The 57,671-nt window shown below is 65.2% G+C and carries 50 protein-coding genes and 1 pseudogene (2 of these 51 only partly in view); 14 read left to right on the forward strand and 37 right to left on the reverse strand.

Annotation, left to right across the window (positions count from 1 at the left end; genetic code table 11):
- The 6 genes from tssF to ACNQQL_RS00315 all read right to left on the reverse strand — a co-directional run.
- On the reverse strand, positions 1-968 hold the 5' portion of the coding sequence (gene tssF / locus ACNQQL_RS00290; protein WP_347062811.1) for a type VI secretion system baseplate subunit TssF. It extends 907 nt beyond the left edge of the window; 968 of the gene's 1,875 nt are visible here — the first part of the coding sequence; it begins with the start codon at positions 966-968; its stop codon lies off the left edge, out of view.
- A gap of 348 nt (positions 969-1,316) precedes the next feature.
- Positions 1,317-1,826, reverse strand: a complete 510-nt coding sequence (locus ACNQQL_RS00295; protein ID WP_204421778.1) for an OmpA family protein — start codon at positions 1,824-1,826, stop codon at positions 1,317-1,319.
- Positions 1,827-1,911: 85 nt separating this feature from the next.
- The gene (locus tag ACNQQL_RS00300) at positions 1,912-3,180 is read right to left on the reverse strand and encodes a diguanylate cyclase domain-containing protein (RefSeq protein WP_347062812.1); all 1,269 of its coding nucleotides are present in this window, start codon (positions 3,178-3,180) and stop codon (positions 1,912-1,914) included.
- Positions 3,177-3,875: a YfiR family protein gene (locus tag ACNQQL_RS00305; RefSeq protein ID WP_347062813.1), complete on the reverse strand. Its 699-nt coding sequence runs from the start codon at positions 3,873-3,875 to the stop codon at positions 3,177-3,179. The genes ACNQQL_RS00300 and ACNQQL_RS00305 overlap by 4 nt, the downstream gene beginning before the upstream one ends.
- Positions 3,876-3,969: 94 nt before the next feature.
- Positions 3,970-4,371, reverse strand: coding sequence for a hypothetical protein (locus ACNQQL_RS00310; protein ID WP_347062814.1), 402 nt, complete (start codon positions 4,369-4,371; stop codon positions 3,970-3,972).
- Positions 4,372-4,376: 5 nt separating this feature from the next.
- Complete coding sequence (locus ACNQQL_RS00315; RefSeq protein ID WP_347062815.1) at positions 4,377-4,541, reverse strand: hypothetical protein; 165 nt, start codon at positions 4,539-4,541, stop codon at positions 4,377-4,379.
- A gap of 223 nt (positions 4,542-4,764) precedes the next feature.
- Here ACNQQL_RS00315 and ACNQQL_RS00320 point away from each other — a divergent pair, with 223 nt between their 5' ends.
- Positions 4,765-6,006: an NAD(P)/FAD-dependent oxidoreductase gene (locus ACNQQL_RS00320; RefSeq protein WP_204421782.1), complete on the forward strand. Its 1,242-nt coding sequence runs from the start codon at positions 4,765-4,767 to the stop codon at positions 6,004-6,006.
- 31 nt (positions 6,007-6,037) lie between these two features.
- Here the strand turns inward: ACNQQL_RS00320 and ACNQQL_RS00325 are convergent, their stop codons facing one another.
- The 9 genes from ACNQQL_RS00325 to ACNQQL_RS00365 all read right to left on the reverse strand — a co-directional run bounded on the left by ACNQQL_RS00325 (position 6,038) and on the right by ACNQQL_RS00365 (position 15,352).
- Positions 6,038-6,799 carry a FadR/GntR family transcriptional regulator gene (locus ACNQQL_RS00325; RefSeq protein WP_347062816.1) on the reverse strand — a complete coding sequence of 254 codons (762 nt, stop codon included), beginning with the start codon at positions 6,797-6,799 and terminating at the stop codon, positions 6,038-6,040.
- Positions 6,800-6,958: 159 nt separating this feature from the next.
- Positions 6,959-7,831, reverse strand: coding sequence for an amidohydrolase family protein (locus ACNQQL_RS00330; RefSeq protein WP_347062817.1), 873 nt, complete (start codon positions 7,829-7,831; stop codon positions 6,959-6,961).
- 85 nt (positions 7,832-7,916) lie between these two features.
- Positions 7,917-8,858, reverse strand: a complete 942-nt coding sequence (locus tag ACNQQL_RS00335) for an ABC transporter substrate-binding protein (protein WP_204421785.1) — start codon at positions 8,856-8,858, stop codon at positions 7,917-7,919.
- Between the two features lie 70 nt (positions 8,859-8,928).
- A complete protein-coding gene (locus ACNQQL_RS00340; RefSeq protein ID WP_347062818.1) occupies positions 8,929-9,966 on the reverse strand; it encodes an ABC transporter permease in 1,038 nt (345 codons plus the stop codon).
- A 19-nt stretch (positions 9,967-9,985) separates the two neighbouring features.
- Positions 9,986-11,524: a sugar ABC transporter ATP-binding protein gene (locus tag ACNQQL_RS00345; RefSeq protein WP_347062819.1), complete on the reverse strand. Its 1,539-nt coding sequence runs from the start codon at positions 11,522-11,524 to the stop codon at positions 9,986-9,988.
- Positions 11,525-11,545: 21 nt separating this feature from the next.
- On the reverse strand, positions 11,546-12,322 hold the full coding sequence (locus tag ACNQQL_RS00350) for an SDR family oxidoreductase (protein WP_347062820.1): 777 nt from the start codon (positions 12,320-12,322) through the stop codon (positions 11,546-11,548).
- Between the two features lie 67 nt (positions 12,323-12,389).
- On the reverse strand, positions 12,390-13,667 hold the full coding sequence (locus ACNQQL_RS00355; protein WP_347062821.1) for an L-fuconate dehydratase: 1,278 nt from the start codon (positions 13,665-13,667) through the stop codon (positions 12,390-12,392).
- A 23-nt stretch (positions 13,668-13,690) separates the two neighbouring features.
- Complete coding sequence (locus ACNQQL_RS00360) at positions 13,691-14,533, reverse strand: ureidoglycolate lyase (protein ID WP_111018759.1); 843 nt, start codon at positions 14,531-14,533, stop codon at positions 13,691-13,693.
- 54 nt (positions 14,534-14,587) lie between these two features.
- Positions 14,588-15,352: an SDR family oxidoreductase gene (locus ACNQQL_RS00365; RefSeq protein ID WP_072441916.1), complete on the reverse strand. Its 765-nt coding sequence runs from the start codon at positions 15,350-15,352 to the stop codon at positions 14,588-14,590.
- A 665-nt stretch (positions 15,353-16,017) separates the two neighbouring features.
- Here ACNQQL_RS00365 and ACNQQL_RS00370 point away from each other — a divergent pair.
- From ACNQQL_RS00370 to ACNQQL_RS00380, 3 genes are all read left to right on the forward strand, one after another.
- A complete protein-coding gene (locus tag ACNQQL_RS00370; RefSeq protein WP_034180711.1) occupies positions 16,018-16,308 on the forward strand; it encodes a DUF3331 domain-containing protein in 291 nt (96 codons plus the stop codon).
- Between the two features lie 167 nt (positions 16,309-16,475).
- Entirely contained in the window at positions 16,476-17,462 is a 987-nt protein-coding gene (locus tag ACNQQL_RS00375) for an oxidoreductase (RefSeq protein ID WP_347062822.1), read from the forward strand.
- A 214-nt stretch (positions 17,463-17,676) separates the two neighbouring features.
- Complete coding sequence (locus tag ACNQQL_RS00380) at positions 17,677-17,979, forward strand: DUF4148 domain-containing protein (RefSeq protein ID WP_096473632.1); 303 nt, start codon at positions 17,677-17,679, stop codon at positions 17,977-17,979.
- A 200-nt stretch (positions 17,980-18,179) separates the two neighbouring features.
- Here the strand turns inward: ACNQQL_RS00380 and ACNQQL_RS00385 are convergent, their stop codons facing one another.
- The 6 genes from ACNQQL_RS00385 to ACNQQL_RS00410 form a co-directional block, all read right to left on the reverse strand.
- Positions 18,180-19,385, reverse strand: a complete 1,206-nt coding sequence (locus tag ACNQQL_RS00385; protein ID WP_347062823.1) for a TauD/TfdA family dioxygenase — start codon at positions 19,383-19,385, stop codon at positions 18,180-18,182.
- Between the two features lie 22 nt (positions 19,386-19,407).
- A complete protein-coding gene (locus ACNQQL_RS00390) occupies positions 19,408-20,364 on the reverse strand; it encodes an alpha/beta hydrolase (protein WP_347062824.1) in 957 nt (318 codons plus the stop codon).
- Between the two features lie 28 nt (positions 20,365-20,392).
- On the reverse strand, positions 20,393-20,881 hold the full coding sequence (locus ACNQQL_RS00395) for a thioesterase family protein (RefSeq protein WP_072441924.1): 489 nt from the start codon (positions 20,879-20,881) through the stop codon (positions 20,393-20,395).
- A 10-nt stretch (positions 20,882-20,891) separates the two neighbouring features.
- The gene (locus tag ACNQQL_RS00400; RefSeq protein WP_347062825.1) at positions 20,892-21,857 is read right to left on the reverse strand and encodes an L-carnitine dehydrogenase; all 966 of its coding nucleotides are present in this window, start codon (positions 21,855-21,857) and stop codon (positions 20,892-20,894) included.
- A gap of 82 nt (positions 21,858-21,939) precedes the next feature.
- Entirely contained in the window at positions 21,940-22,869 is a 930-nt protein-coding gene (locus tag ACNQQL_RS00405) for a 3-keto-5-aminohexanoate cleavage protein (protein WP_175962250.1), read from the reverse strand.
- A 79-nt stretch (positions 22,870-22,948) separates the two neighbouring features.
- Positions 22,949-23,902: a choline ABC transporter substrate-binding protein gene (locus ACNQQL_RS00410; RefSeq protein WP_347062826.1), complete on the reverse strand. Its 954-nt coding sequence runs from the start codon at positions 23,900-23,902 to the stop codon at positions 22,949-22,951.
- A 218-nt stretch (positions 23,903-24,120) separates the two neighbouring features.
- On the opposite strand from ACNQQL_RS00410, the gene ACNQQL_RS00415 reads away from it, so the two are divergent.
- From ACNQQL_RS00415 to ACNQQL_RS00440, 6 genes are all read left to right on the forward strand, one after another.
- Positions 24,121-24,612 (forward strand): hypothetical protein, encoded by a 492-nt coding sequence (locus tag ACNQQL_RS00415; RefSeq protein ID WP_347062827.1) that lies wholly within the window; start codon positions 24,121-24,123, stop codon positions 24,610-24,612.
- Entirely contained in the window at positions 24,609-26,189 is a 1,581-nt protein-coding gene (locus ACNQQL_RS00420) for an isocitrate lyase (RefSeq protein WP_072441931.1), read from the forward strand. The genes ACNQQL_RS00415 and ACNQQL_RS00420 overlap by 4 nt, the downstream gene beginning before the upstream one ends.
- A 253-nt stretch (positions 26,190-26,442) precedes the next feature.
- Entirely contained in the window at positions 26,443-27,387 is a 945-nt protein-coding gene (locus tag ACNQQL_RS00425) for a GlxA family transcriptional regulator (protein WP_347062962.1), read from the forward strand.
- A gap of 489 nt (positions 27,388-27,876) precedes the next feature.
- On the forward strand, positions 27,877-29,589 hold the full coding sequence (locus ACNQQL_RS00430) for a M36 family metallopeptidase (RefSeq protein ID WP_347062828.1): 1,713 nt from the start codon (positions 27,877-27,879) through the stop codon (positions 29,587-29,589).
- A gap of 79 nt (positions 29,590-29,668) precedes the next feature.
- Positions 29,669-30,922: a M20/M25/M40 family metallo-hydrolase gene (locus ACNQQL_RS00435; protein ID WP_347062829.1), complete on the forward strand. Its 1,254-nt coding sequence runs from the start codon at positions 29,669-29,671 to the stop codon at positions 30,920-30,922.
- A gap of 197 nt (positions 30,923-31,119) precedes the next feature.
- A complete protein-coding gene (locus ACNQQL_RS00440; protein ID WP_347062830.1) occupies positions 31,120-31,482 on the forward strand; it encodes a YbjQ family protein in 363 nt (120 codons plus the stop codon).
- 6 nt (positions 31,483-31,488) lie between these two features.
- Here the strand turns inward: ACNQQL_RS00440 and ACNQQL_RS00445 are convergent, their stop codons facing one another.
- Positions 31,489-32,739 (reverse strand): MFS transporter, encoded by a 1,251-nt coding sequence (locus ACNQQL_RS00445; RefSeq protein ID WP_204421794.1) that lies wholly within the window; start codon positions 32,737-32,739, stop codon positions 31,489-31,491.
- 601 nt (positions 32,740-33,340) lie between these two features.
- Between ACNQQL_RS00445 and ACNQQL_RS00450 the strand changes: the two genes are divergently transcribed.
- Positions 33,341-34,456: a hypothetical protein gene (locus ACNQQL_RS00450; RefSeq protein ID WP_347062831.1), complete on the forward strand. Its 1,116-nt coding sequence runs from the start codon at positions 33,341-33,343 to the stop codon at positions 34,454-34,456.
- Positions 34,457-35,253: 797 nt separating this feature from the next.
- On the opposite strand, the gene ACNQQL_RS00455 is transcribed toward ACNQQL_RS00450, so the two are convergent.
- Positions 35,254-35,697, reverse strand: a complete 444-nt coding sequence (locus ACNQQL_RS00455) for a hypothetical protein (RefSeq protein ID WP_347062832.1) — start codon at positions 35,695-35,697, stop codon at positions 35,254-35,256.
- 264 nt (positions 35,698-35,961) lie between these two features.
- On the opposite strand from ACNQQL_RS00455, the pseudogene ACNQQL_RS00460 reads away from it, so the two are divergent.
- A pseudogene (locus ACNQQL_RS00460) lies at positions 35,962-37,388 on the forward strand (IS1182 family transposase).
- Between the two features lie 260 nt (positions 37,389-37,648).
- Here the strand turns inward: ACNQQL_RS00460 and ACNQQL_RS00465 are convergent.
- From ACNQQL_RS00465 to betC, 3 genes are all read right to left on the reverse strand, one after another.
- Positions 37,649-38,788: a porin gene (locus ACNQQL_RS00465; protein ID WP_034180735.1), complete on the reverse strand. Its 1,140-nt coding sequence runs from the start codon at positions 38,786-38,788 to the stop codon at positions 37,649-37,651.
- 257 nt (positions 38,789-39,045) lie between these two features.
- Positions 39,046-40,011 carry a choline ABC transporter substrate-binding protein gene (choX, locus tag ACNQQL_RS00470; RefSeq protein WP_347062833.1) on the reverse strand — a complete coding sequence of 322 codons (966 nt, stop codon included), beginning with the start codon at positions 40,009-40,011 and terminating at the stop codon, positions 39,046-39,048.
- 45 nt (positions 40,012-40,056) lie between these two features.
- On the reverse strand, positions 40,057-41,592 hold the full coding sequence (betC, locus tag ACNQQL_RS00475) for a choline-sulfatase (RefSeq protein WP_347062834.1): 1,536 nt from the start codon (positions 41,590-41,592) through the stop codon (positions 40,057-40,059).
- A 241-nt stretch (positions 41,593-41,833) separates the two neighbouring features.
- Here betC and ACNQQL_RS00480 point away from each other — a divergent pair, with 241 nt between their 5' ends.
- Together ACNQQL_RS00480 and purU are read left to right on the forward strand one after the other, a co-directional pair.
- Positions 41,834-42,739, forward strand: a complete 906-nt coding sequence (locus ACNQQL_RS00480) for a choline sulfate utilization transcriptional regulator (RefSeq protein ID WP_347062835.1) — start codon at positions 41,834-41,836, stop codon at positions 42,737-42,739.
- A gap of 171 nt (positions 42,740-42,910) precedes the next feature.
- Entirely contained in the window at positions 42,911-43,786 is an 876-nt protein-coding gene (gene purU / locus ACNQQL_RS00485; protein ID WP_072441954.1) for a formyltetrahydrofolate deformylase, read from the forward strand.
- Between the two features lie 159 nt (positions 43,787-43,945).
- Here purU and ACNQQL_RS00490 read toward each other — a convergent pair whose 3' ends face one another.
- The 11 genes from ACNQQL_RS00490 to ACNQQL_RS00540 all read right to left on the reverse strand — a co-directional run.
- On the reverse strand, positions 43,946-45,601 hold the full coding sequence (locus ACNQQL_RS00490) for an APC family permease (protein WP_347062836.1): 1,656 nt from the start codon (positions 45,599-45,601) through the stop codon (positions 43,946-43,948).
- 179 nt (positions 45,602-45,780) lie between these two features.
- Entirely contained in the window at positions 45,781-46,644 is an 864-nt protein-coding gene (locus ACNQQL_RS00495; RefSeq protein ID WP_072441958.1) for a glycine betaine ABC transporter substrate-binding protein, read from the reverse strand.
- A gap of 133 nt (positions 46,645-46,777) precedes the next feature.
- The gene (locus ACNQQL_RS00500) at positions 46,778-47,926 is read right to left on the reverse strand and encodes a hybrid-cluster NAD(P)-dependent oxidoreductase (RefSeq protein ID WP_072441960.1); all 1,149 of its coding nucleotides are present in this window, start codon (positions 47,924-47,926) and stop codon (positions 46,778-46,780) included.
- 29 nt (positions 47,927-47,955) lie between these two features.
- Entirely contained in the window at positions 47,956-49,197 is a 1,242-nt protein-coding gene (locus tag ACNQQL_RS00505; RefSeq protein ID WP_034180743.1) for an aromatic ring-hydroxylating oxygenase subunit alpha, read from the reverse strand.
- 52 nt (positions 49,198-49,249) lie between these two features.
- Positions 49,250-50,035: an electron transfer flavoprotein subunit beta/FixA family protein gene (locus ACNQQL_RS00510; protein ID WP_072441962.1), complete on the reverse strand. Its 786-nt coding sequence runs from the start codon at positions 50,033-50,035 to the stop codon at positions 49,250-49,252.
- The gene (locus ACNQQL_RS00515; RefSeq protein WP_204421807.1) at positions 50,032-51,198 is read right to left on the reverse strand and encodes an electron transfer flavoprotein subunit alpha/FixB family protein; all 1,167 of its coding nucleotides are present in this window, start codon (positions 51,196-51,198) and stop codon (positions 50,032-50,034) included. Before ACNQQL_RS00515 ends, ACNQQL_RS00510 begins: the two co-directional genes overlap by 4 nt.
- Positions 51,199-51,202: 4 nt before the next feature.
- Positions 51,203-53,128, reverse strand: coding sequence for a (Fe-S)-binding protein (locus tag ACNQQL_RS00520; protein ID WP_072441966.1), 1,926 nt, complete (start codon positions 53,126-53,128; stop codon positions 51,203-51,205).
- A gap of 2 nt (positions 53,129-53,130) precedes the next feature.
- Complete coding sequence (locus ACNQQL_RS00525) at positions 53,131-55,194, reverse strand: NADH:flavin oxidoreductase (RefSeq protein WP_034180747.1); 2,064 nt, start codon at positions 55,192-55,194, stop codon at positions 53,131-53,133.
- A gap of 68 nt (positions 55,195-55,262) precedes the next feature.
- Positions 55,263-55,796, reverse strand: a complete 534-nt coding sequence (locus tag ACNQQL_RS00530) for a DUF5943 domain-containing protein (protein WP_006488993.1) — start codon at positions 55,794-55,796, stop codon at positions 55,263-55,265.
- 137 nt (positions 55,797-55,933) lie between these two features.
- A complete protein-coding gene (locus tag ACNQQL_RS00535; RefSeq protein WP_174417596.1) occupies positions 55,934-56,905 on the reverse strand; it encodes a dipeptidase in 972 nt (323 codons plus the stop codon).
- Positions 56,906-56,938: 33 nt separating this feature from the next.
- Positions 56,939-57,671: the 3' portion of a serine hydroxymethyltransferase gene (locus tag ACNQQL_RS00540; RefSeq protein WP_072441970.1), read on the reverse strand. Its footprint extends 542 nt past the window's final position; 733 of the gene's 1,275 nt are visible here — the last part of the coding sequence; the start codon falls outside the window, past its right edge; the stop codon is at positions 56,939-56,941.

Here is a 57,671-nt window from a genome sequence, read left to right on the forward strand (position 1 = left end):
GGGAAAAGGTTGATCACGGGCGTACAAAACAAACGTACATGCTCGGCCGTCGCGGCGGCCAGGCGTTGCGCGCGATGAGAGTCCGGATGCACGCCCGCGATCGCCAGGTGCAGCGCGACGCGACGACTGCCGCCCGCGGCCCGCTTGAGCGGTCGCATGTCGAGGTCGACAAAGTCGAAACGTTCCGGAACGGCGCAGTACTCCATCAGCAGATGAAATGGCCCGAGGGCATCGTCATGCGGCATATCGAGCAGCGCGTCGATTGGCTCGAGGCCGACGGCCGTGAACGGCATGGTCGGGAGACGCTTCCAGCGCCCGGAATCGTCCGTCTCGACGAAACCTCGCACGGCAAGAAGCAAGGCGGCGTCCGTGAGTGCCGCGACGATCTCGCGCGCGCCCGTGAAGTGCAGACGCAACCGGTCCGGCACGATCGCGAACGTGGCTTCCGTCGAAGTCAGCGCAAACGTGATGGTCAGCAAACCGGAAGTTTCGGCGGGTAACGCGACGTCTCGCGGCGCGATCGCCGACGTTGCATAACGCACCGCCGAGACGGTCAGCGGCACAATCGTGACTTCGTCCGTCGTGCGAAATACTTCCCGGCCGACCGGTGCGATCAGTTGCTCGCCGCGCGGGATGACATGGGGCCCGGTCCGTTTGCCGGTCAGGTCGCCATGAAATTGCGCAATCGCGCAGGAAGGAAATGAACGCAGGAACGCACCGTGCAGTGTATCGAGAAGGCCGTGCGTAAACGCGGGAACATCATCCTCGAGGCGGACGTCGTGAGACGACGACATCAATGCGAACGACTGCAACAGACGTTCGACGTGCGGATCGTCGGAATGCTCGCCCGTGATCGCCAGGCGAGCGGCGATTTTAGGAAAACGCTGCGAGAACGTCTGCATCGAACGACGCAGCAGCGCCATCTCGCGTTCGAAGTGCGGAAGCAAATCCTTGGGGTCGATGGCCATACACGTTCCGGTCGTCGCCGCGTTCGCCAAACCGCGATGCGGCGTTCAAAAAATCGAGCGGAACGATTCTATTCGGGTAACTGAAAATCTCGTTTCGAATTTATCCAGCGGCCTCCGGTCTTCAATCGACGCTTCAGCCAATGACCCGCGCCACATGCCGCGAACATAAAGGCCAGCTGCTTGTGGGCAAGCGCTCGGGTGTCTGCGTGTCAATGATGGCAAACAGTTACAACTGACCGCACCATGAAGTACCGATATCCGCGCTTTCAGCAACATGGTTGAGCAGCTTGCATGTCGGCAGACGACCCACGCGCAATCGTTGCGTACCCATGCGCGACGCCCCTCTCCTCACCGCGGCGAAACCACAATCGCCGCCCGCCGATTCTGCGCCCTCCCCGCCGGTGTCCGGTTATCCCCCACCGGATCGCGCTTCCCTTTCCCGACGATCGCAATGCGCTTCGCATCGAGCCCGACATCGACAAGCTCGATCGCCACGACCTCGGCCCGCCGCCTCGACAACTCGAAGTCGTAATCATCCGCCCCCTCCCGATCCGAGTACCCATAAACCCGAACCCCGTTGATCTCCGCCGACCTGAGCGTGCGCCCGATCCGCTCGACGATCCGCCGCACATCCGGCTTGAGGTTATAGCGGTCGAAATCGAACAGGATCGGCCCGGCCGAGCCGAACTCGAAACCCTGTTCGGTCTCCTGGAAACCGGCCGACTTGAGCGTCGTGACTTGCGTCTGCGTCAGCCCACGATGAAGCGGCGGTGTCTTGCAGCCCCCCAGCAGCAAACACAGCAGCAGCGCGCTCGCGACGCACATCCGCCCCGTGCTCACAGGAAACGAGTTGTTCATTTCGCATCCCCTTCGAGTGCGCCCGCATTGGGCGCGCTTTTTGTCATCCGCTGCCGCGGCCTCGCCCGCAGAGCGAAGCGATCAATCAAACCGGTCCCGCAACTCCTTCGGCCAACTGCCACGATCCTGGCCGAGCACGCTTGGCCCGGTACATTGCCGCATCTGCCGTGCGCAGCAAGCCGCTCGCGTCCGACGCATGGTCGGGATACAGCGCAATGCCGACACTCATCATGGTGGCCACCATGCGGCCGTCGGACAACTCGATCGACGGCGCCATGCCGGACAATATCTCATCGGCGATGCGACACATGCTGCCCGCATCGCGCACAGACGACAGCATCACCGCGAATTCGTCGCCGCCCAGGCGGGCGACCAGATCGGCCTCGCGCACCTGCGCGCGCAGTCGCTCGGCGATGCCGATCAGCACCGCGTCGCCGGCGTCGTGGCCGAGACAATCGTTAATCTCCTTGAAGCGGTCGCAGTCCAGATACAGGATGCCGACCCGCTGGCCCGTCGTCCGGGCTTCGCCGAGCGCAAGCGCCAGGCGCGACTCGAACTGCACGCGGTTGGGCAGGCCCGTGAGCGCATCGTGCGTCGCCTTGTATTCGAGCAACGCGTTTTCGTCGCGCAGCATGTTCTGCCAGTCTTCGAGTTCGTCGAGCAACGCGTTGAAGTCGTCGCCGAGTTCGTTCAGCTCGGCGATCGCCACGGGCTCGACCCGCTGCGCGAACGCGCGCTCGCGCCGCACGGCGTGCGCCACGCTGATCAGCGCGCGCAGCGGCGAAACGATGTTGCGCAGCAGACGCTTCGAGCTGACGTACGCGCCGATCACGCTGACCGCCAGGCAACCGAGAATGCCGCCCACGCCACCGAGCAGGAAGCCGAAGAACTGGTGCCCGCGGCCGCGCACGACGACGTGACCGACGATGATGCCGTCGTGCATCACCGGAACCGTCACGGGCCCCGGCAGCGCAAGGTCGGCGACGCCGCGCTCGAGCCGGGCGACCCCGTTTCCGGCAGGCAACTGCCACGTCGCGAACGGCTGGCCCCTGCTGTCCGTGACCACCACCTGCGCGACGTCCTCATCGCGGGCAATCATCGCGATCGCCTCGTTCGCCGCGACGCGGTCGCCGAACACGAGCGCCGCCTCGACCGTATAACCGAGCGAGCGCGCCAGCAGGTTCAGGTTGTTGCCGGCATACGCGCGCAATGCGATCACGGCGACCACGATCAACGACACGGCGGCCATCGCGACGGCAACGAACGCGAGGCGCAAATGTGCGCGACGCAACACGCTTTGCAGCGTCGGGCGCGGCACGCGCGGGGGAGAAAAGTGAGGCGCGAACCGTGTCATGGCGCCCCCGGCCGTCGCGCGAGATTGAGCACGTTCGGGTGCACGCGCACGCCGCTGCGCGCCACGGCGTCGAGATTGATGTCGAACGACACGCGTTCGCCGTCGACATTGAGACAGAACATGCCGCCTGCGGTGCAGGACGGATCGTGTTCCGAGATCGTCAGTACCGGATGGCCGGCCACCGCCGCTCTCACCCGCGTCCTCTCGTCGTCGCTCAGGGTGCCGAGGTAGACGACGTCGCAGGCCATGCCTAGCGAGCGATCGTCGAAGCGGACGCGCTGCACGTCGAGCAGCGTCGAGCCGGCCTGCAGCGTGTCGGTCAGGCCGCGCGCGTAGTCGGGCCGGCCGGTGACGCACAGATGCAGGCGGACGGGCGTCGTCGGCCAGCGCGTGAAGCTGATGATGCCGAGCACGACCTGACGCACGGCGGAGTCGTGTGACGAAATGACGGAATCGGCGGGGCTCGCGGCAGCGACGATGCGCACGGCGTCAGGCGAGCCGCCCGCATCGGCGGGAGCCCCGGCGAGCACGGCGAATGCCGCGCCGAGAACGCAAACGATTGCGATCAGCGCATGGCGCAGCGAGGCAACCCGGCCGGGCCGGCCGGATGTCGTCCGCGCGGCGATTGCCGCCGCGCCCGTTGGCGTCGTTGCAGTCGCAAGACTGGCAGCCGCCGCGTACACTCTCGCATCCATGATGGAAACATCCGCTGGCGTTGCCCCCCGGCGTTACCCTCTGCCTTCAACCATGCGCGCGCAGGCACCGTATCACGCGCATGATTCCTTCATCTTAGGTACAAAGTCGCGCGACCAACCAGTGGGAAACACCCGCGAGAATCGTCGAAACGTATGCGGAATCGGCGCTGTGCGCGACGATGCGGACGAATGCGTTACCGGGCGTCGATCCCGTCTCGACGTCGGCAAATTGACCAGCTGATTGGACGCGCGGCCGGCTCAAATTTCCTATGCTCTCCGGCGGTACGCAAGATCGTTTTGCAGCACATCCCGGGTGCCATGCGTTACCGCCTGACGGCGAGTAACCGATAAAGAAACTCAGCTCGTCGCGCCCGCCCGAATACGGATAAAGCAGCATGGTATCGCCGCCCTCCCGCTCGAAGACGGCCGAACACATGGGCGTGTTGCGGCAGAACTGCGCGACAGCCGGCAAACAATCGACGACATCGGCCCACATCCGCATCACCGATCGGCAAACACATACATGGTCCGAGGCGGCAGCAATTCACGCCACGCCACCGGCGCGTCGATGCCGGCCGGCATCTCGTCCGCCGCGATCCAGACATTGCCGTTCGCGCGGAAACGCTTCAACTCCGCCGCGCAGGCCCGTTTCGACCGCTCGATCATCGCGCGCCACCGTGAAATGCCGGCCCCGGTGCAGTCTACTGTTCCGCTTCGCCGGGCCGATCCTCAGGCGCCACGCAACACCCGCTCGAGTCCCGTCGCGTAGCACCCTGCCCTTGGTGACCCACGCCGCCGCGAGTATGCTTGCGGTTCGAACGATCCCCAACCTGGGCGCGCACACCGCACTGCGGGCGAGCGCACCGCTAACTGTCTTTCACCACCACCGATGGACTTCGACGTAATCGTTCTCGGCGCCGGCATCGTCGGCGTCTCCGCCGCGCTGCACCTGCAGGATCGCGGCCGCAAGGTCGCCCTCGTCGATCGCGGCGCGCCCGGCGAAGGCACGAGCTTCGGCAACGCGGGGCTGATCGAGCGCTCGTCGATCGAACCGTATCCGTTCCCGCGCAGCCCGTTCACGCTGATGCGCTATGCGCTGAACCGCTCGACCGATCTCTACTGGCACAGTGCGTCGCTGCCCGCGTTCGCGCCGTGGCTCGCGCGGTTCTGGTGGGAATCGGCGCCGCTGCGTCACGCGGCAGCCTCGCGCGACATGCTGCCGCTGATCGAGCGCTGCGTCGTCGAACACGACGCGCTGATCGCGCGGGCCGGTGCCGGGGAACTCGTGCGCGCGAGCGGCTGGCTCGAAGCCTTTCGCACGCCGGCCGCGTTCGAACGCAGCGTGGCAGAGGCAGGACTCACCGCGCGCCGCCACGGGCTCGGCATCACGCCGCTCGATGCCGCCGCGCTGCTCGCGCACGAACCGAGCCTCGCACCGGGCTTCTGCGGCGCGCTGCACTGGCTCGATCCGAAAAGCGTCGTCGATCCGTCCGCGCTCGTCAAAGCGTACGCGCAGCTCTTCGTGCAAGGCGGCGGCACGCTGCTGACCGGCGACGCCGCGAGCCTCGACGCGCTGTCGCCCGGCTGGCAGGTCAGCACGCAGGACGGCACGGCTGCCGCACCAGCCGTCGTCGTCGCGCTCGGCCCGTGGTCCGACACGGTGTTCGGCAAGTTCGGCTACAAGATTCCGCTGCGCGAGAAGCGCGGCTATCACATGCACTACGCGCCGTCCGCGCGCGGCGTGCCGTCGGCGCCGATCGTCGATCGCGAATACGGCTACGTGATCGCGCCGATGCGGCGCGGGCTGCGGCTGACGACCGGCGTCGAGATCGCGCGGCGCGGCGTGCCGCCGACCGGCGTGCAGCTCGAACGCGCGGAACGCGTCGCGCGGCCCGTGTTCGGCTTCGGCGAGCGGCTCGACCCGCAGCCGTGGCTCGGCTTCCGGCCATGCACGCCCGACATGCGCCCGGTGATAGGCCCCGCGCCCGCGCATCGCGGGCTGTGGTTCTCGTTCGGGCACAACCATCACGGGCTGACGCTCGGCCCCGTCACCGGCCGGCTGCTGGCCGAGATGATGACGGGCGAGACGCCCTTCACCGATCCGGCGCCCTATCGCGCCGACCGCTTCTGATTCCGAGCGCGTAGAAGATCAACGCACGCGCTCAGTCGAGCGCGCGGCCGAAGATGCGGATCACTTCGTCGAGATGGTCGGCCATCGCGCGGCGCGCGGCCTCCGGGTCGCGCGCGCGGATCGCGTCGAGGATCGCGCGGTGTTCCAGTTCCGACCGGTGCGGCATGTCGTTCGGCATGTACAGCGACTGCAGCCGCTGGAACATCGGGTCGTACTTGTGCGCGAGCAACTGCTTGATCATCAACGCATATGCGGGGTTGTCGCTCGCTTCCGCGATGCGGATATGGAACAGCCGGTCGCCCGGATGCGTGAGCGAACCGCTGCGGTTGTCGTCCTGATTGCGCAGGAACGCTTCGTGGATCCCTTCGATCTGCTCGTCCGAACCGTGCTGCGCGGCGAGCGACGCGGCTTCCGGTTCGATCAGGCGGCGCGCCTGCAACAGCGCGAACGGCGGGATTTCGGTGTCGAGGTCGAGCGCGATGCCGAGTTCGGGATCGATCTCGACGATCGTGAAAGGCGCGGCCTTCGCTTCGGGTTCGGGCACGGGCGCGACTGCCGCTTCGGGATGGCGCACCTTCACGCCGTCGCCGACGCGCACGCTGACGAGCCCGCTCACTTCGAGCGCGATCAGCGCTTCGCGCACCGACGTGCGCGACACGCCGAACCGTTCGGCCAGTTCGCGCTCGGGCGGCAGATAGCTGCCCGGCGGAAAATCACCGGACTCGATCATCGCACTGAGCTTGTCGGCGATCTGCTGGTAGAGGCGGCGGTTCTGAATCGGCTGGATGGACATACGTTTGACGCTGGTAATCGGTTTCGGTCCGACGAATCGCGCAGACCGTTCGCGCCTATTTTATATGCCGGCGCCTGTGCGCCGGCCTGCGCATCGATGCGGCTGCAACCATCGATACGCCACCGTGCCCGCCGGCAGTTGTCCGACGAAGCCGCGCACTCACGCCGCCACCCCGTAACACTGCGCGGCAGTGCCGCCCCACAGCGCGTTGCGCTCGGCCGCCGACAGCCGCGATTCGGCCCAGCGCTCGACGATCGACGCGACTTCGTCATACGACGCGGCAAGCAGGCACACGGGCCAGTCCGACCCGAACATCAGCCGCTGCGGCCCGAACGCGTCGAGCGCCGCATCGAGGCACTGCTCGATATGCCGGACGTCCTGCGCGCGCAGGCCGCGCCGCCAGTCGGTCTCGGTCACGAGCCCCGACAGCTTGCACGCGACATGCGGCATCGCGCCCAGTTCGCGCAGCTCGGCGCGCCAGCGCGCGAACGCGGTTTCGTCGCGCTCGAACTCGGCCAGCGCCGGCTTGCCGACGTGATCGAGCACGAGCCAGTGCGCATCCTGCCGCGCGCAGAATGCGCGCACGTCCGGCAACTGGCGCTCGAACACGAGCACGTCGTACACATAGCCGTTCGCCTGCAGCCACGCGACGCCGCGATTGAAGCCGGGATCCGCGACGAACGCGCCCGCATCGGCTTCGTCCTGCACCTGGTGACGAAAGCCGCGCAGCTTCGGGCTGCGCCATTCGGCGATACGGTCGGCAAGCTGCGGCGCGCCGAGATCCTCCCAGCCGACCACTGCCGCGATGCGTGCGTCGTCGCGCGCGAGATCGAGCAGGAACGCCGTCTCGTCGCGCCCGGCACGCGCCTGCACCGCGATCGACGCGCCGAGCGCCTGCGCATGCATCAGCGGCCACAGCGCGTCGGGCAGATAGTCGCGCGCCAGCACGCCCATGCCGGCGCCAATCCACGGATAGTCGGCCGCGCGATAACGCCAGAAGTGCTGATGGGAATCGATACGCACTGAGCCCATGATGTCCTCGTGTTCCGCCGTCACATGCCGTCACGCGCCGCCGCGCCCGCTACCCGCCGCGAGCGGCGACGCCATGACACGGCAATCAGTCGTACAACGCCGCCGCGACCTTCGGATCGTCGATATTGGTCTTGTCGTACCAATAGAAACCGGTATCGATGACCTTCGGCAGCTTCTCGCCCTTGATCGCCTTCACGGCCGCCTCGACCGTCTTGTAGCCGATCCCGACCGGGTTCTGCGTGATCGCGCCGGCCATCAGCCCGCTGCGGATCGCGTCCTTCTGCTGCTTGCCGGAATCGTAGCCGACGATCACGACCTTGCGCTTCATCTCGCGCACGCCGTTGACCACGCCGATCGCCGAGCCTTCGTTGGTGCCGAACAGCCCCTTGAGCTTCGGATACCCCTGCAGGATCGACTTCGTCACCTCGGTCGACTTCAGCTGGTCGCCTTCGCCGTACTGCACGGTCACGACCTTCACCTTCGGGTGCGCCGACTTCATGCGTTCGAGAAAGCCGTCGCGGCGGTCGATGCCGGTGCGGCTCGTCTGGTCATGCGCGACCACGGCCACCTCGCCTTCGTCGCCGATCAGCGCGGCGAGCTTGTCGGCAGCCAACGACGCGGCGGCCTTGTTGTTGGTCGCGGCGGTCGTCACCGGGATGTCGCTGTCGACGCCCGAGTCGAACGCGATCACCGGAATCTTCTCGGCCTGCGCCTTCTTCAGCAACGGCAGCGCGGCCTTGCTGTCGAGCGCCGCGAAACCGAGCGCGGCCGGCTTCTTCGCGATCGCGGCCGACAGCATGTCGATCTGCTTGTCGACCATCGCCTCGGTCTCGGGCCCTTCGAACGTCACCTTCACCTTGTAGTCCTTCGCGGCCTGCATCGCGCCCGATTTCACGGCCTGCCAGAATTGATGCTGGAAGCCCTTCGAGATCAGCGGGATGTAGGTTTCCTGCGCCTGCGCGCCGGCCGTCACGCCGACGGCGAACGTCAGCCCGACGATCGCGTTCAACACCTTGCTCCTGATCACTTCGCGTCTCCTTGGTTGGTATCTGCTGGGATGCCGGCCGGGCCGGCGGTGAAGCGGATGCTCTTGCGCGTCAGCGGCGGCGCCGGCGCAGGATGTCGACGTAGACGGCGAGGATGATGATCACGCCCGTCACGACGGTCTGCCATTCCTGCGCGACCGACATGATGCGCAGGCCGTTGGTCAGCACGCTCATGATGAACGCGCCGATGATGGTGCCGACGATGCTGCCCGCGCCGCCCGACAGCGACGTGCCGCCGATCACGACGGCCGCGATCGCATCGAGCTCGTAGCCCTGCCCGAGCGCGGGCTGCGCGGAATTCAGCCGCGACGCGATCAGGAGCCCGGCGATCCCGCACACCGCGCCGCTGAACGTGTAGACCGCGATCTTCCACGCGTCGACGTTCACGCCGGACAACCGCAGCGCTTCCTCGTTGCTGCCGAGCGCGAACGTGTAGCGGCCGAAGATCGTCCGGTTCAGCACGATCGACGCGCCGACCGCGACGAGAAACAGGATCAGCACCGCGTTCGGAATCGGCAGCGCGGGAATCAGGTTGCCGATCAGCGAATCCTGCGCAATCGACGTGAAGCCCGGCGTGTCGTTGAAGTAGATCGGCCGCGTGCCCGAGATCACCAGCGACAGCCCCTTGAGCAGCATCATCATGCCGAGCGTCGCGATGAACGGCGGCACCTTCATCTTCGCGATCACGAAGCCCGACACGCAGCCGGACAGCGCGCCGAAGCACAGCGCGGCCAGGATCCCGAGCGGCAGCGGCATCCCCCACTTCGTCAGCACGACGCCGGCCATCACCGCGCAGAACGTCATCAGCGTGCCGACCGACAGGTCGATGCCAGACGTGATGATCACGTACGTACAGGCGACGGCCAGCACGCCGTTCACGGCGGTTGCCTGCAGGATCGTGACGAGGTTGTCGACTTCGAGGAAGTTCGGCGACGCGATGCTGAAGAACACGATCAGCAGCACGAGGCTCGCGAACGCGAGCAGCTTCTGACGCGCGGCCGGGTTGAAGAAGCGGGCGCGGAAGCCGGATGCGCCGGCCGGCGAATCGCCGGAAGCGAGGGGCGGAACGTGATGCGTATCGTTGGACATGATCGGGTAAGCGTCTGAATCAGGACAATACGGTCGACTCGCGCTGCGTCGCGAGCTGCATGATCTTTTCCTGCGTGGCGTCGGCCGCGCGCAATTCACCGGTCACGCGGCCTTCGCACATCACGAGAATCCGGTGGCTCATGCGCAGCACCTCGGGCAGTTCCGACGAGATCATCACGATCGCCTTGCCGTCCGCGGCGAGCGCGTCGAGCAGCTTGTAGATCTCGCTTTTCGCGCCGACGTCGATGCCGCGCGTCGGCTCGTCGAAGAACAGGATGTCGCAGTCGCGCAGCAGCCATTTCGCAATCACGATCTTCTGCTGGTTGCCGCCCGACAGCAGCCGCGCGGGCTGCGCGACCGACGGCGTGCGAATCGCGAGCTGCCGCACGTACGCCTGCGCGGTGTCGCGCATCTTGCGCGCATCGAGAAACATGCCGCGGCGCACGAAACGGCGCATGCTCGACAACGCGATGTTGTTCTGCACGTCCATCCCAACCGCGAGCCCGAAGTGCTTGCGATCCTCGGACAGGTAGCCGATTCCGTGCGCGACCGCGTCGGCCGGCGTGCGGATCGTCACGGTCTTGCCGTGCACGCGGATCTCGCCCGCGTCGACCGGGTCCGCACCGAACACCGCGCGCGCGACCTCGGTGCGGCCCGCGCCCATCAGCCCCGCGAAGCCGAGGATCTCGCCGCGCCGCAGCGTGAACCCGACATCGCGGATCGCGCGGCCGCGCGACAACCCGCGCACTTCGAGCGCGACGTCGTTCGCGGACGTATCGGGCGGCGTGCGGTGCTCCGCATCGAGCTGGCGGCCGACCATCATCGCGATGATCGCGTCCATCGACGTTTCCGCCATCGGTACTGTCGCGACGTACTTGCCGTCGCGCATCACGGTCACGCGATCGGCGATCTGGCGCAGCTCGTCCATCTTGTGCGAGATGTAGACGATGCCGACGCCGTGCGCGCGCAAATCGCGGATGATGCGGAACAGCTCGGCGATCTCCGCGTTGTTGAGCGCGGCGGTCGGCTCGTCCATGATCAGCACGCGCGAGTCGAACGACAGCGCCTTCGCGATCTCGACCATCTGCTGCTTCGCGACCGTCAGTCGGCCGACCGGCGTGCGCGGGTCGAGATCGAGCCGCATCCGTTGGAAGATCGCGGCCGCGTCGCGGTTCAGTTTGTCTTCGTCGACGAACACGCCGAAGCGGCCGCGCGGCTCGCGGCCGATGAAGATGTTCTGCGCGACGCTCAGGTGGTTCATCAGGTTCAGTTCCTGATGGATGATGCCGATCCCGAGCGCCTGCGCGGTGCGCGGGTCAGCGATCTCCACCGCACGACCCTCCATCAGGATTTCGCCGTCGTCGCGCTGATACACGCCCGCGAGGATCTTCATCAGCGTCGATTTGCCGGCGCCGTTCTCGCCCATCAGTGCATGCACTTCGCCGGCATGCAGGTCGAAACGGCAGTCGTCGAGCGCCTGCACGCCCGGAAAGCGCTTGCCGATGCCGCTCAACGCAATCAGCGGCGGCGCGGCGTTCAGGTTCGGGTCGGGTTGCATGGGGTCGGGATTCCGGTGCATTCAGCCGATCGCGCGGTCGAGATGCGTATAACCGCCATCGACGAACAACCACTGGCCCGTCGTGTGCGATGCGCGCGCCGACAGCAGGAACACGGTCGTATCGGCGATCTCGTCGGCCGTCGTGAAGCGCTTGCCGAGCGGCACCTTGCCGGCGATTTCGGCGAGCTTCGCATCGGGATCGTCGAAGCCGGCGAGCCAGTTCCTGTAAAGCGGCGTCATCACTTCGGCCGGGATCACCGCGTTCACACGCACGCCGTCGTCGCGCAACGCGACGGCCCATTCGCGCGTCAACGCGAGCTGCGCGCCCTTCGACGCGCAATAGCCGCTCGTGTTGCCCTGCCCGGTGACCGCCGTCTTCGACGAGATGTTGACGATCGCGCCGCGCGCCGCCTTCAGGTGCGGCACGCAGTAGTGCGCCATCACGTAGTAGTGGATCAGGTTGCGTTCGAGCGATGCGACGAATGCGTCGCGCCCGGCGTCGAGGCCGATGCTGTCGTTGATGCCCGCGTTGTTGACGAGGCCGTCGATGCGGCCGAAACGCGCGACGGTCTGCGCGACCGCATCGCGGCATTGCGCGTCGTCCTGCAGTTCGACCGACACGCACGCGGCGTGCGGCTGCTTCTGTACAAGCTCGCGCCAGAACGCGTCGTCGGGCGTGTGGCGCGCGAACACCACCGGAATCGCGCCTTCGCCGGCGAGCCGCATCGAGATCGCGGCGCCGATGCCCGAGGCACCGCCGGTCACGATCACGACCTTGTCTTGCAGGTTCAAATCCACTTCGCGTCTCCGTCGTTCATGTTGTCGCCGCGCACGACGCGCGTCGTGCAACGTGCGTCGCCGTGCTTCAGCCGCGGAACAGGTACTGCTCCAGCGATTCGGGCTTCATCTCGATCGAGAAGCCGGGCGCCGTCGGCGGCATGTACGCCGCGCCGCGCACCACGCACGGCTCGACGAAATGCTCGTGCAGGTGATCGACGTATTCGGTCACGCGCCCTTCCTTCGTGCCGGAAATGCACACGTAGTCGATCATCGACAGGTGCTGCACGTACTCGCACAACCCGACGCCGCCCGCATGCGGGCACACGGGCAGCCCGTACTTCGCGGCCATCAGCATCACCGCGAGAATCTCGTTCACGCCGCCGAGCCGGCACGCGTCGATCTGCACGACGTCGATCGCGCCGCGCGCGATGAACTGCTTGAACAGCACGCGGTTCTGGCACATCTCGCCGGTCGCGACCTGCACGGGCGCGATCGCCTTGCGGATCTTGCGATGCCCTTCGACGTCGTCGGGGCTCGTCGGCTCCTCGATGAACCACGGCCGCGCGAACGCGAGCTCGCGCACCCAGTCGATCGCCTCGTCGACTTCCCACACCTGGTTCGCATCGATCATCAGCTTGCGATCCGGACCGATTACCTCGCGCGCGATCGTCACGCGGCGGATGTCGTCCTCGAGGTTCGCGCCGACCTTCAGCTTCACGTAGTCGAACCCCGCGTCGACGGCCTCGCGGCACAGCCGGCGCAGCTTGTCGTCGCTGTAGCCGAGCCAGCCGGCCGACGTCGTGTAGCACGGGTAGCCGTCGCGCTCCAGCGTCGCGATCCGCGCGGCCTTGCCGGGCGCCTGCCGGCGCAGCAGGTCGAGCGCTTCGTCCGGCGTCAGGCAGTCGGTCAGGTAGCGGAAGTCGATCGCGCGCACCAGCTCCTCGGGGCTCATGTCGGCGACGAGCCGCCACAGCGGCTTGCCCACCGCCTTCGCCCACAGATCCCACACCGCGTTGACGATGGCGCCGGTCGCCAGATGGATCGCGCCCTTGTCGGGGCCGATCCAGCGCAACTGGCTGTCCGACGTGACGTGCCGCCAGAAGCGACCCATGTCCTCGCGGATCCAGTCGAGGTCGAGGCCGACGACGAGGTGGCGCATCGCGTCGATCGCCGCGCAGCAGATTTCGTTGCCGCGCCCGATGGTGAACGTGAGCCCGTGACCTTCGAGCCCGTCGCGGTCGGTTTCGAGCACGACGTAGGCCGCCGAATAATCGGGGTCCGGATTCATCGCATCGGAGCCGTCGAGCTGGCGCGAGGTCGGAAAGCGCACGTCGAGGACGCGCATCGATCGAATGATAGGCATGACGAACCGTCCGTTAAAGGAAATCAGGCCTGCACGGTGCGCTGGCGCTGCTCGCCGAGCCCGTCGATGCCGAGCGTGATCACCTGCCCGGCGCGCAGATAGACGGGCGGCTTCTGCCCGAGGCCGACGCCCGGCGGCGTGCCGGTGGAAATCACGTCGCCCGGCTGCAGGCTCATGAAGCGGCTCAGGTAGCTGATCAGGTGCGGCACGCGGAACACCATCGTCGCGGTCGTGCCGTTCTGGTAGCGGTGGCCGTCGACGTCGAGCCACAGCCGCAACGCATGCGGATCGGGCACTTCGTCGGCCGTCACGAGCCACGGGCCGAGCGGGCCGAACGTGTCGTTGCCCTTGCCCTTGTCCCACGTGCCGCCGCGCTCGAGCTGGTATTCGCGCTCCGACACGTCGTTCACGACGCAGTAGCCGGCGACGTGCGACAGCGCGTCGGCTTCGTCGATATAGCGGCCGCCCCGGCCGATCACCACGCCGAGCTCGACTTCCCAGTCGGTCTTCTCCGAGCCGCGCGGGATCTCGACGTCGTCGTTCGGCCCCGAGATCGCGCTCGTCCACTTGCCGAACACGACGGGCTCCTTCGGCACCTCCATCCCCGATTCGGCCGCGTGATCGGAATAGTTGAGCCCGATGCAGATGAACTTGCCGACGCGCCCGACGCACGCGCCGAGCCGCGGCGTGCCTTCGACGAGCGGCAGCGACGACGGCGGAATGTCGCGCAGCCGCGCGAGCGAGGCCGGCGACAGCGCGTCGCCGGCGATGTCGTCGATCACGCCGGACAGGTCGCGGATGTGGCCCTGCGCATCGAGCAGGCCCGGTTTTTCATGGTGTTTGTCGCCAAATCTCAGCAGTTTCATATCGTCTGAACCGAAACGGAAAGTGAATGGGAAGGCGCGGTCAGCTTGACACGGTCAGTTTGACCAGCCGCCGTCGATCAGGTGAATGGCGCCGGTGGTAAATGCGGATTCGTCGGATGCCAGATAGGTTGCCAGCGCGGCGATCTCGTCCGCCGTACCGACGCGCCCCATCGGCTGGCGCGCGACAAATGCGGCGCGCACCGCGTCGATGGTCGTGTTCTGCGTCCGCGCCTGCTCGGCGATACGGGCCTCGAGCGAAGGCGACTCGACCGTGCCGGGGCAGATCGCGTTGCAACGAATGCCTTGACCGACAAAATCGGCGGCCACCGCCTTGGTCAGGCCGATCACGGCCGCCTTGGTGGTGCCGTACACGAAGCGGTTCGGCACGCCCTTCACGCTCGACGCGGCCGACGACATGTTGACGATCGACGCGCCGCCCGCCGCGAGCATCGCGGGCAGCAGCGTGCGGATCAGCCGGTACATCGACGTGACGTTCAGGTTCAGCGAAAACGCCCACGCGTCGTCGTCGCAGTCGAGGATCGAGCCGTGATGCACGTAGCCCGCGCAGTTGAACAGCACGTCGAACGCGCGTTCGCTCGCGGCGAGCGCCGCGACGTCGTTCGCATCGGTGACGTCGAGCCGCCGCGTGGTCAGCCGGCCGCCCGCGCGTTCGGCGTCGGCCGCGAGCCGCACGAGCGCGGCTTCGTTGATGTCGGTCGCCAGCACGTCGGCGCCCTCGCTTGCGAACCGCAGCGCGGTCGCGCGGCCGATGCCCTGCCCGGCCGCCGTCACCAGCGCCCGCTTGCCCTGCAATCTCATGAGCACCTCTCCCGTAAAAGCCGGCCGCCAGTCGGCCGATTGGCACAAAGGACTAAAGGTCCAACCAATCATAGGAAGTGATTGCGCGTTTGTCACGAATTTGGGATTCAGTATTTACCCGGGCAGGTAAATCCGGCGGATGGACAAGAATCCGGTGCTCGACCGGCCATGGCAGCGCGCTTTCGGATTCATGCAGGCCCAATGCCGGCGGGCTTCTCGGCCGGTTTTTCGCACACGCCCGGCGCGGTTGCCGCGCCAAACTGGCAAAAAAGTCATGTTCGCGTCAGGGTCTCAACGGGATGCACGCGCCATCATGGCGTTGCCGGACCGCGCTTCCGATACATCGCCTCCCCGCCCGCGTTCGATCCCTGCGGGCACTCCGTCCCCCGGCGATGTATTCCGTGTCTGGGCGAGCAGACACGGCGCGCGGGCCGATTTTCCGCCCCGGACTTTCCGTCCGGGGCGTTTTTGTCCGTGGATCCTCAGAAAAATGAGCGTGGATTGTTTCTAAATCGGCAAAAGGTAATTTGAGCCAGACAGGATGTTTTTTCCGGTCACAGACGCTTACATTTAGCGCACCACTCATGGAACCCGCTACGGATTCGCCATCGGGTAGTGACATCCACTGCCACGACCGAACCGCACGAGCTTTAGGAAACGGCAAAATGAAGGCCTCCCAATCCCTGCCTGTGCTCGATCCCCCCGACGTCCACGTCGAAATCCTCGAACAGTCCGATACGCTGCTCGTCGTCCGCTGGGTCGAACCCGGCCGCTGTCACTACGGCGAACAGCGCTGGCGCCGCCGCTTCGCGCAACGCACCGGCACCTGCGCATTGTCGCGCCAGGTCATCCATCGCGGCGACGAAGTCTTCCGCCCGGCCGAACGCCCGGCGCCCGCGAACGCGGCCGCGATGATCTCCGCCGCCGAAGTGCTCGGCCTCGCCGGGGGCAGGTAAATCCTGCCAGCCGCGTACCGCGGCCCGCTGCACCACGCCGCGCGTCGACCCTAGAAGCGCCGGTCTAATTCCCCCGCTTGTCCGCCACGTCCGCACGCACTATCGCTACATCATTCAATGTAACGATTACGTGCCGCGGTCGTTCGGCCGTGCCGATGGAGACAGACATGCATGCATGGAGCGCGCGCCACGTCCCGGCGCAGGGCGGCAAGGTCGCGGTCGTGACCGGCGCCAACAGCGGCCTCGGCTGGCAGCTCGCGGAAACGCTGGCCGCAAAAGGCGCAACCGTCGTGATGGGCTGCCGCGACGCCGCGCGCGCCGCGCAGGCCGCCGATGCGATCCGCCGGCTCCATCCCGATGCGCATGTCGAAGTCGATGCGCTCGACCTCGCCAATCTCGCGTCGATCGAACGCTTCGCGGCCGACGTGTCCGAACGCCACGGCCGCGTCGACATCCTCTGCAACAACGCCGGCGTGATGTTCCTGCCGCTGCGGCACACGCGCGACGGCTTCGAGATGCAGTTCGGCACCAACCACCTCGGCCATTTCGCGCTGACCGGCCATTTGCTGCCCGCGCTGAGCGCCGCGCGACGCGCACGCGTCGTGACGATGTCGAGCGGCTTGAACCGCGGCGGCCGGATTCGCGTCGACGACCTGCGCGCCGAGCATCGCTACAACCGTTATCTCGCCTATTGCGACAGCAAGCTCGCGAACCTCGTGTTCGCGATCGAACTGCAGCGCCGCTTCGAGCGCGCCGCGTTCGCCGGGATCAGCGTCGCCGCGCATCCCGGCTATGCGGCGACCAACCTGCAGTTCGCGGGCCCGGCGATGGACAGTTCGCCCGCCCGCGCCGCGCTGATGCGTGCCGCGAACCGTTATCTCGCGCAGCCGGCCGACCAGGGCGCGCTGCCCGCGATCCACGCGGCGACATCGCCCGATCTCGCCGGCGGCGCATATATCGGGCCGTCCGGCTGGTTCGAATCGCGCGGGCTGCCGGCGCCCGCGAGCGTGCCGCGCTCGGCGCGAGACGTGGCTTCGGCGGCGCTGCTGTGGGAAGCATCGGAAGCCGCGACCGGCGTGCGCTTCCTCAGCTCGGGCGCGCCGGCCGGGCGCTCGCCGGGCCGGCCGTTCGACACTGCGGCCGAGGCGCGCTGAACCGCGCGTCACGATCCGCAACATTCTTCATACTTATTACATCAACCGGAAAGAAAGCCGGCTGAAAGACTGATTCGGCGCACCACTGTTACCGCCCAGGAAACAATTTATCGTCAAAATCAGCGTTTACCCTCAACCATCCGATGACTAAGATTTGATCAATCGCTTAAGACATGGTGTCGAGAGCGAACTCAATAAAACACCGGAGGTCATCATGAAATCGCTCGTTTCCGCAGTCGTTGCCGCTGTCGCCCTGTCCGCTTCGTTCGGCGCATTCGCGCAAAGCACCGTGACCCGCGCGCAAGTGAAGAACGAACTGGTCCAGCTCGAACAAGCCGGCTACAAGCCGGGCGTGTCGAGCCCGTACTACCCGAACGACATCCAGAGCGCGGAAGCGCGCGTTCACGGCGCCGACGCCAGCGGCTACGGCGCGCAACCGGCTCCGCTCGTTCACTCGGGCGCCCCGGCTGCCGCGGCGTCGTCGAACGCACGCGATTCGATCTTCTTCGGCCAGTAAGCCGACGCGCCCCCGGCGGGCGCCGCGCGTCGCGCGATGAAGCCGTATCCGGACGAGCCCCTTTGCGGGCTCGTCCTTTTTTGTGAAACGCATACCTCCGCCGCCCGGCAGCGGGTGGCTTCGCCCGGGCGCGTTGCGTCCGGGCCTTTTTCGTCTGCGAAGCATGCGTGTGTGCAAGATGAAGCCGTGTGCGCCGCCGGTCAGCGCGGCACGGCCGCGGCAAGCACCGAACGCGACAACACACGCCACCGCGACAGCAGTTCGTCGCGATCGACATAGCAGCCCTGCAGATGCCGGCGGCCCGTCGACGGATCGAACTCGGTGCGTGCATGCAGCACACGCCGGTTGTCGAACGCCCACATGTCGCCCGCCCGCAGCCGGCGCTGCACGCGAAAACGCGGCTCGCGCGCAAGCGCGAGAAACCGCCGGTACGCGCGATAGACAGCCGCGACCGATCCGGCCGGCGCATCGAGCGGCCCGCGCAGGAAGTTCGCGACACGCACCTCGGTCACGTTGCCGCGGGCATCGAGCCCGATCACCGGCGCCGAACAGCGGTAGTCGCTGTTCGCACTCTTGTTCCAGAACTCGAACGGCGTCGACGCAAGCTGCTCGAAATCGGCCGGATGCTCGCGCCGCAGCGCGTCCGCGAGTGCGAAGCCATCGAGGAACACGCTGTCGCCGCCCGTCGCGTCGTTCGCGAGGCAATGCAGGAACTGCACGCCCGGCTGCAATTCGCGCGTCGGCAGATCGGTATGCGGCGGCAGGTTCAGCGACGTATACGCATTGCTGTCCGGCCTCGGCTTCGATTCGACGTCGAACAGCACGCCGAAATTGCTTTCGCGGATCAGGCCGATGCGGCGCGCGATCTCGTCGACGCGGCCACGCTCGGCCGGCACGCCTTCGACGAGCGTCAGCCCGGTGCGCTGCAACGCGGCGAGCCAGGCGAGCAATGCGCCTTCGTCCTCCATCACGTCGCGCCATGCGAACACGCCGATCGCCGTCGCATCGTCGCCGGCCCACACGTGCCGCCCGTGCGCGGCCTGGCGCTCGGCGCGCGACGCGTCGTCGTACGCATGCGCGCGCAACCAGCCCGGCGACCACGCGCTGCGATGCCCGTCGTTCCACTCGACATGCAGCGCGCCGTCGGTTTCGACGTGTACGGTGAGCGCCGACAGATCCTCGCGCGCGTCGGCGATCTCGAACACCTGCTCGCGTGTGACCGCATGCACGCACGCGGAACACGCGCAGTTGTCGCGCAGCCAGTCGAAATGGAACGGTGATCGTCGCGTGTCGCTCCACTCGACGTCCACCGCTCCGTCGCCGATTGCTACCGCGGCAATGGCCGCATTGGCCGCGTCGGCGGAAAACGTCCGCCAGTCCTCGATACGGTGTTGCGCTGCCTGCATCGTTGCCTCCCGGAAACGCCCGCTACGCGTGTGGTGCGAGCAGAAACCCGCCGACCGTCCGGTGCATTCGCGCCGCCTGCGGGCTCGTCCCGAGCGCGCGCCAGCAGCCGTGCACCAGCCCCTCTCCCATCCAGTAGTGCGCAGCCCCGCCGGCCGCGCGAATCCGTTCGACGTACACGCGCGCATCGTCGCGCAGCGGATCGTGCTCGGCGCCGATCGCGAGCACGGGCGGTAAGCCGTCGAAACGCGCTGCCGCGAGCGGCACCGACGCGCGCAGCAGCGGGTTGCCGTCCGTCAGTGCGTCGGACAGGTCGCTTTCCCAATACAGCGCGCGATAGCGATGGACGTCGTCGAGCGTCAGCATCGGCGCGTGCGCTTCGGTTTCGCGCGCGGGCGATTGCGGTTCGAACCCGAGCATCGGATAGACGAGCGCGATGCCGTCGATGCCGCCTTCGCCCGCATCGCGCAGTGCGGTCGCAACGGCCGCCGCGAGCATGCCGCCCGCACTGTCGCCCGCAAGCGTCAGCGGATACACGCACGGCCCGAACGGCCAGCGCGCATCGCGCGCGGCGCGTGTGACGGCAAGGCAATCTTCAAGAGCAGCCGGTGCGCGGTGTTCAGGCGCCAGCCGGTAGTCGACCGCGATCACGTCAAGCCCCGTGTCGGCCGCCAGTTGCGCGGTGATCAGCGCATGGCTGTCGAGCGAGCCGACGACGAAGCCGCCGCCATGAAAAAACAGCACCGTGCCGCGCGGCGTACCGTGCGCGGCCGTGTAGCGCCGCAGTGCGATCGCGCGTCCATCGGGTACATGCCACACGACATCCTGCTGCACGATGCCGGCCGGCAGAGCCGCCGGTGTCCACTCGGCCGCGAAGCGGTCGTAGAGGCGGCGCTGCTCGTCGGGCGAGCGCGCCGCCGCGTCGGCCGGATACCACGCGTCGACGGCTGCGACGAACGCTGCGATTTCCGGTTCGAGCATCGCATGCCTCCGCGGTTGAAGATCGACGCTAGCGGCGCGGCGGCAGCCCGATCACGCGGCCCGCATACGCAGGCGCCGCGCAATCGCGCTGCAACGCATGAAGCTCGGCCACGCGCGCGGCGACGTCTTCGTCGAACGGCGCCGACTTCGCGCCGTCGCGCGTATCGACGTGCAGCAGCATCTGCTCGCTCGCCGATACCGCGTCGTCATGCCCATCCGCGAACAGTTCGAGATACAGGTGCAGCCGCTTCGCGTCGTGCGCGAGCACGCGCGCATCGACGCGCACCTGCGTGCCCTCCTTGATCTCGTGCAGGTAGTTCACGTGCGCTTCGAGCGTGTAGACCGAGCGGCCCCGCTCGCGACGCGCGGCGTCGTCGAGGCCGATGCGATCCAGCAGCGCATCGGTCGCGAAGCTGAAGATCAGCAGGTAGAACGCATCGCGCAGGTGGCCGTTGTAGTCGACCCATTCGGGCCGCACCACGTCGCGGTAAATCGTCAGCGGGGTATCGCCCGTCATCGCCTGTCCTTTAGTCCTCGAATCGCATCCCGTGCCGCGCCTTCACCGCGGCGATCGACTTCAGCACCTCGGTGATGCACTCGTCGCGATAGCGTTCGAGCTCCTTGATGCTGCGCGTGCCCTGCTGTTCGGTCGTGCCTTCGACGACGCTGTCGATCAGCGCGTCGGTGAGCGTCGGCGCGACCAGCTTCGTCCACGGCAGTTCGAGCGCAGGACCGAACTGCTGCATGAAGTGTCGCATGCCCGCGTCGCCGCCGGCCAGCGTGTAGGTCAGGAACGTGCCCATGAACGACCAGCGGATGCCCGCGCCGAAACGGATCGCGTCGTCGATCTCGCCGGTCGTCGCGACACCTTCGTTGACGAGGTGCAGCGCCTCGCGCCACAGCGCTTCGAGCAGCCGGTCCGCGATGAAGCCCGGCACTTCCTTGCGCACGTGCAGCGGCCGCATGCCGAGCTTGCGATAGATATCCATCGCCGCTTCGACCGCTTCCGGCGACGTGCGCTCGCCGCCGAGCACCTCGACGAGCGGCAGCAGGTAGACCGGATTGAACGGATGGCCGACCACGCAGCGCTCCGGATGCGTCGCACGCGCGTAGAAATCCGTCGGCAGCAGCCCCGACGTCGACGACGCGATGATCGCGTCGGGCTTCGCCGCGCGGCTGATCTGCTCATGCAGTTCGAGCTTCAGCGCCTCGCGCTCGGGCGCGCTTTCCTGGATGAAATCGGCATCGGCGACGCACGCTTCGATCGTCGACACGAAACGCAGCCGCGCGGGATCGGCGCCCGGCGCGAGGCCGACGCGCTCGAGCGCGGGCCACGCATTCGCGACGTTCGCACGCAACCGTTCTTCCGCGCCCGGCGCGGGGTCCCATACGACCACGTCCAAACCGTGCGCGAGCGCGCGGGAAATCCACCCGCTGCCGATCACGCCGGTGCCGATGGCGGCGAACGTCTTGATGTCGGTCTTCACAGCCATGTCAACGCATCCTTCAATTCAGGGGAAATCGGTGGACGGCCGCGCCGGTGCGCGCCGCCGTGTCGTATCGGTCGGTAAAAACTCAAGCGAATTCGGCGATCGCGCGGCGTTCGAGCGGGCGCTCGCCGCGCGCCGGCAGGCCGAGCTTGCGGCGGCCTTCGGCCGGCGTCAGCACGCGGGCGCCGAGCCGTTCGACGATCTCTCTCGCGCGCTCGACGAGCGTGCCGTTGGTCGCATGCACGCCGCGGTCGAGCCAGATGTTGTCCTCGAGGCCGACGCGCACGTGGCCGCCGAGCAGCATCGCCTGCGCGACCATCGGCATCTGCATGCGGCCGATCCCGAAGCCGGCCCAGTGCGCGCCCGGCGGCAGGTTGTCGACCATCGCCTTCATCGTGCCCGTATCGGCCGGCGCGCCCCACGGAATGCCGAGGCAAAGCTGGAACAGCGGCGGATCGTCGAGCAGCCCTTCCTTCAGCAACTGCTTCGCGAACCACAGATGGCCCGTATCGAAGATCTCCAGCTCCGGTTTCACGCCGAGCTCCTGGATGCGCTTCGCGCCGGCGCGCAACTGCGCGGGCGTCGACACGTAGATGTAGTCGCCGTCGCCGAAATTCAGCGTGCCGCAGTCGAGCGTGCAGATCTCGGGCAGCAGTTCCTCGACGTGCGCGAGACGCGTGAGGCCGCCGACCAGATCGGTGCCCTTGCCGAAACGCATCGGGTCTTCGCCCGGGCCGATCTCGAGATCGCCGCCCATGCCGGCCGTCAGGTTGATGATCACGTCGACGTCGGCCGAGCGGATGCGGTCGACCACTTCGCGGTACAGGTTCGGGTCGCGGCTGCCGCGCCCCGTCTGCGGATCGCGCACGTGGCAGTGCGCGACGGTGGCGCCGGCCTTCGCGGCCTCGATCGCGGCGGCCGCGATCTCCTTCGGCGTGACCGGAATCGCCGGATGCTTGCCGACCGTATCGCCCGCGCCGGTGACGGCGCAGGTCACGATGACTTCATGGTTCATGCTGATTGCCTCGCTTGACTCTGGTTATTTCGCATTGCTGATGTTTTGTCGGTGCACGCGTCGTGCAGCGCGCAGGCCATTACAGGCCGAGATACGCCTTGACCGCCGGCAAGCCGTCCTTGCCGTCGAACGTCTTGACGCCTGCGAGCCACGGATCGAGCACCTGCGGGTTCTTCTTCAGGTAGGCCTTCGCGGCGTCGGCCGGCTTCGTCTTGTTCATCACCGACTGCATCAGCTGGTTCTCGAGCTGCGTCGAAAAACGCAGGTTCGTGACGAGCTTGCCCGCGTTCGGGCAGCGCGCGATGAAGTCGGGCGCCGTCAGCGTGTACACGCGCGCTTCGCCGTAGTTCGGGCCGAACGACGCGTCGCCGCCGGACAAGTAGTTCATGCTGAGCTGGATGTTCATCGGATGCGGTTCCCAGCCGAGGAACACGACCCACTTCTTCTCGCGGATCGCACGCTCGACCGTCACCAGCATTCCGGCCTCGCTCGATTCGACCAGCTTGAAGCCGCCGAGCCCGTACTGGTTCGTGTCGATCATCTTCTGGATCGTCGCGTTCGCGCTGCTGCCCGGCTCGATCCCGTAGATCTTGCCGTCGAGTTCCGCGCGGTGCTTCGCGATGTCCTCGAAAGTCTTCAGGCCGGCCTGGTATTCGTAGCTCGGCACCGCGAGCGTCGCCTTCGCGCCGGACAGGTTCGGCGTTTCGACGACGTTGATCGACTTGCTGTCGAGGAACGGCTGGAGCTGCTTCTGCTGCACGGGCCACCAGTAGCCGAGCGACACGTCGAGCTGCTTGCTCTTCAGGCCGGCGAACGAGATCGGCACCGACGCGATCATCGTGGTCGGCTTGTAGCCGAGCGCCTCGAACACGGTCGACGCGAGCGCCGTGGTCGACGTGATGTCGGTCCAGCCGATATCCGCGAAACGCACGGTGCGGCAGGTCGCGGCATCCGTTTCGGCACGCGCCGCGTTCGTGAACGCGGCGGTCGCCAGCACGGCCGCGACAAGCGCGGCGATCTTCGTCGACTTCATGGTTCGGTTCCTCCCGGTGGGACTCGTCGCAGCCGGTGCGCGGGGTGTGCGCCGGCCTGCATCGTGGGAGTAAAAGTAACGAGCCATATTGGCCGCGAAAAGACCGGCGGCGACCTGTTCTTGACTATTTGCGACTATGAGTGGAAACCACTAGTGTTTTGGAGAGGCTTGTTGGATGGGGTTTTGCCGCGTGTTTTGGGTGAAACTGGCTTGTCTACATGCGGCGCGAGGCTTTCGATTCCGCCGGGAAGGGACGGGATGCCGATGCGGCTTCGGGCTCGAAGCTGGAGCTGCCCGGACGAATTGACCAGGTCGGCCCGGCGACTTCCACAGCGCGCTTGATCGTACGTTGGAAAGCCGTCCGTCCGTTCGTAGAAACAGACGTCTACACGATCATCCCGCGAGCAATCGTTGCTCGAACCATCGTGCCTGCCCTTCCTCCAGCAGCCGAAAGGCCGTTTCACATTGCGGAACTCGCGTCGAATTCCCGCGGCATCCCTTTTTCGCCGCTTGAAAACTTGTTTTGCATCGCAAAAATCGCCACGCATCCCATTGAAAAACAAGGGAAATTTATGTCTTATGTCTTATATAAGACATCACCCAAAGCGCATCGGGCGGCGCTACTATTCAGTCATGCAGTTCGCTTCGACATACGGGCCCACGCTCAACCATTTACTCAAACGCGCTTTGCTCTCAGGAGATTGACATGACCCAGTATCAAGACGACATCAAGGCAGTTGCCGGTTTGAAAGAAAACCACGGCAGCGCGTGGAATGCCATCAGCCCCGAGTATGCCGCCCGCATGCGTGCCCAGAACAAGTTCAAGACGGGTCTGGACATCGCGAAGTACACCGCCAAGATCATGCGCGCAGACATGGCCGCTTACGATGCCGACCCGGCGAAGTACACGCAGTCGCTCGGCTGCTGGCACGGTTTCATCGGCCAGCAGAAGATGATCTCCATCAAGAAGCATTTCAACAGCACCGAACGCCGCTACCTTTATCTGTCCGGCTGGATGGTGGCCGCGTTGCGCTCCGAGTTCGGCCCGCTGCCGGACCAGTCGATGCATGAAAAAACCTCCGTCAGCGCGCTGATCCGCGAGCTGTACACGTTCCTGCGCCAGGCCGATGCCCGTGAGCTGGGCGGCCTGTTCCGCGAGCTGGATGCAGCCGAAGGCGCTGCGAAGGCCGCCATCCAGGAAAAAATCGACAACCACGTGACGCACGTCGTGCCGATCATCGCCGACATCGACGCGGGTTTCGGCAACGCGGAAGCCACGTACCTGCTGGCCAAGCAGTTCATCGAAGCGGGCGCATGCTGCATCCAGATCGAAAACCAGGTGTCCGACGAGAAGCAGTGCGGCCACCAGGACGGCAAGGTCACCGTGCCGCACGAGGACTTCCTCGCGAAGATCCGCGCGATCCGCTACGCGTTCCTGGAACTGGGCGTGGACGACGGCATCATCGTGGCCCGCACCGACTCGCTGGGCGCCGGCCTGACCAAGCAGATCGCCGTGACCAGCACGCCGGGCGACCTGGGCGACCAATACAACTCGTTCCTCGATTGCGAAGAACTGTCGGCCGACCAACTGGGCAACGGTGACGTCGTCATCAAGCGCGACGGCAAGCTGCTGCGTCCGAAGCGCCTGCCGAGCAACCTGTTCCAGTTCCGCGCCGGCACGGGCGAAGCACGCTGCGTGCTGGATTGCGTCACCGCACTGCAGAACGGTGCCGACCTGCTGTGGATCGAAACCGAAAAACCGCATATCGCGCAGATCGGCGGCATGGTCAGCGAGATTCGCAAGGTCATCCCGAACGCGAAGCTGGTGTACAACAACAGCCCGTCGTTCAACTGGACGCTGAATTTCCGCCAGCAGGCGTATGACGCGATGAAGGCCGAGGGCAAGGACGTGTCGGCATACGACCGCGCGCAGCTGATGAGCGTGGAATACGATCAGACCGAACTGGCGGCGCTCGCAGACGAGAAGATCCGCACGTTCCAGGCAGATGCATCGCGCGAAGCCGGCATCTTCCACCACCTGATCACGCTGCCGACGTACCACACCGCCGCGCTGTCGACCGACAACCTGGCCAAGGAATACTTCGGCGACCAGGGCATGCTGGGTTATGTGGCCGGCGTGCAGCGCAAGGAAATCCGTCAGGGCATCGCGTGCGTGAAGCACCAGAACATGTCCGGCTCGGACATCGGCGACGACCACAAGGAATATTTCAGCGGCGAAGCGGCGCTGAAGGCGGCGGGTAAGGACAACACGATGAACCAGTTCTGATACCGGTCATACCCGAAGCGAAACGCCAGCCCAGCCGGGCTGGCGTTTTTTCATTCGGGAAGTCGTTCCGGCGAACTTCCGTCGATCACCGCGCGCCGGTCCGTGCGCGCCGCAAAAACGCGCTGAAGACGAGCGAAACCCGCGATAATCTCCCACTGACCGTTCGGCGCCTGCGAGCCGGCCGGGGCGTGTGCCCGTCCGTTCGCAATCCCGTGCGATGTGCGACGACCACCGGATTCCATCCCCTGCCCCGATGCCCGAGGATTTCCACTTCCTGCTGCTGCCCGGCTTCTCCGCGCTCGGCTTCATGTCCGCGGTCGAGCCGCTGCGCGTCGCGAACCGCTTCCGCACCGAGCTTTACCGCTGGCACGTGATCAGCGCCGACGGTGCGCCGGTCGCCGCGAGCAACGGCATCCCCGTCGCCGCCGAAGCCGCGTGCGCGGACATCGAGCAGGTCGATACGGTGTTCGTCGTCGCGGGCTTCGATCCGCTCGTGTGCTACACGCGCGCGCTCGGCGACTGGCTGCGCCGCCAGCACCGGCACGGCGCGACGCTCGGCGGCATCGACACGGGCAGCTTCGTGCTCGCGGAAGCCGGGCTGTTCGACGCGTCGCAGCCGCTGACGCTGCACTGGGAAGCGCTGGCCGCGTTCCGCGAGCGCTATCCGGGCCTGAACTCGACGCAGGAGCTGTTCGAGATCGACGACCGGCGCATCACGTGCGCGGGCGGCACCGCGTCGATCGACATGATGCTCGACCTGATCGGGCGCCGGCACGGCGCCGATCTCGCGGCGGCGATCTCCGAGCAGTTCGTCGTCAGCCGCATCCGGCAGCGCTCGGACAGCCAGCGGCTCGAGATCGCCGCGCGCTACGGCGTGCACAACCGCAAGCTGATCCAGGTGATCGGCACGATGCAGCAGCACATGGAAAATCCGCTCGGCTCCGACGCGCTCGCGCAGGACGTATCGATCACGCGACGCCAGCTCGAACGGCTGTTCAGCGCGATGCTGAACGATACGCCGACACATTTCTACCTGAACCTGCGCCTCGATCGTGCTCGCGAACTGCTGCAGCAGACCGACATGAGCATCACGTCGGTGTGCGTCGCGTGTGGATTCGAATCGCCGTCGCATTTCTCGCGCACGTATCGCGCGCGGTTCGGCTTGAGCCCGCGCAGCGACCGGCGCGCGACGCGCTGATCGTCGCGGGTTTTAATCACAATCCTGCGCGGAATTGCGCGTTCCGGCGGCGTTTCCCGCCGCTCGCTGAACAATGCCGGCGATCGATCGACGGACCGAAGCGATCGTCGAAAATAATTTGCAATGTCGCCGAAAATATTCTGTAACATACCTCGCAATTAGATAGGCAGCCTAACGAGACGAGAGACTGGATTCGACGCACGTCGATCCGCGCAAGGCTGCCGGCCGATATCCAACCGATATCAGTATCGATCCGAGGGGTCTGACATGACGATGCTCGCTTCGCCGTCGCCGAACCTGCCTGCCGTTCGCTTCCTCACCCCTGCTCCCACCTGTTTCTTCTCGACCTGACATTTAGGTTTCCTTAGTCAGTCGACGCTCCCAACACCGCTTCGCCGCACCGGCTCCATCGAGCCGGCGCGCGGGCCGTGTCGTGCCTGCGCGCCACGAGTGCGCGGGCGTGTCCAACCGTTGAGATGAGGATCACGTATGCAGACATCACGCAAAGCATTGCCGCTCGCCCTGAGCCTTGCGCTCGGTTTCGGCATCGTCGGCGTCGCCGCGGCCGATACGAAGGTCTCGAATCCGCAGGCAGCGAGCCTGCGCGAAAGCCTGACGCGCGGCGTCGCGCCGCCCGCCGCGAAAGCCGATACGGCCACCGGGCAGTTCCGCGCGGACGGCGTCGCCGTCACACTGTACAACCCCGCGTATCGCGTGAAGAAGGCCGCCGCGACGCCCGCTGCAACCGCACGCGACTTCGTCGCAACTCAGGCGACGCAGCTCGGGCTCGACGCGGCCGCGCTCGCGAGCCTCGTCGTCACGTCGGAGCGCAACGATGCCGACTTCACTGTCGTGCGCCTGCAGCAGCAGGCCGCCGGGCTGCCTGTGTACGGCAGCGACATCGCAGTGACTGTCGCGAAGGACGGCCGCATCCTGTACGTTGCGAGCAACACGATCAACGGCGTGGTCGCGACGTCGCGCAAGTCGCAGGCCGTCGACCAGCAGCAGGCACTCGACCGTGCGCGCGCGTATCTCGGCGTGAGCAGCTTCACGAATCTCGACGCGCAGCTCGTCGCGTTCGTCGACAAGGCCGGCACGCACACCGCATGGAAGGTGCGCGGCCGCCCGCAGGACGGCCCGAAGGGCGACTGGGAACTGCTGATCGACTCGGGCAGCGGCGAAGTGCTGCGCGCCGAGGACAAGGCGTTCTATGCCACCGACGGCACGGGCTTCGTGTTCCGCCCGGATCCGCTGTCGCCGACGAAAAGCAGCTACGGCAGCACCGGCTACAAGGACAGCAGCGACGCCGATTCGACCCAGCTCACGGCCGCGCGCGTGCGCGTGACGCTGAAGGATCTCGGGCAATCGGGCACGCGCTACGCGCTGTCGGGACCGTACGCGGCGTGCGTCGATTTCGATGCGCCGCGCGACAACGCTTGCCCGCTGCAGTCGACACCCGCGTTCGAGTTTACGCGCGGCAACCTGTATTTCGAGGCCGTGAACGCGTACTACCACATCGATACGTTCCTGCGCTACGTGAACCAGACGCTCGGGATCAAGGCGCTGCCGTACCAGTACACGGGCGGCGTGCAGTACGACCCGCACGGCGAATCGGGCGACGACAACTCGTCGTACTCGTCGAGCAGCGGCCGGCTGACTTTCGGGCAAGGCGGTGTCGACGATGCGGAAGATGCGGACGTCGTGATCCACGAACTCGGCCACGGCATCCACGACTGGGTGACCAACGGCGGCCTGTCGCAGCAGGAGGGGCTGTCCGAAGGCACCGGCGACTATCTCGCCGCCGCGTACAGCCGCGACTTCAACCAGTGGAGCCCGTCGGATGCGCAGTACAACTGGGTCTTCAACTGGGACGGCCACAACGAGTACTGGGGCGGCCGCGTGACCAACTGGAACGTCGGGCGCACCTATGCGCAGGCGCGCGGTGCCGAGATCCACACGGCCGGCCAGTACTGGGCATCGTGCAACCTCGTCGCGCGCGACGCGATCGGCGCGCAGGCGATGGACAAGGCGTTCCTGAAGGGGCTGTCGATGACCAACGGCTCGACCAACCAGAAGGCCGCCGCGCAGGCCGTGCTGACGGCCGCGGCCGCGCTCGGCTACAGCAGCGCGCAACTCACGGCGATCGGCAACGCGTACAACAAGAGCTGCACGTACGGCGTGACCGTGCCGCAGAAATCGTAATTCCGCAGCAGGCGGGGGCGCATCGCACGACCTGCGGCGCGCCCTCTTCCTCGACATCGTTACCCTAGCGAGATCGAACATGCCTACTCTGAAACTTACCCATCTGAGCGCCGCACTGGGCGGCATGCTGTTGACCGCCGCCGCGCATGCGGCACCCGCGTGGATCACGCTCGGCGATGCGGCGTTCCGCCAGCTTCAACGCATCGACCCAAGCGCGACCGCGCAGTACAGCACGACGGTCGATGCCGGCAAGACGGCCGACGGCGTCGCGCGCCGCGAAACCGTGCACGTCGTCGAGATCGACGATTCACGACTCGGCGAGCTGGCCCATGCCGTCCACTACACGCGCGGCCACGGGCCCGGCTATGTCGTGCACGACTCGTTCGACGAAGCGCGCCAGGCGCTGCAGCCGTTGCCGCCTTCGCTCGCGAAGCACGTCGCGGCACCCGCGTACAAGGTGTCGAACGCACCGCAGATCGGCACCTGGATCCAGCAACTGCAGGCCAGCAACATCGTCGGCACGATCACGGCGCTGTCGGGCTTCACGAACCGCTACTACACGACGTCGCACGGCGTTGCCGCATCGGACTGGCTCGCGCTGCAGTGGAAGCAACTGGCGGGCTCGCGCGCCGACATCGCCGTCGAGCAATTCGCGCACACGGGCTTTCCGCAGAAATCCGTGATCCTGACGATCCGCGGCAGCGATCCGGCCGCGGGCACCGTCGTGCTGGGCGGCCACCTTGATTCTACCGTCGGCCGCACGACGGAGAACACGCGCTCGCCCGGCGCGGACGACGATGCGTCGGGCATCGCGAGCCTCACCGAAGCGCTGCGCGTGCTGCTCGCGAACAACTACCGGCCGAAGCGGACGATCAAGTTTGTCGGATACGCGGCAGAAGAAGCCGGCCTGCTCGGCTCGAAGGCGATCGCGAAACAGTTCCGCGCGCAGAATGCGAACGTGGTCGGCGTTTTGCAGCTCGACATGACGAACTACAAGGGCGATCCGAAGGATATCTACCTGATCACCGATTACACGAACGCGTCGCAGAACACCTACCTGACGAATCTGGCGAAGACCTACCTGCCGGAACTCGCGATCGGCACGTCGCAGTGCGGGTATGCGTGCTCGGATCATGCGTCGTGGAATGCGCAGGGCTATCCGGCGTCGTTCCCGTTCGAGGCCGACCAGAACGACAGCCCGTATATCCATACCGTGAACGACACGCTGGAAAACTCGGATCGCCAGGCAAACCACGCGCTGAAGTTCGGCAAGCTGGCGCTGGCCTATGCGGTTGATCTTGGCGGGGATGGCTCCGTAGTCGCGAAGCCCTGACGGCAGGCAGTCAAGTCGTTCGTCGATCCGGAAACGAAGGACTCATGTGCTCGCGGTTCGCACACGCGTCCTTCACGAAGGGTCCGCCGCCGGCATCGTGCGTCACCCCCGTCGCACGATTGACTCCCGTCGAATCGCGAACGCGTGCTCATCCGGATAGAATCGTCACTCGACCACTCCGCTACACGCTTCCCCCCATGACCGACACCACCCGCTCCGTCGACGATCTGTCGCCCGCTCGCGTCACGACCGCATTCGACCTGCCCGGCCATACGACCGCTCGCTCGCTCGGCGTCGCACAGGGCATCATCGTGCGTTCGCGCTCGATCGTCGGCTCGTTCGGCGCATCGCTGCAGACGATCTTCGGCGGCAACATCACGCTCTACACGTCGCTGTGCGAGAAAGCCCGCCAGCAGGCATTCGACAAGATGCTCGCCGATGCGCGCAAACTCGGCGCGAACGCAGTCGTCGCGATGCGCTACGACTCGACCGAGATCGGGTCGGGCGTCACGGAAGTGATCTGCTATGGCACGGCCGTGCGTGTGGCGCAGGACGCGTGACGCCCATCACACGTCGCGCTCGAGCGACTTCATGTTCGTGAGCTGCGGAAACAGCCGCATCCACGCGAGCGCGACGGCAATCGTCGCAGCACCGCCGACGACGATTGCCGTCGGCGCACCCCACCATGCGGCCGTCACGCCCGATTCGAATTCACCGAGCTGGTTCGACGTGCCGATGAACAGCGAATTGACTGCGCTCACGCGCCCGAGCATGTCGTCTGGCGTACGAAGCTGCACGAGCGACAGGCGCACGACGACACTGACCACGTCCGATGCGCCCAGCGCGGCCAGCGCAACGAGTGACAGCGCGAAGTGCCGCGACAGCCCGAACACGATCGTCGCGATGCCGAACGCGATCACGCCGCCGAACATCGCGCGGCCCGGCCGCCCTTTCAACGGGAAACGCGTAAGCCACAGCGTGCCCGCGAGCGCGCCGACCGCGGGCGCCGCGCGCAATGCGCCGAGCCCCCACGGCCCGACTTGCAGAATGTCGCGCGCGTAGATCGGCAGCAGCGCGGTCGCGCCGCCGAACAGCACCGCGAACAGGTCGAGCGACAGCGCGCCGAGGATCGCCGGTTCGCGCCGAATGAACGCGATCCCCGAAAACACCGAACGCAGCGTGACCGGCTCGCGTGCAGGCGGCGCGCTGCGCAACGGAATCGTGCCGCTCAGCACCGCCGCGATCGCGAATGCCACGACGCTTGTGCCGAACGCGGCGGGCGCACCGACACCGTAGAGCAGACCGCCGAACGCGGGCCCGAGGATCTGCGCGGCCTGGTTCGCGGACGTCGACAGCGCGGTCGCGCGCGGCAGGTCGGTGCGAGGCACGACGGCCGGCAGCAGCGACGACACCGACGGCGACTCGAACGCGCGGGCCGTGCCGACGATCGCCGCGAGCGCATACACGACCGGCGCGGCCAGCCAACCTTGCACGGCGCCGAGCAGGAACACGCCGGCGGCCAGCGCCTCGACGCCCTGGCAGATCGTCGCGATGCGCCGGCGGTCGTAGCGGTCGGCCACCTGCCCGACGACGAGCGTCAGCGCGAACATCGGCACGAACTGCGCGAGACCGACGAGACCGAGCGCGAACGCGCTGTGCGTGAGCGCATATACGTACCAGCCGATCGCGACCGACAGGATCTGGAAAGCCAGCGACGACATCACGCGTGTGCCCCAGAAGCGCTGGAACGGTGCGTGACGGAACAGGTTCGCGGGTAACGGGGAGGAAGGAGCGGGTTCGGGTAAGTGGGCGGTCATCGGGGTCTCGGCGATCGGCAGTGCGTGACGCAACCGCTCAACGAGCGGCTACCTGCGCATGTGCGTGCTTGCGCAACGACTTGCCCATCGCGACGCGATATCGGTCCCCGGTCGTGGAGACGGTCGGCTGGACAGCGCAGACGCGGCCAAATCGCGATGATATGTCAATCACGGCAAAACGGCCGTTCGATCGGCCGAGGCAGGAGCGCACTACACCGGCGCACCCGTCCCGCACCGCAAAAAAGAAGTTCGTCGTGGATTTCCGGTGAACGCGGGGCAGACTGCGGGGATCGGCCATGAACCGACGTTCGCCCCCCAAATGGTTGATAGTCATTCGAGCGACGGCTATGGTTCGGCACTCGGCCGGATGGTGCTGACTGCTAACACTGACACTTGAGGTAATGCGCGTCTTGAAACGACACGCGCGACGATAGCAAGCGCCCAGTGACTCTGCTGGAACAGCAGTCAATGCCTATATGTATTGGCCGCCAGATTCTATAGAATTTGACACGAGTCCCTTGTACCTCAAAATTGCAGCCAACACAAAAAATAGACACAAGCAGCACATACCACACCGCAACTAAACAAAAGGAGAAATCACATGCGAGATTGGTTTAAGATAATTGTCGATAGTGAAAAATTACACGGAAAATTCAAACACCTACTCAATATATTTTACTCTTCAGAACGAGAGCTTCTGGTCGACTGGATGAATGATTTCGTATTTAAGGATGGATTTAAAAAAACAATTGAAGAATTCCAAAATAATTTTCACTCGATGTTCTGGGAAATCTACCTGAACAAGACTTTCCTGAAATCTGGATTTACAATATCAGAAAAAATCAAATCTCCAGACTTCTGCCTTACCAAGGACGATAAAAAAATATTCGTCGAGGCCGTTGTTTCAAACATCGCAGAATCTGAACCAAAGGAAAATGAGCGAACTTTTCAAGATATATATGGAAACAACGACTACTACAACATATTGGATGAATCAATAGTTCGACTATACAATTCGTTTTGCAATAAGCAAGAACGCTACGAAAATCACTACTCCAACAATCAGGAGATTAAAGGCTCGCCATTCGTATTGGCAGTAGGTGATTATGCGCAAATAAATTATGGACAATCATATTATTACCCATTGCTAGCACTACTCTACGGCGCGTATTATGACAAGAACGACAAGCGGGATGATCTAAAAATACTTTGCGAAGACAGCCTCGACAAAGAATATAAATTCATCGAAAGCCATCCAAAGAAAAACGGTGCACCACTAAAGCTCGGCCTTTTTAACGACAAAAGAAACGAACATATTTCGGCTGTTATCTATAGTTGCACTACCACACTTGGGAAACTTAGTAGCCTGTCGAAAAATCATATCCCACAGGACAAGTGCATAGTTGTGGATAGGGAAACCTACGGACAAGAGCTTCAGATATTGCGCTATAGCGGCACTCAACCCGATGAAACCCTTCATGATGGGCTATTCGTTTATCACAATCCAAATGCCAAGCACAAGATCCCTGAGGATTTTCTGGTAGAGAAAGGTGTCACTCACTTTCGATTTGACGAAGACGGCGAAACGGGGATATGCATCCGATTTAACCCTACCCACGGCATTTTGAAACGCAGACACGTTTGCATGAAGGGAATGGAAGAAGAATTTATAGAGAAATTTTCGGACTTCCACTTCTTCCCCGTTCTAAGAAGATAGTGATTGCGAAACCGCTCGACTTAAAGAAGGCGGCGGCCGCTCCCACTTCGGTTGCGCCAGCGCACCGACTTCCCTTCGGCGCCATCAACACTCGCGACCGTGCGCGACTGTCCTGGTGAGTAAGCGCGCAGCGATATCCGTAGAACACCGCTCACGGCGCGCGCAAAGCCCCGTGAATGCCCGGGTTGCCTCGGGCATTCACAATGCATAGCCCTCGCCTCGCAACCAAGAACGCTGGTGCCCCTCTCCGGCTAGCACGTCGCGCGCATCAACCTGCGGTCCCTCGGTGTACCGCAAAGTTCGGTTCGAAGCGCGCCGACGAGTCCGGCAACCGCCCGAACATCATTCACGATAGCGGCACGAATGGTCATCAACAGTTCTCGACGACTAGCGTGCGGAACCGACGCCTGCTCATCGCCACAGACTAAGGACGACACGCAGGTCTGAGCGACCTGCAATTCCATCAGGTTGCTTTATGGCTTCGCAATCAAAAATCGCGAGCGGTCTTTCGCGCTTGCAATCCGCGCCGGCGCGCGACCACGGTTACCGTATAACAGCATTATCGATAAGCTTCTCGCAACTCTGACATAATCAAGCGCCGATCAAGAAGACGGGTTGAATCCGCAGTCGCGTGCCGCCGGTCACGGCCGTGCGAGACTCGGACCGGCTATGCGATTTGCATAAGACCGTGATCGGCCAGTGCCGGACGTTCGGCGGTGTGGTCGCGTAGCTATCCGCTAACTTGAGGATGCGGCCCTACGCTCGCGCCACTATCTTAGAAGAACGGCTTCGCGCTATCAGCCAACAATGACAGCGCTAGGAAACGCTAACAAGATTTTCTCTAAGGCGCCATCCTGAGGCAGAATATGAAAACGCACACACATGGATTCCATTGATCCGAGTATGGCTGCGGCGAATCTGTGTTGCCCATCGTAAATCTCGGCAGTTATTGCGCGAGGTCCATTTACCCGAAGATTAATATCGATCGGATCTAGAGGCTGAGATTTCAATCTACAATAAAGTGACGCAATCCGGTTGATGTGAAATTTAACGGCCTCCTTTTCTGACATTTCATTATTGACAGTATTCCAAGACCGCTCCTCTGCATTGAGGGAATTATTGAGAATAAGATCTGCCGCGTCGCGAATGAGATGCTCCGATATCGGACGGCAGCCCCAGTTATGTCCATCCATCGGATTCCGCAATCGTTTCTTTAAATCAAAAATTTCTACGGAAAACATAGCCCTCTCTTTTATAAGTAACCGTGTCGAATGATACGACCAACCGCGGCTGTTGCGTAGCGCTCGACGAATCGAAAAGATACCGTTGTGCGCGGTGACAGTTTGTTCTAGACCGGGTTTTCGGTAGTTGGAGGTGCTATGACTGCTTTAACCTTTGAAGCAGACATCTGAGCCGAGCAGTGTCCAATGTCAGCAACGGGTCGAGGCTGTGTGAAAACGCGTTGATCGCCTAGACTGAGTCAACGCATTCAGGATGGGTGGCCCATGAAGCGATTCGTTGAAGGCGATGACCGCAAGCAGGTAGCGCTATTGCCCGAGTGCCTGGACGATTTTGTTGCCGAGGATAACCCGGTCAGGATCGTCGAGGCCTTTGTCGAAGAGCTTGATCTGAACACACTTGGCTTCACCAGTGTCACGCCTTCGACGACAGGCCGCCCCTCCTACCATCCGGCAGTGCTACTGAAAATATACATCTACGGCTACCTAAACCGGATTCAATCAAGCCGACGCCTGGAACGCGAATGTCAGCGCAATATCGAGCTGATGTGGCTGACTGGCCGCCTGGTGCCAGACTTCAAAACGATAGCTGACTTTCGACGCAACAACGGCGCTGGTATTCGCAACGTCTGTAGTCGGTTTGTCGTGTTGTGTCGCGATCTCAAGCTGTTCTCCCAGGCCATGGTCGCCATCGATGGAAGTAAGTTCAAGGCCTCCAATACACGCGACCGAAACTTTACGACGGGCAAGATCGATAAGCGGCAGCAGCAAATCGAGGAAAGCATCCACCGTTACCTGAGCGCATTAGAAACGGCCGATCGAACGCAGCCGCCCGAGGTGGAAGCCAAAACGACTCGACTCAAAGAGAAGATTGCGCAATTGCAGGGGCAAATGCGTCACCTTGAGCAGATCAAAGAGGAGTTGAAGACGCTGCCTGACGGACAGATCTCGCTGACGGATCCTGATGCACGTTCCATGGCGACCAGTGGCCGTGGTTCTGGGATGGTCGGCTACAACGTGCAGATCGCCGTAGATGCCAAGCACCATCTTATCGTTGCGCATGAAGTTACGAACGCGGGTAGTGACCGCGCGCAGCTAAGTCCAATGGCGCAAGCTGCTCGGGATGCCATGGGTAGAACCAAATTGAAGGCTATCGCTGATCGAGGGTATTACAGTGGCCCACAGATAAAGGCTTGCGAGGACGCAGGCATTGCCGCCATTCTGCCCAAGGTCACGACATCCAGCGCGAAGGCTGATGGCCGCTTCGATCGGGCCGACTTTATTTACATTGCCCGGGATGACGAATATCTATGCCCGGCCGGGCAACGTGCGATCTACCGCTTTACTGGTCTGGAACATGGCATGTATCTTCGTCGTTACTGGAGTAGCGCCTGTATCGGCTGCGCCATGAAACCACAATGCACGCCAAGCAATTACCGGCGGATCACGCGCTGGAAGCTGCGCAGCGAAGACTGGACCGAATGCCGAATGCGATGACGGTGCGAAGGCGGACAGTTGAGCATGTGTTCGGGACGTTCAAACACTGGATGGGCTACACGCACTTCCTGACTCGCCGGTTTGCCAACGTGAGCACCGAAATGAGTTTGCATGTGCTGGCATACAACCTCAAACGCGTCATAGCGATACTCGGGTTCTCGAAAACCATGAAGGCGATGCGGCTGGTGGGTGCGTGAAGCACTCCAGGGTGCGCTTACATGCCGAGGGACGACAGCAACTCGGCACTGAAGCTATGGCGACATTCCTCGTTCACCTGAAGGCTGCGAAAATGCGGCACGGGATCTGCGCTCGCCGACGCTGAGTTACGGGTTTCCACACAGCCTCGGTCGAACAGCGACATCCCCGGAAATCCGCGAAGAAACAAAAAAAAGCGCGAACCGCAGTTCGCGCCAAAGAGAGACCTCGCTGAAGACGTCGCTGCTCCAAACCACCCCGCTCAGAACGAATGCCGCATCCCGATCCGCACGTCGGCCTGCGTCTGCGTCGTCGACGGCGTGAAGCTGTAGCCGACCACCGCATCGACGCCGTGCGACGCGCGCAGGTAATCGCCGGAGATATATACGTCGGTGCGCTTCGACAGCAGGTAGTGCAGGCCCGCCGTGCCCTGGTTCCAGTGATGGCCTTCGAAACGCGTATGCTGGTAGCCCGCGATCAGGCTCAGCGCCGGCGTGAACTGGTACAAGCCGCCGCCTTCATACACCTGCATGTGCGACGACTGGCCGAAACCCTTGATCGTCGTGTACGAGAAGTTGGCGTCGAGCGTCAGCTTGCCGATCGTGTAGCTCGAGCCGATGCCGAACGTGCCCTGGCTGTCGACGTCCATCGGCGTGTTCGCGAACAGGTCGGTGCGCGCGCCGGTCGCCGGATCGACGGTGACGGTCTGCTGGCCGAGGAACGTGTGCGTGCCGATCATCGCGTACGGGTCGAACGCATAGATGCCGTTCGGGTTGTTCAGGCGCGTGTACGCGGCGCCGATCGAGAAGTCGCCCTTCGTGAAGCTCGCGCCCGCGCTCCATGCGCTGTTGCGGTGGAAATTGCCCGCGACGTTGCCGAACGAGTACATCGCGCCGAACTTGAAGCCGCTGAGGTCGTTCGACAGGAACTTCACCGAATTCGGCAGGCGGTCGCCGTTGAAGCGGTCGAAGTCGCCCTGGTGGATCGCATAACCGCTGCCCCACGCCGAGATGTTGTAGATCGACACGAGTTCGTTCGTGATGTCGAGCTGGTTGCCGAACGACAGCGTGCCCCAGTCGTTCTGCAGGCCGACATACGCCTGCCGGCCGAACTCCGCGCCGCCGAAGCCGAGCTGCCCGTTGCCGAGGTGGAAGCCGCTCTCGAGGGCGAACACGGCCTTCAGGCCGCCGCCCAGGTCTTCCGTGCCCTTCAGGCCGAAGCGGTTCCCGTACGAGACGCCGTCGTCGAACTTGACCACGTGCGAGCCGCCGGTGTTGTTCACGTACGTGATGCCCGCATCGAGAATCCCGTACAGCGTCACGCTGCTCTGCGCATGGCCAATGGCGGGAATACAGGCCGCGCATGCAAGCGCGGCGGCTACGGCGACTTTCGTGTGCTTCATTATCGACCACCCTCCCTGAACCATTCGATGGAAAGAATCTCGTCCCGGCGCGTGCCGCGATACGCCGGTGGATTCGAATTCAGTACGCCCGCTGGCTTCGGTATTTCGTTTTTCGCAATAACGCAGCCATTGCCGAAAAATACAAACCCATATTTCGGGTCACCCGTCTGAAGGCGACACTAAATGGTCACGATGCGACGGGTCGGGAAAACACGTAGACGGGCGGCACGGCAAAAACCGGCCGCCCGGAGGCGGGGTCAGCGGCCGTCGAGGGCCGCTCGCACGGCCGGCAGGCCCGGTGCGCCGGCGGCCGTCGTCACGCCATCCAGCCAGCCGGCGACCAGCGCCGGGTCGGCCTTCAGCGCGTGTTGCGCCGCGAGCGCGGGCGACGTTTTGTTGTCGAGCATGTCGGCGATCATCCGGTTCTCGACGTCGACGGAGAACGTCATCTGCCGGAACAGCCGCGCAAGGTTCGCGCACTGGCCGGCAAACCCGGCGCGCGTGACTGTGTTGACCGTCGCGCCGCCGTAGTTCGGACCGAAGTACGCGTCGCCGCCCGACAGGTAGGTCAGATGGAACTTCGTGTTCATCAAATGCGGCTCCCACGCGAGAAACACGATCCAGCGCTTGTCGCGCACCGCGCGCTCGACCTGCGTGAGCATGCCCGTCTCGCTCGATTCGACGAGCGACCAGTTCGCCGTACCGAGCGCGTGGTCGGACAGCATCCGCTTGATGTTCTGGTTCGCGGGCGCGCCGGGCTCGATCCCGTAGATCTTGCCGCCGAAGCGGTCTGCATAGCGCGCGAGATCGGCGAACGTATGCACGCCCGCGGCCGCGACGTAGTCGGGCACCGCAAGCGTGAACTTCGCGCCGCTCAGGTTCGCGTGCAGCACGTCGATCGATTTGTCATCGACGAACGGCTTCACGAGCGGCGCCTGCGCGGGCATCCAGTTGCCGAGGAACACGTCGACCTGCCCTTTCTTGAGCCCCTGGTACGTGATCGGCACGGACAGGTTCGCCACGTCCTGCCGATAGCCGAGCGCCTTCAGCACGACGCCCGCCATCGCGTTCGTCGCGTCGATGTCGGTCCAGCCGGGCGCCGCCATTTTCACGTCGCTGCATGTCTGCGGGTCGGCCGCGTGCGCGCCCTGCGCCACCATCAGGCAGGCGGCCGCGGCGAGCGCCGCGCCGATCCGGATTGCTGCATTGCATTGCCGTTCCATCGTCCGCTTCCTCCGTCGTTCATCAATGTTCGCGATGCGGGACGCTCAGCGCCCGACCCGCGGAAAACGCGCCATCGCCTCGAGCGTGTCGAGTTCGATGTGATTGCGCATGTAACGCTGGCTCGCGTCGGTGAACGGCTGCCAGTCCCACGCGTGGATGCGACCCTGCGTCGCCGCCGCGTAATGGAAGCGCCGGCGCCGCTGGCTCGCGCGCACCTGCCGGTCCAGCTCGGGCAGGTTCCAGCGCTGCGCGGCTTCAACGCGGAACGCCGCGAGCACACCGGTGGCTTCCGGCGAGCCGGCCAGGTTCGTCAACTCGCGCGGATCGTCGGCGAGGTTGTAGAGCTGGTCGGGATCGGCCGGGCAATGCACGTACTTCCAGTCGCCGCGGCGGATCATCACGACCGGCGCGACCGCGCCTTCCGCCAGGTATTCGCCGAGCGCGACATCGTGAGCGGGCGTGCCGTGCAGGTGCGGCACGAGGCTTGCGCCGTCGACCGGGTCAGGCCAGCCGCCGGCGGGCGCGGCGCCAGCCAGGTCGACGAGCGTCGGCAGCAGGTCGACGTGCGACACCGGCCCGCGCACGCGCGCGGCGCCGAAGCGGCTCGGCGCATGGACGATCAGCGGCACGCGGCAGCCGCCTTCGAAGAACGTCATCTTGTACCAGAGCCCGCGCTCGCCGAGCATGTCGCCGTGGTCGGACGTGACGATCACGATCGTGTCGTCGGCGAACCCGCACTGCTCGAGCGCGGCCAGCACGCTGCCGAACTGCGTGTCGACGTAGGAGGTTGCGCCGTAGTACGCGCGGCGCGCGGCGCGGATCTGCGCATCGGTCGGCGGCGTGCGGTCGTTCTCGCAGACGAAGCGCAGCCGCTGCGAATGCGGGTCGCTGTCCGCTGCATCGAGCCGCACGGCCGGCATGTCGATCTCGTCGTCGCGATACAGATCCCAGTATTCGCGCGTGATCGCATACGGGTCGTGCGGATGGGTCAGCGACACGACCATGCAGAACGGCCGCGCGTCATGCCCGGCCGCGCGTTCGCGCGCGACGTCGTACAGCTTCTGCTTCGCGGCGAACGTGACTTCGTCGTCGAAATCGAGCTGGTTCGTGCGCACGCACGGGCCCGCGTCGAGCACCGAGCTCATGTTGTGATACCAACTCGGCCGCTCCGCCGGGTTGTCCCAGTCGGGCACCCAGCCGAAATCGGCCGGATAGATGTCGGTCGTGAGCCGCTCCTCGAAGCCGTGCAACTGGTCGGGCCCGCAGAAATGCATCTTGCCGGACAGCATCGTCCGGTAGCCGCCCGCGCGCAGGTAGTGCGCGAACGTCAGCGTTTGCGCCGGCAATTCGGCGGCGTTATCGTAGGCGCCGATCCCCGACGGCAGCTTGCCGGTCAGCAGCGAGAAACGGGACGGCGCACACAGCGGGCTCGCGCAATACGCGGCGTCGAATACCACGCCTTGCGCGGCGAGCCGGTCGAGCGTCGGCGTGCGCGCGACGCGATTGCCGTATGCCGGCAGCGCGAACGGCGTGAGCTGGTCGGCCATCAGGATCAGGATGTTGGGTGTTGGGTTCGTCATCGGCGGTCGTGGGGAAATCGGTGTTCGAATGGAACGGCGCGCCGCTTTGGCGGCGAGACGTCCGGCATGGCGGAGGCGGCCCGAAGAAAGTGCCGCGCATGCCCGCCGCGACTGGCTAGAATCGCGGAAAGGCCTGGCGCGGCGGCCGTGAAGCGCGTCTGCCGTACCGTCCGATGCACTATCGCCCGCCCGAATCCGGGCGGGAAGGCGTCCTGCCCTTATGGGGCCATTAGAAGGACTTATGTCGAAATCCGAACCGTTACCGTCGATGCAGGCGCTGCGCGCGTTCGAATCGGCCGCCCGGCTCGCGAGCTTCACGGCCGCCGCGCGCGAGCTCGGCTCGACGCAGCCGGCCGTGAGCCAGCAGGTGTTCCAGCTCGAGGCCGAACTCGGTGTGCCGCTGTTCGAGCGCAGCCCGCGCGGCGTCACGCTGACGGCCGACGGCCAGTGCCTGTACGAAGCCGTGCGGCTGAGCCTCGACACGCTGCGCGGCGCCACCGCGACGCTGCGAGCGCGCCGCGAGCACGGCGCGCTCACGATCGTCACCGACTTCGGCTTCGCGACCTACTGGCTGATGCCGCGCCTGGCGGGCCTGAAGCGCGTGATGCCGGATGTCGACGTGCGCGTCGTCACGTCACAGGATTACGACGCGCAGCGCGACCACGGCGACATCGCGATCCTGTTCGGCGACGGCCACTGGCCGTCGTGCACGGCCGCGCGGCTCTTTCCGGAATCCGTCACGCCCGTGTGCTCGCCCGCGTTCCGCGACGCGCATCCGCACGTCGCGCGGGCCGACCAACTGCTCGCGCTGCCGCTGCTACACGTGCAGCCGACGCGCCCCGAGCGTTGGCTGTCGTGGCCCGGCTGGTTCGACGCGCACGGCCTCGACATGGCGGCCGCCGCGCGCGGCGTGACCTTCAACAGCTACGCGCTCGTGATCCACGCAGCGCTGCTCGGCGAAGGCGTCGCGCTCGGCTGGTCGCCGCTCGTCGACGAGCTCGTCGCGTCCGGCCAGCTCGTGAAGCTCATCGACGCGCCCGTCGTCACGTCGCGCGGCTACTTCCTGGTGCGGCCGCCGCAGCGGCCCGAGCCGGACGCAACCCACGTGTTCCGGCGCTGGCTGCTCGACGCGTGCGCAAGCGCCTGACGAAGCGCGCCTGCTCCCCGCGCGCTGGCGCGCCGATACCAGCCACACGGCGCGTTGGTTCTATCCTCCCCAAAATCGTCCTGATTTACTTGAGTCTCCCGCAACCCGCGCGGCGCGGCGCTTTGGTGCGCTGCCGCACGGCCGTGCGCCCCATGCCATCCGAGGATTCTCATGACCGCCGAGCACCGCCCCGATCAATTCGTCCTGACACTGTCGTGCTCGAGCGCGGCCGGCCAGGTCGCCGCCGTCGTCGGCTTTCTCGATCGCCATCGCTGCTATGTCGATGCGCTGAACGTGTTCGACGACGATCTCAGCAACCGCTTCTTCGTGCGCTGCGTCTTTCATCCGACGGATGAAACGCTGCAGATCGACGCGCTGCGCCAGGAATTCGCGCCGATCGCGGCCGGCCTCGGCGGCGACATGCAATGGGCGATCCACGACGTGAACGCGCGGCCGAAGGTGCTGATCATGGTGTCGAAGCTCGAGCACTGCCTCGCGGACCTGCTGTTCCGCTGGCGGATGGGCGAACTGAAGATGGACATCGTCGGCATCGTGTCGAACCACCCCGATTTCGAGCCGATGGCCGCGCAGCACGGGCTGCCGTTCCGGCACTTCCCGATCACGGCCGACACGAAGGCGCAGCAGGAAGCGCAGTGGCTCGACTTCTTCGAATCGAGCGGCGCCGAACTCGTGATCCTCGCGCGCTACATGCAGGTGCTGTCGCAGGAGACGAGCGCGAAGCTCGCGAACCGCGCGATCAACATCCATCACTCGTTCCTGCCCGGCTTCAAGGGCGCGAAGCCGTATCACCAGGCGCATGCGCGCGGCGTGAAACTGATCGGCGCGACCGCGCACTTCGTCACCGACGATCTCGACGAAGGCCCGATCATCGAGCAGGTCGTCGAGCGTGTGGATCACGCGCTGCGTCCGGAGCAATTGCTGGCGGTGGGGCGCGACGTCGAAAGCATCACGCTTGCGCGCGCGGTGAAGGCGTTTATCGAGCGGCGGGTGTTTTTGAACGGGGATCGGACGGTGGTGTTTTCGTAAGAGGGCGGCGCGTTCGTTCGAACGCGAAGAAAACGAAAAATGGCCCGACCGGCGTACCGGTCGGGCCATTTTGCAATCGCATTGCGTCTGACGCTTCACGCGACGGCCCCGTGTGCGGTTTCCGGGACCATCGCGCGCGGCGATACGCGCATTACTTCGTCACTTCACCCACGCAAGGTAATACGACAACCAGATCGTCAACCCCGCGCCGGTCAGCGCCGCGTAAGGCACCAGATTCAGCCACATGCTGCGCTTCGGCACCTCGAGCTCCATGTCGCGCTGCATCTGCGCCGGGAACCGGCCGCGATCCTGCCAGTAGTGGCGATAGAGAAACACCGGCACGATCAGCAGCATCGCGATCAGGCCATTACGCAGCGTGCCCTCGCCCTGCAGGTTCGCACCCGCGCCGACATACACGAGGTTCGCATAGCCGCAGATCGCGCCGCCGACGAGCAGCCATGTCGGGCAGCGGAACGGCCGATCCCAGTTGCCGCGATCCATCCGGTGGATCCAGCCCGACTGAAGATTCAGGAATACGAACAGCATGTAGCAGACGTTCGAGATCGACAGCACCGTCATGTAGTCCGACATCATCAGCAACACGAGGTTGAAGCCGAGATCGGTCCACATCGCGCGCGTGGGCGAGCCGTGCTCGTTCACGTGCGACAGGTACTTCGGCAGCCAGCCGTCCACCGATGCCTGGTACAGCGTGCGCGACGAGCCCATCATCGACGTCATCACGATCAGCAGGATCGACAGCATCAGCATCACGACGACCGCATTCGCGACCCACGCGCCGCCGCCGACGATCTTCGCCATCGCGGCCGCGACGCCGGTGCCGTCGCCGATCGCCGGATCGAGCATCGCCTGCGTGCCGAGTGCACCCTGGAACGCCAGCGGCACGAGCGTCATCACGACGAGACACAGCGCACCCGACCAGAAGATCGCCTTCGCGGTGTCACGGCGCGGATCGCGAAATTCGCGCGTGTAGCAGACAGCCGTCTCGAAGCCGTACGACGCCCAGCCGGCCATGAACATCGCACCGAGCGCCATCGTGACGCCCTGCCCGTTCCACGAACCGAAGGTCGCGGCCGTGAGATTGCCTTGCGCGTCGTGACCGGGCGGCAGCAGCGGGAGCAGGTTCGACATCGGTACGTCACCGGTGACGAACGGCACGATGCCGACGATCAACAGCGGCGTGAGCGACGCGATGCCGAGGATGCGCTGCGTGCGCGCGGCCTTCGATGCACCGCTGTGCTGAAGCTTGAACGTGATGAGAAGCAGGATTGTCGCGATGATGAACGTCGCGTTGATCCGCAGGGACAGACCAGGCTTGATAAAGCTCAGGTCCGCTAACTTGAGCTGCCAATGCAGCACCGCCGCGTCGGCGGGGAAGAGACTCGTGAGTGCATAGCTCGCCGCGAGACCGCAGCCGAGCGCAAGCATCGGCGACCACGCGAGCCAGTTGCACCACACGGACACCGGGGCAATCAGCTTGCTGTAACGGACCCAGCCGATCGCGCCATACACCGACGCGCCGCCCGATTTATGAGGAAATAGCCCCGATATTTCCGCATAAGTCGCGCTTTGGATCAGCCCCATCGTGATCGCGGCGATCCAGATCGCCCACGCGGGCTGGCCGATCGTCGCGCATACGCCGCCGATCGTGAACAGCACGCCTGCCGGCACGCCGCTCGTTACCCAGAATGCGTCTTTCCAAGTCAGGCCACGATGCAGCGTGTGGCCCGTCGAATCATGTGAGATCGTTGCCTCAACATCACTGGTGCTGTTCGCACGCAGTCCTGCTTGACTCATCCAATTCCTCCTGTGATGACTCTGCACAAGGGCCGTAGTGTAACAACTTACGGGCTTTTTTGCAGAATCAGTAAAAGAAAACCGGGATATGGCTGCATGAATTCACGATTATTTCGGATTCCTGCATTCCATTCCCGGCGTATTTTTTATGGTGCTTCGTATGACAAAGATCTTGGTGCTTACTGTGCGCCTTCCGTCCACGAATTCACGCGGTCGGCATGCGCCGCGATCCACGCGTCGGCGGCCGCTTCCGGCTTCGAACCGTTCTGGATCGCCAGCATCACGCTGTCGATTTCACCCGGCTTCCACTGGAATTTCTTCAGGAACGCGACGACCGGCTTGGCCTTCGTTTCGAGGCCCGGATTCGCGACGCTGTCGACGTGCTCCGCGCCACCGAACACCTTCTTCGGATCCTCGAGGAAGCGCAGCTTCCACTTCGCGAACATCCAGTGCGGCGCCCAGCCGGTCACGATGACCGGCTTGTTCGCGTTGACCGAACGCGACAGCTCGGCCGTCATCGCGCTGCCCGAGCTCGGCATCAGCGTGTAGTTCAGCCCGTAGCTCTTGATCGCTTCGTCGGTCTTGCGCATCACGCCGGCGCCCGCGTCGATGCCGACGATCCGGCCGCCGAAACTGGCCTTCTCCGCGTTCAGGTCGTCGATGCTCTTCGCCTTCACGTACGCGGGCACGATCAGGCCGATCTTCGCATCCGGGAAGTTCGCGCCGAGGTCGACGACCTTGGCCTTGTACTCATCCCAGTACGAGCCGTGCGTGACCGGCAGCCATGCGGACAGCGTCGCGTCGAGATCGCCGCGCGCGACGCCCTGCCACATGATCCCGGCGGCGACCGGCACGAGCTGGACCTGGTAGCCGAGCTTCTTCTCGATGACGCGGGCCGCGACGTTCGACGTCGCGACGCTGTCGTCCCAGCCTTCGACATAGCCGATCTTCAGCGTCGGCTTCGTATCGGCAAGCGCGGACGCACTCAATGCCACCATTGCCGACAGTGCGCCGGTCCACAACAGTTTTCCGAACAACTTCATGGTCGATCTCCTTGATATGCGCTTGTGCGCGTTGCCTCTCTAGGTTCTTCAACCACAAATCCGCGGTATCGTTGTTTTCCGACGGATGCTTGTCCGGACGCGACGCGCCCGGACAGCCGATGGCGCGATTTGACTACTTGTCGATCACGAGATCGGACAGCGGCTTGCTGCAGCACAGCAGCACCATGCCCTGATCGATCTCGCGTTGGCGGATACCGCCGTTGTGTTTCATCTCGACCTGCCCCGACACGAGCTTCACCTTGCAGGTGCCGCACATGCCCTGCGTGCACGAGGCCGGCAGCCGCACGCCCGACTGGCGCGCCGCGTCGAGCACATGCTGCTCCGAGCCGCACGCGATCTCGCGGTTGCTCTTCGCGAAGCTGACCGTGTACTGCTTCGTCCCGGCGTCGCCGCCTTCGGCCGGCGGCGCGAGATCGGCGAGCAGCTCGTCGCTCGCGGTCTGCGCGAGCGTTTCGAACGAGAAGCTCTCCTCGTGATACTGCTTGCGATCGAAACCGGCTTCGTCGAGCAGGTCGCGCACGGCCTTCATGTACGGCGCGGGGCCGCACGTGAAGATTTCGCGCTCCATGAAATCCGGTGCGATCAGCTTCAGCAGCGGCAGCGTCAGGAAGCCCGTGACGCCCGGCCAGTTCGTGCGCGCGCCGACGCGCTCGACGACGAACGACGTGCGGAAATTCGTGTGATTCGACGCGATCAGGTCGAGCTCGCGCGCGAAGATGATGTCGTCCGGCGTACGCGCGCTGTGCACGAACAGGATGTCGCGGTCTTCCGCGAGATCATGGTGTGCGCGGCTCATCGACATCAGCGGCGTGACGCCCGAGCCGGCCGACAGGAACAGGTACTTGCGCGCCGGATGCCGCGCGCACGTGAATTCGCCGGCCGGGCCGAGCACCCGCACCGATGCGCCCGGCTGCAGGTTGTCGTGCAGCCAGTTCGACACCTTGCCACCCGGCACGCGCTTGACCGTGATCGACACCGTGTGCGGCCGCGCCGGCGACGACGAGATCGTGTAGCAGCGGTTGATCGTTTCGCCGTCGATGTCGAGCTCGAGCGTGAGGAACTGCCCGGGTTCGAACGAGAACGCGCGACCCTGCGGCGAACGGAAGAAGAAACTCTTCACGTCGTGCGTTTCCTGCCGCACCTGGCAGCACACCAGCGTTTCCTCGACGTCGCTCGTCCAGCGCTCAGGAAGAGCGTTCCAGAACGCCGGGCGTGTCACCCGGCTGTCCGTCGGCTCGAAATTGGCCGCATCTCGCATCATGTCTTGCTCCGCTTGTTCGCTGCTGGATACTATTCGCCGGTTTTTTCGGCGAGCCGGCCGATGTACCAGGCCGAGAATTTTTCGACGAGACCTTCCGTGTACGGCGAATACGGGCCCGGCTCGTACGCGCTGCTGTTCGCGCCGCGCTGCGAGAATTCGACGAGCGCGCGATCCTGGTCGTTGGTCGCGTTCCACACGGCCGTGAGGTTCTTCACGTCGTAGTCGATGCCTTCCTTCGCGTCCTTGTGCACGAGCCATTTCGTGCGCACGAGCGTCTTGCCGGCCGACAGCGGGATCACCGAGAACGTCACGATGTGATCGCTCATGAAGTGGTGCCACGAGTTCGGCTGCGTCCAGAACGACAGCCCGCCGAGATCGGCCTTCTCGAATCCACCAAGCAGCTTCTTCGACGCGACCTTCGCATCGAGCGTCTGCGATTCGCCGCTGCGGTCGAGCGGCAGGCGCTGCGTGCGGAAGCCCGTCACGTCGAGCAGCTTCTCGATCTCGGCGGACGGCAGGCCCATCTCGGCCCATTCCTTCCCGCGCCGGACGCACGTCTCCGCAAACGCGTCCATGCCCTCGGCGTTGGCGTCGGAACGCTGGTAGCCGAAGCCGTATTCGTACAGCGAGATCGTCAGCTCCGGATGGTTCGCGACGCAGTGATAGCACTCGCGGTTGTTCTCCATCGTGAGCTTCCAGTTGCCTTCCTCGATGATGTCGATCTGCGCGGCGATCTTCGTGCTCGGCAGGTCGTGCGGCAGCAGGTACGGCTCCATCTCGGCGCGCATCTTCGCGAAGTCGACCGGCGGCTCCTCGGCGAGGCAGATGAAGATCAGGCCCGCGAGGTTCTCGACGTGCACCGACTTCAGGCTGTGCTTGCAGCGGTCGAACTGCTCGCCCATGTGCTCGGCGAACATCAGTTGGCCCGTCAGGTTGTAGGTCCAGCTGTGGTACGGACACACGATGTTGCCGACCGAGCCTTTGTCCTCGTTGCACAGGCGCGCGCCGCGGTGACGGCATACGTTGTGGAACGCGCGGATCGCCATGTCGTCGTCGCGCACGATCAGGATCGAATCGCTCCCCAGTTCCACGGTCAAGTAGTCGCCTGGCTCGGGAATGTCCGGCTCGACCGCCACCTGGATCCAGTGCTGGCGGAAAATCGCCTCCATGTCGAGCGCGAAAATTTCCTCGCTCGTGTAAAACGGTGCGTCGAGGCTGTGCCCTACCTTGCGCCGCTCGATCAGTGCACGAATGTCTGCCGATACTTTCATCGTTTGCTCCGGATTCCTTGCATCCCTGGGTTCTTGCCGACAGGCATCAAAATCAGTAGTCGATGAGCTGATGCTCGCGCAAATACGCGAGGATCACTTGTGCTTTTTCGACCGAACTCCCTTCATTTACGACGTTGCCGCCACGGCTTTCGGTGGTCGTCGCGGACAGCATCCGGGCATGCCCGGAGCGCTTCTCGGCGGCGACCAGTTTTACGGGTTTACGCTCGACCGGACCGACCGTCCACGCTGCCGCGTCGGCGTCCGCGCCGGGCGCCGCGAGCGCCGGCCGGATCGCGCCGGCACGCAGCCGCGCATACGCGTAGCGCGGCTCGGCATTGGCGAGCGGATGGACGGCGACGACGGCCGGCAGCGCGGCGTCGACACGGCGCCGCAGCCCCTTCGGCAAAAATTGCCGCACGGCTGCACGACCGCCTTCGACCGTCACGTCGACGGCCGAGCCGACCAGCGGATAACCGAGCGCTGCGGCGATGCGATACGGCAGCATCCCGGTGTCGTACGCGCCCTCGGCGCGCGTGCCGGTCAGCACGAGGTCGTAGCCTTCGACGCGCGCGGCGAGCGCGTGCACGGCATCGTCGCCGTCGCGGCAGGCCAGCACTTCGACCTCCCGCGCGCCGAGCGCGAGATATTCGGCAAGCGCCGCGTTCGCGGGGTCGCCTGCGTGGATCACGTCGAGCTGCGCGCGATGCCGTTCCGCAAGCTGGCGGCCTGTTTCGAGCGCAGCCGCGTCGTTGCGGCTGTAGCGCGCGACGCCGCTGACCGGGTGCCGGCCGACGGACACGAGCACCGCGATGCGTTGCAACTGGCGAGGGGCGTTCATGCTGCGACTCCTTCCGGTTCACGGTTGCCGACCGCTGCCGGCGATTGTCCGCGCGCGACCCGCGCGGCCTGCACCTGTTCGATCAGCGCGGCGATCGTCGCCTGTGCATCGCCGACCACCGTCAGGTTCGCGCGCTTCGCGATCGGCGCGCTGCCGTCGAGGTTCACCGCGATCACGTGGCGGCAGTCCTTGATCCCCTGCAGATGCTGCACCGCGCCCGAGATGCCGAACGCGATATACACGCTCGCCTCGACCGTCTTGCCGGTCGCGCCGACCTGCTTGTCGCGAGTGAAGTGGCCGTTGTCGACCGCGACACGGCTCGCGCCGATCGCCGCGCCGAACACACCGGCCAGCCGCTCGAACGCGCCGATGTCGGACACGCCGTTGCCTGCCGATACGATGAAATCGGCTTCCTCGAGCGCGACCCGCGCCGCATCGATTTCCTCGAGGCCGAGATCGCGATACGGCTGCGCGGCATCATGGGCCGGGCGGATGAAATCGGCGGCCAGGCGTTCGCCCGCCCCGACGAACGGCAGCTTCGCGTCGACCGCGTTCTGCGCGAGCAGGATCACGTCGGGCAGCCCGCGCGTCGCGAACGCGCGGCCGGCCTGCGCATACGCGCCGACATGCTTCGCGTCGATCTCGACCACGTGGGTCGCGACGCTCGCGCCGGCGACCGCCGCGTAACGCCGGCCGAGATCGCCGTCGCCCGTCGCGTTGTCGGGCACGAACACGTGCTTCGGCGCGAGTGCTGCAACACACGCCTGCAACGCTTGCAATTCGCTTTCAGGGTCGAATGCGCGGCGATCGAAGCCGGCGAGTTCAACCAGCTTGTCGACGCCGAGTTCGGCCACGTCGTCCTTCAATTCGCCGAATGCGAGCAGCGCGACTTCGGTCTGTGCATCGGCGAGCAATGCTGCGGCAGCAATCGCCTGCCGTGCATGCTCGTCGAGCGCGCCGCGTTCGCCGTGCGCGACCACCAGCATCGTGTGCTTCGGCTCCTGCACCGCGCGGCGCGGCTTCGCGGCAGCCGCGTGGCCGTGCGCGGACCAGTGCGCGGCGCTCGCGTCGGCGCTGCCTTCCTCGCCGAGCGTGATGCGCTTCAGGCCCGCGGCCGTGATGATGAACGGCCGGCGCGGATCGATTCGTTTGATCGTATTCATCGATTCACTCCAGCGAGGCGGCAACGAGTTCGGCCACGTCGAGCACGTCGGGGCGCGGGCCCACGACGCCTTCGAGCATCGCCGTGCAGTTCGGGCACGCAACCGCGACCACGTCCGCGCCGATCGTGCGTGCGTCGGCGATGCGGATGTCCGGAATGCGCTGCTTGCCGGGGATATCGGTCAGCGGCGCACCGCCGCCACCGCCGCAGCAGCGGCCGCGCATGCCGTTGCGCTCCATCTCGACGACCTGGATGCCGATCGTCTTCAGCAGCTTGCGCGGTGCTTCCGTCTCGCCGTTATAGCGGCCGAGGTAGCACGGGTCGTGATACGTGGTGCGCTTCTCGCGCAGCGCTTCGACGGCCTTCGGCGCGATCTTGCCGCTGTCGGCCAGTTCGGCGAGATAGGTCGTGTGGTGCTTGACCGTCACGCGCAGCCCGAGCGCACGGTATTCGTTGCGCAGGCTGTGCATCACGTGCGGATCGGCCGTCACGATCTGCTTGTACGACAGCGTGCCGAGCGTGCCGATCAGGCGCTTCGCCATCTGCTGGAACGTCGCCTCGTCGCCGAGCCGGCGCGCGACGTCGCCCGTGTCGGTCTCGGTCGAGCCGAGCACCGCGTAGTCGACGCCCGCCTTGTTCAGCACCTTGACGAACGCGCGCAGCGTGCGCTGGTAGCGCATGTCGAACGCGCCTTCGCCCGCGACGAACAGCACGTCGACCGGCTTGCCCGGCTGCGCGACGGGCGCACTCAGGTCGACCGACCAGTCGTAGCGCGCGGCCGTGTCGTAGCCGCCCATCGTGCCCGTCTCGCGCAGGTTCGCCAGTACTTCCTGGCCCTTGCCCGGCACCGAGCCGTGCACGAGCGTGCGGTTGCGGCGCATGTCGACGATCGCGTCGACGTGTTCGATCAGCATCGGGCATTCCTGCACGCACGCGCGGCAGGTCGTGCACGACCACAGCGTCTGTTCTTCGATCAGGCCCGACACGATCGGACCGTTCGGCTCGCCGCGATGCTGGCCGACCGCGAGGCCCGGAGTCGGACTGCCCGCGTACGCCGCATCGGTGCCGCCGGCCATGCCGACCACGAGATCCTGGATCAGCTTCTTCGGGTTCAGCGGCTGGCCCGACGCGAACGCGGGGCACGCGGCTTCGCACTTGCCGCACTGCACGCACGCGTCGAAGCTCAGCAGCTGATTCCAGCGGAATTCGACCGGCTTCGCAACACCGTACTCCTGATGCTCGATATCCGGCAGCTTCAGCGCGGTCGGCGGCGTGGCCGTGCCGTTGCCCGTGAACGACTCGCGCGTGGTCGCGAAGCGCTCCTGGCGCGGGTGGAAGGCGAGGTGCAGCAGGCCGGCGATCGCATGCTTCATCGGGCCGCCCTTCGCGGCGCCGACCGTCATCGTGAATGCGCCGATGCCGATCAGCAGCGCGCAGAGCACCGCGAACGCGCCCGACATCGCGCCGGTCGGCACCAGCATGAACAGCACGAGGCCGAGCGCGAACGAACCGAGCAGCCAGGGCAGCGTATTCCACGGGCCGCGCGACAGGCGGGCGGGCACGTCCTTGGCCGCGCGACGGCGCCACACGAACACCGCGCCGACCAGCATCGCGAGCGCCGCGAGGAAGATCAGCTTGTCGAGCCACGGCGAATAGATCGCAAGACCGTAGTTGACGAACACCAGCGCGAGCGCGCCGATCGCGCCGCCGGCGGTCGCGACGTGGGTCTTCGCGATGTACGGATCGCGGGCGACCACATGGTGCAGGTCGACGAAATAACGCTTCGGAATCGCGAACAGGTTCGCGACGCCGAACGAGCCGGGCGCCGTGGCCCGGCCGAGACGCCAGTAGGACGAACGCTTCGCGACCGCGAACGCGAGCCCCGCCACCGACAGCCACAACAGTGCGGTAATGAGGAGGGACGGATTCATCTTCAGAAATCCTTCACGAGACGCAGCGAGTCGTAGATCGCGCCGTGGACGTTGTGCATCGAGATGCAATCGCCGACACGGAACAGCAGGAAACGGCCGTTGCCGAGCTCTTCCGACAGGCACGGCTGCGGCTCGGCCGCAAACAGCGTGTGCGGATCGATCTGGCCGCGGTTCAGCGATTCCGGCTTGAGCTTCCAGTACAGCTCGTCGTTCGGCGACGAACCGTTCTCGATCACCACCTGGTCGACCGCGCGCTCTTCCAGTTCCTCGGTGTACTCGTTGCGCAGCACGGCGATCTTCTTGCCGTCTTCTTCATAGACACGATCGAGCATCGTGTTCGGCGTGGGGATCACGCCGAGCGCGTACAGGCGGCGATAGAAGATCGGGAACGTCGTGCCGCCGCAATCGTCGGCCACCTTCACGTCCGGCGTGACGACCTCGACCTTCGAGCCGCGGCTCGCCATGAAGTCGGCCACGCCCGCGCCCGCATGGGTACTCACGCCGTCGAACAGCAGCACGTTCTGCTTCGGCTCGACCTTGCCGGTCAGGATGTCCCACGAGCTGACGGCCAGGCCCTCGGCCACGCCCCAGCCCGGCACCTGCCACGTGAAGCTCGAACCGCCCGTCGCCAGCACGACGATGTCCGGCTTCTCGGCCATGATCATCTTCTCGTCGGCGGCGACGCCGAGGCGGCGATCGACGCCCAGGCGCTTGGTTTCCATGTCGAACCAGCGGATGATCCCCGACATCTGTTCGCGCTGCGGCGCCTTCGCGGCGATCATCACCTGGCCGCCCACTTCCGCGTTCTTCTCGAACAGCACGACGTCGTGGCCGCGCAGCTTCGCGACGCGCGCCGCCTCGAGGCCGGCCGGGCCGGCGCCCACCACCACCACCTTGCGCTTCGGGCCGCGCGACTTCTCGATGATGTGCGGCATCGTCGCTTCGCGCGACGTCGCGGCGTTTTGAATGCACAGCACGTCGAGGCCGTTGTACTGGCGGTCGATACAGTAGTTCGCGCCGACGCACTGCTTGATTTCGTCCTCGCGGCCGTCGCGGATCTTGATCACCATGTGCGGATCGGCGATCTGCGCGCGCGTCATGCCGACCAGGTCGATCATGCCGTTCGCGAGCAGGCGCTCGGCCTGGCCCGCATCGCGGATGCTCTGCGCGTGCATCACCGGAATCTTCACGACCGACTTGATGCCTGCCGCGAGGTGCACGAACGGCTCCGGCGGCAATGCCATCGGCGGCATGCAGTTGGCGATCGTGTTGTGCGTGTCGCCACCCGAACCGACCACGCTCAGGTAGTCGATCAGGCCCGTCTCCGACATCGCCTGCGCGATTTCCTTCAGCGCCTCGTGATCGAGGCCGTCCTCGTGGAATTCGTCGCCGCACATGCGCAGGCCGACGCAGAAATCCTTGCCGACCGCCTCGCGCACCGCCGTCAGCACCTCGATGCCGAAACGCAGGCGGTTCTCCAGGCTGCCGCCCCATTCGTCGGTGCGGTGGTTCGAGCGCTTGCTCCAGAACTGGTCGATCAGGTGCTGGTGAGCGGCCGAGATTTCGATGCCGTCCATGCCGGCGGCCTTCACGCGCTTCGCGGCTGCCGCGAAATCGCCGATGATCCGGCGGATTTCCTCGATCTCGATGATCTTCGCGTTGCCGCGGTGCACCGGCTCGCGCACGCCCGACGGCGACATCAGGTGCGGCCAGTGCTCGCCGTGGAACGACGAACGGCGGCCCATGTGCGTCGCCTGGATCATGATCTTCGCGCCGTGCTTGTGCATCGTGTCGGCGAGACGCGTGAGCGGATCGATGATCTTGTCGTTCGACAGGTTCACCGATTTCCACCAGCCCTGCGGGCTGTCGATCGACACCGGGCTCGACCCGCCGCAGATCGCGAGGCCGACGCCACCCTTCGCCTTTTCTTCGTAGTAGCGGATATAGCGGTCGCCCGGCAGGCCGCCCGGCTCGGCATACACCTCGGCGTGCGCGGTGCTGACGATCCGGTTGCGCAGCGTCAGCTGGTTCAGCTGCATGGGTTTGAACAGGTGGGGATAACGCATCGCAGGCGACCTCTGGCGTTCGAATGTCTCGTGTTGCGGGTGTTGTTCGGTGTCGGTGAATCAGGGCATCAATGCGCGATCGGCGACACTTCGAAGACGCAGTGGTCGTGATGCTCGGCCGCGCACTGCACTTCCTTCGATTGCGCGCGCGGCGCGCCCTTGCCTTCCGGCGTCGTGTCGTTGACCCAGTCCATCGCACCGGCGAACCAGCCGGCGAACATGTAGCAGAGCTTGCCTTCCTTGCCCGGCTGCTGGAGCACGAACGACGAGTGGCGCAGCTCGATCTTCGCGCGCGCGCTGGCCGGATCGGCTTCGATGATCGAGAACAGGCCCCAGCCGCGCTGCGACAGGCGCTTCAGGTAGTGCTCGAACACGGCCATGCCGGTCAGGCCGTGCAGCTTCGCTTCCTTGTCGCACCAGTGGTATGCGGACTTGTAGCCGGCCTTGTAGAGAATCTCGGCATACGCTTCGACGCCGAGCGCTTCCTCGACCGCGACGTGGTTGTTCGTGAAGAAGTGGCGCGGCACGTACAGCATCGGCAGCGCGTCGGTGGTCCAGACGCCGGTATCGGGATCGACGTTGATCGGCAGTTGCGGTTGCATCGTGGTGACTCCGTGAGGAAAATGGCCGCGCGTCTCGGCGCGCAGGCATGACATCGTCCGCGTGCCCGCGCGGCTTGCGCGGGCACGTCCCGATTTTTATTGTTGAATCGCTGGGGGCTGTCCGGCCGGCGTGACGCTTATGCGCCCCACACGTCCTTGAACACGCGCACCCAGTTCTCGCCCATGATCTTGCGGATGCGCGACTCCTTCCAGCCCGCGCGTTCCATCGCCGCGGTCAGGTTCGGGAATTCGCCGATCGTGCGGATGCCGTCCGGGTTGATCACCTTGCCGAAGTTCGTCAGCTGGCGATAACGACCCTTGTCATGCGTCAGCATGTCGAAGAATTCCTTCGCGAAATCCTGCGTGAAGTCCGTGCCGATGCCGACCGCGTCTTCGCCGATCAGATTCACGACGTAGTCGATCGCCTCGATATAGTCGTCGATCGTCGCCTCGATCCCGCGCTTCAGGAACGGCGCGAACATCGTCACGCCGACAAAGCCGCCCGCATCGGCGATCTCCTTCAGCTGCTCGTCGCTCTTGTTGCGCGGATGCTCCTTCAGGCCCGACGGCAGGCAGTGCGAATAGCACACCGGCTTCTTCGAGAACGCGATCGCTTCCGACGACGTGTTGCCGCCCACATGCGACAGGTCGACCATGATGCCGACGCGGTTCATCTCGGTGATCACTTCGCGGCCGAAGTCCGACAGCCCGCCGTCGCGCTCGTAGCAGCCCGTGCCGACCAGGTTCTGCGTGTTGTAGCAAAGCTGCACGACGCGCACGCCCATGTCGTGGAACGCCTCGATGTAGCCGAGGTTGTCCTCGAACGCATGCGCGTTCTGGAAGCCCAGGATGATCCCGGTCTTGCCTTCCTTCTTCGCGCGGAAGATGTCGTCCGTCGTGCGCACCAGCGTCAGCAGCTCGCCGTTGTCGCGGATCTTCTTCTTCATCACGCCGATGTTGTCGACGGTCTTGGTGAAGTTCTCCCAAACCGACACCGTGCAGTTCGCGGCCGTGATGCCACCCTTGCGCATGTCTTCGAACACCGGCTTCTCGAACTTCGAGATGTTCAGTCCGTCGATGATGATGCTGTCCTGATGCAGCGTGCTCATATCTGCCTCTCGCTTGAGTCTTGTCGGTGTCGATCAGTAAATCGGGAAGCGCTCGCAGAGCGCGAAGATTTCGCGGCGCACGCGCTGTTCGGTCGCGTGGTCGCCTTCCGGGTTCGCGCGCAGCGCGTCGAACACTTCGAGGATCAGGCGGCCCACTTCGCGGAACTCCGCGACGCCGAAGCCGCGCGTCGTGCCGGCCGGCGTGCCGAGGCGGATGCCCGACGTGACGGTCGGCTTCTCGGTGTCGAACGGAATGCCGTTCTTGTTACATGTGATGCCCGCGCGCTCCAGCGCCTGTTCGACCGGAGCGCCCTTCAGGCCCTTCGGGCGCAGGTCGACCAGCAGCAGGTGGTTGTCGGTGCCGCCCGTGACGAGATCGACGCCGCCGGCCTTCAGCACTTCGCCGAGCGCCTGCGCGTTCGCGAGCACGTTGTCGATGTAGGTCTTGAAGTCCGCATGCAGCACTTCGCCGAACGCAACCGCCTTGCCGGCGATCACGTGCATCAGCGGGCCGCCCTGCAGGCCGGGGAACACCGCCGAGTTGATCTTCTTCGCGATGTCCTCGTCGTTGGTCAGCACGAAGCCGCCGCGCGGGCCGCGCAGCGTCTTGTGCGTGGTCGACGTGACGACATGCGCGTGCTCGACCGGGTTCGCATGGCGGCCCGCGGCGATCACGCCCGCGATGTGCGCCATGTCGACCATCAGCTTCGCGCCGACGCTGTCGGCGATCGCGCGGAAGCGCGCGAAGTCGAGCGCACGCGGATAC

This window comes from Burkholderia sp. LFS061 (assembly GCF_047978125.1).
GTDB lineage: Bacteria > Pseudomonadota > Gammaproteobacteria > Burkholderiales > Burkholderiaceae > Burkholderia > Burkholderia pyrrocinia_C.

Coding starts and splice junctions, on each gene's coding strand:
- ACNQQL_RS00360 (WP_111018759.1), bottom strand. CDS start 14,533: ATGAAACTGCTGAGATTTGGCGACAAACACCATGAAAAACCGGGCCTG.
- ACNQQL_RS00325 (WP_347062816.1), bottom strand. CDS start 6,799: ATGTCCATCCAGCCGATTCAGAACCGCCGCCTCTACCAGCAGATCGCC.
- purU (WP_072441954.1), top strand. CDS start 42,911: ATGACCGCCGAGCACCGCCCCGATCAATTCGTCCTGACACTGTCGTGC.
- ACNQQL_RS00380 (WP_096473632.1), top strand. CDS start 17,677: ATGAAATCGCTCGTTTCCGCAGTCGTTGCCGCTGTCGCCCTGTCCGCT.
- ACNQQL_RS00500 (WP_072441960.1), bottom strand. CDS start 47,926: ATGATGCGAGATGCGGCCAATTTCGAGCCGACGGACAGCCGGGTGACA.
- ACNQQL_RS00340 (WP_347062818.1), bottom strand. CDS start 9,966: ATGTCCAACGATACGCATCACGTTCCGCCCCTCGCTTCCGGCGATTCG.
- ACNQQL_RS00345 (WP_347062819.1), bottom strand. CDS start 11,524: ATGCAACCCGACCCGAACCTGAACGCCGCGCCGCCGCTGATTGCGTTG.
- ACNQQL_RS00370 (WP_034180711.1), top strand. CDS start 16,018: ATGAAGGCCTCCCAATCCCTGCCTGTGCTCGATCCCCCCGACGTCCAC.
- ACNQQL_RS00450 (WP_347062831.1), top strand. CDS start 33,341: ATGCGAGATTGGTTTAAGATAATTGTCGATAGTGAAAAATTACACGGA.
- ACNQQL_RS00490 (WP_347062836.1), bottom strand. CDS start 45,601: ATGAGTCAAGCAGGACTGCGTGCGAACAGCACCAGTGATGTTGAGGCA.
- ACNQQL_RS00510 (WP_072441962.1), bottom strand. CDS start 50,035: ATGAACGCCCCTCGCCAGTTGCAACGCATCGCGGTGCTCGTGTCCGTC.
- ACNQQL_RS00405 (WP_175962250.1), bottom strand. CDS start 22,869: ATGAACCATGAAGTCATCGTGACCTGCGCCGTCACCGGCGCGGGCGAT.
- ACNQQL_RS00440 (WP_347062830.1), top strand. CDS start 31,120: ATGACCGACACCACCCGCTCCGTCGACGATCTGTCGCCCGCTCGCGTC.
- ACNQQL_RS00400 (WP_347062825.1), bottom strand. CDS start 21,857: ATGGCTGTGAAGACCGACATCAAGACGTTCGCCGCCATCGGCACCGGC.
- ACNQQL_RS00415 (WP_347062827.1), top strand. CDS start 24,121: ATGCGGCGCGAGGCTTTCGATTCCGCCGGGAAGGGACGGGATGCCGAT.
- betC (WP_347062834.1), bottom strand. CDS start 41,592: ATGACGAACCCAACACCCAACATCCTGATCCTGATGGCCGACCAGCTC.
- ACNQQL_RS00365 (WP_072441916.1), bottom strand. CDS start 15,352: ATGAGATTGCAGGGCAAGCGGGCGCTGGTGACGGCGGCCGGGCAGGGC.
- ACNQQL_RS00385 (WP_347062823.1), bottom strand. CDS start 19,385: ATGCAGGCAGCGCAACACCGTATCGAGGACTGGCGGACGTTTTCCGCC.
- ACNQQL_RS00305 (WP_347062813.1), bottom strand. CDS start 3,875: ATGGATGCGAGAGTGTACGCGGCGGCTGCCAGTCTTGCGACTGCAACG.
- ACNQQL_RS00505 (WP_034180743.1), bottom strand. CDS start 49,197: ATGAAAGTATCGGCAGACATTCGTGCACTGATCGAGCGGCGCAAGGTA.
- ACNQQL_RS00320 (WP_204421782.1), top strand. CDS start 4,765: ATGGACTTCGACGTAATCGTTCTCGGCGCCGGCATCGTCGGCGTCTCC.
- ACNQQL_RS00310 (WP_347062814.1), bottom strand. CDS start 4,371: ATGTGGGCCGATGTCGTCGATTGTTTGCCGGCTGTCGCGCAGTTCTGC.
- ACNQQL_RS00315 (WP_347062815.1), bottom strand. CDS start 4,541: ATGATCGAGCGGTCGAAACGGGCCTGCGCGGCGGAGTTGAAGCGTTTC.
- ACNQQL_RS00395 (WP_072441924.1), bottom strand. CDS start 20,881: ATGACGGGCGATACCCCGCTGACGATTTACCGCGACGTGGTGCGGCCC.
- ACNQQL_RS00495 (WP_072441958.1), bottom strand. CDS start 46,644: ATGAAGTTGTTCGGAAAACTGTTGTGGACCGGCGCACTGTCGGCAATG.
- ACNQQL_RS00375 (WP_347062822.1), top strand. CDS start 16,476: ATGCATGCATGGAGCGCGCGCCACGTCCCGGCGCAGGGCGGCAAGGTC.
- ACNQQL_RS00390 (WP_347062824.1), bottom strand. CDS start 20,364: ATGCTCGAACCGGAAATCGCAGCGTTCGTCGCAGCCGTCGACGCGTGG.
- ACNQQL_RS00530 (WP_006488993.1), bottom strand. CDS start 55,796: ATGCAACCGCAACTGCCGATCAACGTCGATCCCGATACCGGCGTCTGG.
- ACNQQL_RS00445 (WP_204421794.1), bottom strand. CDS start 32,739: ATGACCGCCCACTTACCCGAACCCGCTCCTTCCTCCCCGTTACCCGCG.
- ACNQQL_RS00455 (WP_347062832.1), bottom strand. CDS start 35,697: ATGTTTTCCGTAGAAATTTTTGATTTAAAGAAACGATTGCGGAATCCG.
- ACNQQL_RS00330 (WP_347062817.1), bottom strand. CDS start 7,831: ATGGGCTCAGTGCGTATCGATTCCCATCAGCACTTCTGGCGTTATCGC.
- ACNQQL_RS00410 (WP_347062826.1), bottom strand. CDS start 23,902: ATGAAGTCGACGAAGATCGCCGCGCTTGTCGCGGCCGTGCTGGCGACC.
- ACNQQL_RS00420 (WP_072441931.1), top strand. CDS start 24,609: ATGACCCAGTATCAAGACGACATCAAGGCAGTTGCCGGTTTGAAAGAA.
- ACNQQL_RS00525 (WP_034180747.1), bottom strand. CDS start 55,194: ATGCGTTATCCCCACCTGTTCAAACCCATGCAGCTGAACCAGCTGACG.
- ACNQQL_RS00295 (WP_204421778.1), bottom strand. CDS start 1,826: ATGAACAACTCGTTTCCTGTGAGCACGGGGCGGATGTGCGTCGCGAGC.
- ACNQQL_RS00355 (WP_347062821.1), bottom strand. CDS start 13,667: ATGCCTATCATTCGATCGATGCGCGTCCTCGACGTGCGCTTTCCGACC.
- ACNQQL_RS00435 (WP_347062829.1), top strand. CDS start 29,669: ATGCCTACTCTGAAACTTACCCATCTGAGCGCCGCACTGGGCGGCATG.
- ACNQQL_RS00425 (WP_347062962.1), top strand. CDS start 26,443: ATGCCCGAGGATTTCCACTTCCTGCTGCTGCCCGGCTTCTCCGCGCTC.
- ACNQQL_RS00515 (WP_204421807.1), bottom strand. CDS start 51,198: ATGAATACGATCAAACGAATCGATCCGCGCCGGCCGTTCATCATCACG.
- ACNQQL_RS00480 (WP_347062835.1), top strand. CDS start 41,834: ATGTCGAAATCCGAACCGTTACCGTCGATGCAGGCGCTGCGCGCGTTC.
- ACNQQL_RS00300 (WP_347062812.1), bottom strand. CDS start 3,180: ATGACACGGTTCGCGCCTCACTTTTCTCCCCCGCGCGTGCCGCGCCCG.
- ACNQQL_RS00430 (WP_347062828.1), top strand. CDS start 27,877: ATGCAGACATCACGCAAAGCATTGCCGCTCGCCCTGAGCCTTGCGCTC.
- ACNQQL_RS00520 (WP_072441966.1), bottom strand. CDS start 53,128: ATGAATCCGTCCCTCCTCATTACCGCACTGTTGTGGCTGTCGGTGGCG.
- ACNQQL_RS00535 (WP_174417596.1), bottom strand. CDS start 56,905: ATGAGCACGCTGCATCAGGACAGCATCATCATCGACGGACTGAACATC.
- ACNQQL_RS00465 (WP_034180735.1), bottom strand. CDS start 38,788: ATGAAGCACACGAAAGTCGCCGTAGCCGCCGCGCTTGCATGCGCGGCC.
- choX (WP_347062833.1), bottom strand. CDS start 40,011: ATGGAACGGCAATGCAATGCAGCAATCCGGATCGGCGCGGCGCTCGCC.